Annotated in this window: 49 protein-coding genes (2 of these 49 cut by a window edge); 25 read left to right on the top strand and 24 right to left on the bottom strand. The window is 45.3% G+C overall.

Annotated elements, in window-relative coordinates:
* The 4 genes from B5X68_RS11710 to B5X68_RS11695 form a co-directional block, all read right to left on the bottom strand.
* Positions 1-982, bottom strand: partial view of a RagB/SusD family nutrient uptake outer membrane protein gene (locus B5X68_RS11710; RefSeq protein WP_082214854.1) — the 5' portion only. 737 nt of this gene lie to the left of the window's left edge; 982 of the gene's 1,719 nt are visible here — the first part of the coding sequence; it begins with the start codon at positions 980-982; its stop codon lies beyond the left edge, outside the window.
* An 11-nt stretch (positions 983-993) separates the two neighbouring features.
* A complete protein-coding gene (locus B5X68_RS11705; RefSeq protein ID WP_082214853.1) occupies positions 994-4,608 on the bottom strand; it encodes a SusC/RagA family TonB-linked outer membrane protein in 3,615 nt (1,204 codons plus the stop codon).
* Positions 4,609-4,646: 38 nt separating this feature from the next.
* Positions 4,647-5,729 carry a FecR family protein gene (locus B5X68_RS11700; RefSeq protein WP_082214852.1) on the bottom strand — a complete coding sequence of 361 codons (1,083 nt, stop codon included), beginning with the start codon at positions 5,727-5,729 and terminating at the stop codon, positions 4,647-4,649.
* A 118-nt stretch (positions 5,730-5,847) separates the two neighbouring features.
* A complete protein-coding gene (locus B5X68_RS11695) occupies positions 5,848-6,423 on the bottom strand; it encodes an RNA polymerase sigma factor (RefSeq protein WP_082214851.1) in 576 nt (191 codons plus the stop codon).
* Positions 6,424-6,645: 222 nt separating this feature from the next.
* Here B5X68_RS11695 and B5X68_RS11690 point away from each other — a divergent pair, with 222 nt between their 5' ends.
* Positions 6,646-7,662 carry a ScyD/ScyE family protein gene (locus B5X68_RS11690; protein ID WP_082214850.1) on the top strand — a complete coding sequence of 339 codons (1,017 nt, stop codon included), beginning with the start codon at positions 6,646-6,648 and terminating at the stop codon, positions 7,660-7,662.
* Positions 7,663-7,740: 78 nt separating this feature from the next.
* Here B5X68_RS11690 and B5X68_RS11685 read toward each other — a convergent pair whose 3' ends face one another.
* From B5X68_RS11685 to B5X68_RS11675, 3 genes are all read right to left on the bottom strand, one after another.
* A complete protein-coding gene (locus B5X68_RS11685) occupies positions 7,741-10,770 on the bottom strand; it encodes an ATP-binding protein (protein WP_082214849.1) in 3,030 nt (1,009 codons plus the stop codon).
* Positions 10,771-10,778: 8 nt separating this feature from the next.
* Positions 10,779-11,171, bottom strand: coding sequence for a response regulator (locus tag B5X68_RS11680; RefSeq protein ID WP_082214848.1), 393 nt, complete (start codon positions 11,169-11,171; stop codon positions 10,779-10,781).
* Positions 11,172-11,265: 94 nt separating this feature from the next.
* Complete coding sequence (locus B5X68_RS11675; RefSeq protein ID WP_082214847.1) at positions 11,266-12,027, bottom strand: DeoR/GlpR family DNA-binding transcription regulator; 762 nt, start codon at positions 12,025-12,027, stop codon at positions 11,266-11,268.
* Between the two features lie 191 nt (positions 12,028-12,218).
* Here B5X68_RS11675 and B5X68_RS11670 point away from each other — a divergent pair, with 191 nt between their 5' ends.
* The 6 genes from B5X68_RS11670 to B5X68_RS11645 are packed head-to-tail and all read left to right on the top strand — an operon-like array spanning position 12,219 to position 18,938.
* Positions 12,219-13,442, top strand: a complete 1,224-nt coding sequence (locus B5X68_RS11670) for an MFS transporter (protein ID WP_229208374.1) — start codon at positions 12,219-12,221, stop codon at positions 13,440-13,442.
* 21 nt (positions 13,443-13,463) lie between these two features.
* Positions 13,464-14,465 carry a 2-hydroxyacid dehydrogenase gene (locus B5X68_RS11665; protein ID WP_082214845.1) on the top strand — a complete coding sequence of 334 codons (1,002 nt, stop codon included), beginning with the start codon at positions 13,464-13,466 and terminating at the stop codon, positions 14,463-14,465.
* A 15-nt stretch (positions 14,466-14,480) separates the two neighbouring features.
* Positions 14,481-15,926 carry an FGGY-family carbohydrate kinase gene (locus B5X68_RS11660; RefSeq protein ID WP_082214844.1) on the top strand — a complete coding sequence of 482 codons (1,446 nt, stop codon included), beginning with the start codon at positions 14,481-14,483 and terminating at the stop codon, positions 15,924-15,926.
* Complete coding sequence (locus tag B5X68_RS11655; protein WP_082214843.1) at positions 15,926-17,380, top strand: FGGY-family carbohydrate kinase; 1,455 nt, start codon at positions 15,926-15,928, stop codon at positions 17,378-17,380. The genes B5X68_RS11660 and B5X68_RS11655 overlap by 1 nt, the downstream gene beginning before the upstream one ends.
* Positions 17,381-17,387: 7 nt before the next feature.
* A complete protein-coding gene (locus B5X68_RS11650; RefSeq protein ID WP_082214842.1) occupies positions 17,388-17,984 on the top strand; it encodes a histidine phosphatase family protein in 597 nt (198 codons plus the stop codon).
* Between the two features lie 18 nt (positions 17,985-18,002).
* Complete coding sequence (locus B5X68_RS11645) at positions 18,003-18,938, top strand: glycerophosphodiester phosphodiesterase family protein (protein WP_082214840.1); 936 nt, start codon at positions 18,003-18,005, stop codon at positions 18,936-18,938.
* Positions 18,939-18,944: 6 nt separating this feature from the next.
* Here the strand turns inward: B5X68_RS11645 and B5X68_RS11640 are convergent, their stop codons facing one another.
* A complete protein-coding gene (locus B5X68_RS11640) occupies positions 18,945-21,560 on the bottom strand; it encodes an ABC transporter permease (protein ID WP_082214839.1) in 2,616 nt (871 codons plus the stop codon).
* Complete coding sequence (locus B5X68_RS11635; RefSeq protein ID WP_082214838.1) at positions 21,557-21,892, bottom strand: PadR family transcriptional regulator; 336 nt, start codon at positions 21,890-21,892, stop codon at positions 21,557-21,559. The genes B5X68_RS11640 and B5X68_RS11635 overlap by 4 nt, the downstream gene beginning before the upstream one ends.
* A gap of 123 nt (positions 21,893-22,015) precedes the next feature.
* Between B5X68_RS11635 and B5X68_RS11630 the strand changes: the two genes are divergently transcribed.
* Complete coding sequence (locus B5X68_RS11630) at positions 22,016-22,621, top strand: DUF3800 domain-containing protein (RefSeq protein WP_082214836.1); 606 nt, start codon at positions 22,016-22,018, stop codon at positions 22,619-22,621.
* A gap of 120 nt (positions 22,622-22,741) precedes the next feature.
* On the opposite strand, the gene B5X68_RS11625 is transcribed toward B5X68_RS11630, so the two are convergent.
* From B5X68_RS11625 to B5X68_RS11615, 3 genes are all read right to left on the bottom strand, one after another.
* Entirely contained in the window at positions 22,742-26,956 is a 4,215-nt protein-coding gene (locus B5X68_RS11625; RefSeq protein WP_082214835.1) for a hybrid sensor histidine kinase/response regulator, read from the bottom strand.
* A 102-nt stretch (positions 26,957-27,058) separates the two neighbouring features.
* The gene (locus tag B5X68_RS11620) at positions 27,059-27,451 is read right to left on the bottom strand and encodes a response regulator (RefSeq protein WP_082214834.1); all 393 of its coding nucleotides are present in this window, start codon (positions 27,449-27,451) and stop codon (positions 27,059-27,061) included.
* A gap of 68 nt (positions 27,452-27,519) precedes the next feature.
* Positions 27,520-28,473 carry a TonB family protein gene (locus B5X68_RS11615; RefSeq protein WP_082214832.1) on the bottom strand — a complete coding sequence of 318 codons (954 nt, stop codon included), beginning with the start codon at positions 28,471-28,473 and terminating at the stop codon, positions 27,520-27,522.
* Positions 28,474-28,688: 215 nt separating this feature from the next.
* Between B5X68_RS11615 and B5X68_RS11610 the strand changes: the two genes are divergently transcribed.
* From B5X68_RS11610 to B5X68_RS11595, 4 genes are all read left to right on the top strand, one after another.
* Positions 28,689-30,455, top strand: coding sequence for a M56 family metallopeptidase (locus tag B5X68_RS11610; RefSeq protein WP_082214831.1), 1,767 nt, complete (start codon positions 28,689-28,691; stop codon positions 30,453-30,455).
* 131 nt (positions 30,456-30,586) lie between these two features.
* A complete protein-coding gene (locus B5X68_RS11605) occupies positions 30,587-31,534 on the top strand; it encodes a hypothetical protein (protein ID WP_082214830.1) in 948 nt (315 codons plus the stop codon).
* Between the two features lie 52 nt (positions 31,535-31,586).
* Positions 31,587-32,171: an RNA polymerase sigma factor gene (locus B5X68_RS11600; RefSeq protein ID WP_082214829.1), complete on the top strand. Its 585-nt coding sequence runs from the start codon at positions 31,587-31,589 to the stop codon at positions 32,169-32,171.
* The gene (locus tag B5X68_RS11595) at positions 32,158-33,468 is read left to right on the top strand and encodes a hypothetical protein (protein WP_082214828.1); all 1,311 of its coding nucleotides are present in this window, start codon (positions 32,158-32,160) and stop codon (positions 33,466-33,468) included. Before B5X68_RS11600 ends, B5X68_RS11595 begins: the two co-directional genes overlap by 14 nt.
* Before the next feature lie 16 nt (positions 33,469-33,484).
* Here the strand turns inward: B5X68_RS11595 and B5X68_RS11590 are convergent, their stop codons facing one another.
* Positions 33,485-36,715, bottom strand: coding sequence for an error-prone DNA polymerase (locus B5X68_RS11590; RefSeq protein ID WP_082214827.1), 3,231 nt, complete (start codon positions 36,713-36,715; stop codon positions 33,485-33,487).
* A 9-nt stretch (positions 36,716-36,724) separates the two neighbouring features.
* The gene (locus B5X68_RS11585; RefSeq protein ID WP_082214825.1) at positions 36,725-38,224 is read right to left on the bottom strand and encodes a Y-family DNA polymerase; all 1,500 of its coding nucleotides are present in this window, start codon (positions 38,222-38,224) and stop codon (positions 36,725-36,727) included.
* Between the two features lie 172 nt (positions 38,225-38,396).
* Here B5X68_RS11585 and dinD point away from each other — a divergent pair, with 172 nt between their 5' ends.
* Together dinD and B5X68_RS11575 are read left to right on the top strand one after the other, a co-directional pair.
* Positions 38,397-39,233 carry a DNA damage-inducible protein D gene (gene dinD, locus B5X68_RS11580; RefSeq protein WP_170916633.1) on the top strand — a complete coding sequence of 279 codons (837 nt, stop codon included), beginning with the start codon at positions 38,397-38,399 and terminating at the stop codon, positions 39,231-39,233.
* Positions 39,234-39,246: 13 nt separating this feature from the next.
* The gene (locus B5X68_RS11575) at positions 39,247-39,843 is read left to right on the top strand and encodes an alpha-ketoglutarate-dependent dioxygenase AlkB family protein (protein WP_082214823.1); all 597 of its coding nucleotides are present in this window, start codon (positions 39,247-39,249) and stop codon (positions 39,841-39,843) included.
* An 80-nt stretch (positions 39,844-39,923) separates the two neighbouring features.
* Here B5X68_RS11575 and B5X68_RS11570 read toward each other — a convergent pair whose 3' ends face one another.
* Together B5X68_RS11570 and B5X68_RS11565 are read right to left on the bottom strand one after the other, a co-directional pair.
* Complete coding sequence (locus B5X68_RS11570; RefSeq protein ID WP_082215330.1) at positions 39,924-40,424, bottom strand: SRPBCC family protein; 501 nt, start codon at positions 40,422-40,424, stop codon at positions 39,924-39,926.
* Positions 40,414-40,752, bottom strand: a complete 339-nt coding sequence (locus tag B5X68_RS11565) for an ArsR/SmtB family transcription factor (protein ID WP_082214822.1) — start codon at positions 40,750-40,752, stop codon at positions 40,414-40,416. The genes B5X68_RS11570 and B5X68_RS11565 overlap by 11 nt, the downstream gene beginning before the upstream one ends.
* Before the next feature lie 135 nt (positions 40,753-40,887).
* Here B5X68_RS11565 and B5X68_RS11560 point away from each other — a divergent pair, with 135 nt between their 5' ends.
* Both B5X68_RS11560 and B5X68_RS11555 read left to right on the top strand, forming a co-directional pair.
* Positions 40,888-41,244 carry an ArsR/SmtB family transcription factor gene (locus B5X68_RS11560; protein ID WP_082214821.1) on the top strand — a complete coding sequence of 119 codons (357 nt, stop codon included), beginning with the start codon at positions 40,888-40,890 and terminating at the stop codon, positions 41,242-41,244.
* Positions 41,245-41,259: 15 nt separating this feature from the next.
* Complete coding sequence (locus tag B5X68_RS11555; protein WP_082214820.1) at positions 41,260-41,769, top strand: SRPBCC family protein; 510 nt, start codon at positions 41,260-41,262, stop codon at positions 41,767-41,769.
* Between the two features lie 41 nt (positions 41,770-41,810).
* Here B5X68_RS11555 and B5X68_RS28905 read toward each other — a convergent pair whose 3' ends face one another.
* The 3 genes from B5X68_RS28905 to B5X68_RS11545 form a co-directional block, all read right to left on the bottom strand.
* On the bottom strand, positions 41,811-41,987 hold the full coding sequence (locus B5X68_RS28905) for a hypothetical protein (RefSeq protein WP_170916632.1): 177 nt from the start codon (positions 41,985-41,987) through the stop codon (positions 41,811-41,813).
* Between the two features lie 35 nt (positions 41,988-42,022).
* Positions 42,023-42,523, bottom strand: a complete 501-nt coding sequence (locus B5X68_RS11550) for a DUF6934 family protein (protein ID WP_082214819.1) — start codon at positions 42,521-42,523, stop codon at positions 42,023-42,025.
* A 61-nt stretch (positions 42,524-42,584) separates the two neighbouring features.
* The gene (locus B5X68_RS11545; protein WP_229208373.1) at positions 42,585-43,142 is read right to left on the bottom strand and encodes a hypothetical protein; all 558 of its coding nucleotides are present in this window, start codon (positions 43,140-43,142) and stop codon (positions 42,585-42,587) included.
* A gap of 359 nt (positions 43,143-43,501) precedes the next feature.
* Between B5X68_RS11545 and B5X68_RS11540 the strand changes: the two genes are divergently transcribed.
* The 4 genes from B5X68_RS11540 (at position 43,502) to B5X68_RS11525 (ending at position 45,704) form a co-directional block, all read left to right on the top strand.
* Positions 43,502-43,828 carry an ArsR/SmtB family transcription factor gene (locus B5X68_RS11540; RefSeq protein ID WP_082214818.1) on the top strand — a complete coding sequence of 109 codons (327 nt, stop codon included), beginning with the start codon at positions 43,502-43,504 and terminating at the stop codon, positions 43,826-43,828.
* Positions 43,818-44,312, top strand: coding sequence for an SRPBCC family protein (locus tag B5X68_RS11535; protein ID WP_082214817.1), 495 nt, complete (start codon positions 43,818-43,820; stop codon positions 44,310-44,312). Before B5X68_RS11540 ends, B5X68_RS11535 begins: the two co-directional genes overlap by 11 nt.
* Before the next feature lie 21 nt (positions 44,313-44,333).
* Entirely contained in the window at positions 44,334-44,756 is a 423-nt protein-coding gene (locus B5X68_RS11530; protein ID WP_082214816.1) for a VOC family protein, read from the top strand.
* A gap of 78 nt (positions 44,757-44,834) precedes the next feature.
* On the top strand, positions 44,835-45,704 hold the full coding sequence (locus B5X68_RS11525) for a CE1 family esterase (protein WP_082214815.1): 870 nt from the start codon (positions 44,835-44,837) through the stop codon (positions 45,702-45,704).
* Positions 45,705-45,724: 20 nt separating this feature from the next.
* On the opposite strand, the gene B5X68_RS11520 is transcribed toward B5X68_RS11525, so the two are convergent.
* Complete coding sequence (locus B5X68_RS11520) at positions 45,725-46,465, bottom strand: ImuA family protein (protein WP_082214814.1); 741 nt, start codon at positions 46,463-46,465, stop codon at positions 45,725-45,727.
* Positions 46,466-46,629: 164 nt separating this feature from the next.
* Here B5X68_RS11520 and B5X68_RS11515 point away from each other — a divergent pair, with 164 nt between their 5' ends.
* Positions 46,630-47,469: a sugar phosphate isomerase/epimerase family protein gene (locus B5X68_RS11515; protein ID WP_082214813.1), complete on the top strand. Its 840-nt coding sequence runs from the start codon at positions 46,630-46,632 to the stop codon at positions 47,467-47,469.
* A 91-nt stretch (positions 47,470-47,560) separates the two neighbouring features.
* Complete coding sequence (locus tag B5X68_RS11510) at positions 47,561-48,652, top strand: PAS domain-containing sensor histidine kinase (protein WP_082214812.1); 1,092 nt, start codon at positions 47,561-47,563, stop codon at positions 48,650-48,652.
* A gap of 23 nt (positions 48,653-48,675) precedes the next feature.
* Here the strand turns inward: B5X68_RS11510 and B5X68_RS11505 are convergent, their stop codons facing one another.
* Both B5X68_RS11505 and B5X68_RS11500 read right to left on the bottom strand, forming a co-directional pair.
* Positions 48,676-49,401 carry a 3-keto-disaccharide hydrolase gene (locus B5X68_RS11505; protein ID WP_082215329.1) on the bottom strand — a complete coding sequence of 242 codons (726 nt, stop codon included), beginning with the start codon at positions 49,399-49,401 and terminating at the stop codon, positions 48,676-48,678.
* Between the two features lie 98 nt (positions 49,402-49,499).
* Positions 49,500-51,206, bottom strand: coding sequence for an FAD/NAD(P)-binding protein (locus B5X68_RS11500; RefSeq protein WP_082214811.1), 1,707 nt, complete (start codon positions 51,204-51,206; stop codon positions 49,500-49,502).
* Positions 51,207-51,352: 146 nt separating this feature from the next.
* On the opposite strand from B5X68_RS11500, the gene B5X68_RS11495 reads away from it, so the two are divergent.
* Positions 51,353-52,147 (top strand): MOSC domain-containing protein, encoded by a 795-nt coding sequence (locus tag B5X68_RS11495; protein WP_082214810.1) that lies wholly within the window; start codon positions 51,353-51,355, stop codon positions 52,145-52,147.
* Here B5X68_RS11495 and B5X68_RS11490 read toward each other — a convergent pair.
* Positions 52,144-53,409 (bottom strand): MFS transporter, encoded by a 1,266-nt coding sequence (locus B5X68_RS11490; protein WP_082214809.1) that lies wholly within the window; start codon positions 53,407-53,409, stop codon positions 52,144-52,146. The genes B5X68_RS11495 and B5X68_RS11490 overlap by 4 nt on opposite strands.
* A gap of 181 nt (positions 53,410-53,590) precedes the next feature.
* Here B5X68_RS11490 and B5X68_RS11485 point away from each other — a divergent pair, with 181 nt between their 5' ends.
* The gene (locus B5X68_RS11485; RefSeq protein WP_082214808.1) at positions 53,591-54,397 is read left to right on the top strand and encodes a hypothetical protein; all 807 of its coding nucleotides are present in this window, start codon (positions 53,591-53,593) and stop codon (positions 54,395-54,397) included.
* Between the two features lie 32 nt (positions 54,398-54,429).
* On the opposite strand, the gene B5X68_RS11480 is transcribed toward B5X68_RS11485, so the two are convergent.
* A complete protein-coding gene (locus tag B5X68_RS11480) occupies positions 54,430-56,145 on the bottom strand; it encodes a serine hydrolase (RefSeq protein WP_082214807.1) in 1,716 nt (571 codons plus the stop codon).
* A 96-nt stretch (positions 56,146-56,241) separates the two neighbouring features.
* Between B5X68_RS11480 and B5X68_RS11475 the strand changes: the two genes are divergently transcribed.
* Positions 56,242-57,671, top strand: the 5' portion of a protein-coding gene (locus B5X68_RS11475) for a DUF1420 family protein (protein ID WP_082214806.1). It continues 376 nt past the right edge of the window; the window shows 1,430 of its 1,806 coding nt (coding positions 1-1,430); it begins with the start codon at positions 56,242-56,244; the stop codon falls past the right edge of the window.

Genomic DNA, 57,671 nt, shown 5'->3' with positions numbered 1-57,671 from the left:
TCGCATCCGTTTTATAAGCATTCACCAAATTTTGCGAACCCTGATAAAATCCGCAGCAACCGCCGGGGCCATTGGGATACATATAAGTAAGCTCGTCGCCCTGGTTACCACCGGAGCCGTCAGCTGCCGTTACCGAATACTGGATTTCGAAAACAGATTCTGCGTTGTTACGCGTTTCAGCTGCGAAATTATCGTGAAAGTTATCCATCAACCGATATTTTCCACTGTTAACCACCTGAATCAATGCGGCTTTGGCTGCCGTCAAATGCGCCACATTAGGCTGTCCTTTTGGAAATCCCTGGTACATGTGACATTTACCCAGGTAAGCGAGCGCTGCCCATTTGGTAGGCCGGCCAGGCTGTGTTTGAGTTGCGGGCAGGTTATCGGCGGCAAACTGGAAATCAGCTTCAATTTTTGGCCAGGCATCTTCCGTATTTGGGATTTGCACACTTGCCGGATCGCTCGTATCCCAAAGCTGCTCATCAATGTAGGAGATATTGCCCCACATTTTTTTGGCTTCAAAATGATAATGTCCACGCAGAAACCGCGCCTCCGCCTGAATTTGCAATTTACGCACATCGTCCAGGCCAGTAACTTCCGGCAATGTTTTCAGTACATCGTTGGCGCGGGCAACTCCATCATATAATGTCCGCCATTTGCCGTAAATGTGCGTATTGGTGGTGAGCCACACGTAGCGTTCCATAAAAGTCTGCTCAGGCTGGTCGCCCGCGTCAGAACCTTTGTAAGCATCATCAGAAACTACGCTTCCAAAAATCCAGTTGGAAACTGCTCCATGCCAGGTTGTTACGCCGCTCGTGCCAATGCCGTCGAGCAATGCATAAGCGCCGGTTAATGCGCCTTCGATGCCGGATGCTGTTTTGATAATTTCAGGACTATACTGGCCCAACGGCTTCTTTTCGAGAAAACTGTCGCCGCAGGAAGATGCAATAAATAATGTAATGAGTATGAATATCTTTTTCATGTCGGTTCTATTTAAAATCCAAGACTAAGACCTACGATAATTGACTTCGGCGTGGGATAAACGCCTTCATCCACACCGATCTGCCGGTCGGAGCCGCTGTTGAAATTCCGCAGATTCACCTCAGGATCGAGCCCCGTATATTTGGTGAATGTGAACAGGTTTTGCGCCTGCACGTACACTTTCAAATGATCCGTCCCGATCTTGTTAAGAAGCGATTTGGGCAATGTGTATCCCAACTGAATGTTCTTAAAGCGCAGATAAGAGCCGTTTTCCACGAAATAAGTGGAAGGTTCACCGCTTTGCGCATCGTTGGCATCCAGGATCGGGAGCTTTGCGTCTGGGTTATCCGGCCGCCAGGATTCGTACAGCATCCTTTTCGTGCGGTTTCCCTGAAATACCTCAAAGTCAGTCCAGTAACGCACATGATTGAAAATATCATTGCCCTGCACACCTTGCGCAAAAATGGTCAGGTCGAAGCCTTTGTAGGCCACATTGGCATTGATCCCATAGGTAAAATCGGGGTGCGGGCTCCCGATGTAAGTCTGGTCGCTGGCATTAATGATACCGTCGTTGTTGATATCACGGTAATCGAACTTGCCAACTCCCTGGGTTCTTTTGCCGTTGATATAAATATTGGAATCATAATAACCCGGAAACTTTGCGTGAGCGGCAACCTGCTCTTCATTTTGCAGGATCCCGTCAATAATGTAACCGTAAAATGACGAAATCGGACGACCTGCGATGGAGCGCGTTACGGCTGGTGTGCGCAGAGAGAAACCAGGCAAAAAGTCGTTCGGGTTTTGCGGGTCAAGGGCGAGGATTTTGTTCCGGTAAGTGGAAAAGTTGACACCAATGCTGTAAGTCAGCTGCCCGTCCATCACGGCATCATTGTAATTCAAACCCAAGTCAACGCCCCTGTTCTGCAATGAGGCAATGTTTTGAGCGGGAATGGAAGCGTCCCCAAGGCGGGGATCATATGCTTTTGTATAAAGCAAATCCCTTGTCTGGCGATCGAAAACGTCCAGGCTCAGGTCAAATTTTCCTTTGAATAAATTGGCGTCCAAACCGACATTAACCGTTGTGGTTGTTTCCCATTTCGCATTGGGATTACCAAATCTGGCCAGGTCAAAACCTTGTACATAGCCGATAGGCGCACCTCCAATTCCGTAACCGCTGCTGTTTGGATTGCTCTGATAGGTAGAATATGCATTAAAATCCCCGATCTCCTGATTTCCCGTCTGGCCCCATCCCGCTCTCAGTTTAAGATCGGTAATGAAGCTTACATTGGATAAAAATGCTTCTTTGGACAAGCGCCAGCCTACGCTCGCTGCGGGAAATGTTGCATAGCGTGAGGCTGCCTGGAACCGCGAAGATGCATCTCGGCGAACCGTTCCCTGCAACAGATATTTGTCTTGGAACGCATAGTCGATCCGGCCGAAATAGGAAAATAAAGACCAGGAAGAAGATGCATAACCGCTGTTGGTGGATGTTGAAGGGTTACCTGCATCAATGTATCGCAAATCCTCGGCATTGGAAAAAAATCCCTGGCGGTAAGCATTCACAAAGTTTCCGTAAGAATCAATGGATTCCAGACCTGCGAAAACATTCAAATGATGATCGCCAAATGTTTTGTCGTAGGTCAAAGAGTTGGTCCAGGTCCAGGCGTAGCTGTAACTTCTGTTTTCACTCAAACTGTTCACATTTGTTCCGTGCGCCAGCTCAATTTCAACGGGTGTAAAATACGTTCCGGCAGACACCGTCGCATCGATCCCGAAGCTGGTTTTGGCAGTCAGATTTTTTAGAATGTCCACTTCGGCATAGGAGTTACCGAAGATCCGCAAGTCTTTGTAACCATTGTTTTTGTTTCTCACCAACTGTCCGACGGGGTTATTGGCGTTACCCAAATTACTTCCTAATGTTCCCGCAAAGTTTCCGCCAATGTCGTAAACCGGAATGATGGGCTGGGCGCGATATGTGTTCGACACCTGGCTTGTCTCGCTGTTATTACCATAATTTCCCTGGCGCTGGCCGTAAGCAACCTGCAAATTTTCGCCAATCCGTATCCGCTTCTTGATCGTAAACTCCGTGTTGGCCCGAACAGAATATCGTTTGTAACCATTATGGATCAGAATGCCCTGTTGGTTAAAATAGTTGGTTGAAAAAGCGTATCTGCTCTTTTCCGAACCGCCCGAAACACCCAGCTGATAATTCTGGATCGGCGCGGGATCGAAAACCTCATTCATCCAATCCGTTCCTTCCTTGTTGGCTTTGGTAATGGAGAATTTTGTTTTGCCAAAATTCGGATCGGTATAACGGTCGAAACTGTAATTGGCCGGGTTCACACGCGGATCGCTTGCCGAAGCGCCGTCCGGGATAATGTAGTCCGGAATCACTGGTTCGGCTCCGCGGCCGAATTGTGCGTGTTCCGGATTTCCCGTGGTTGGGTTTACGACATTTGCATTCTTTTTACTTTGCCAAAGATACTGGCCATACTCGGCCGTATTAAGCAAATCCATCGTTTTGGCGAGCCGCTGCACGCCGTAGTAAGCGTCAAATGTAAACTTCGGAACACCATTTTTTCCCCTTTTGGTTGTGATGATCACCACGCCGTTCGCAGCGCGCGAGCCGTAAATGGAAGCAGAGGAAGCATCCTTTAAAATCTGAATGGATTCGATGTCATTCTGGTTGATCGTGTTCAGGCTTCCTTTGGTAGGCACGCCGTCGATTACATATAAAGGATCATTGTTTCCCAATGTGCCATAGCCACGCACGCGAACAGCTACGCCGCCGCCTGGCGTGTTGTCTGTTCCCACGGTAACTCCCGCAGCGCGTCCCTGTAATTGTTGCGCGAGGTTGGTCGCCGGAACAGACAGCAGCTTATCGGCATCGATCACACTTACAGAACCGGTAATATCCCTTCTGGACTGCGTGGTGTAACCTGTTACAACCACTTCGCTGAGCGCCTTAATGTCGGCTTCCAGTGTTACGTTTACAGCCGACCGGTTAGCCACCTGGATTTCCTGAGATACGTAACCGACGAAGCTGAAAACCAAAACGGACCTCTCGTCGGGAACAACCAGCGTGTAGGAGCCGTCACCACCTGTGATCGCCCCCTGCTGCGTACCTTTTACAACCACACTCACGCCTGGAAGAGGCTCTTTGCTATCACTCGCCAGCACCTGGCCTTTGATCGTGATGTCAACCGGGTGCAGGTAGGGAAGCGGGATCAGCATGCCCTGTTCTTTGGTTGCGTCGGGCCTGTCTTCCTGCTTTTTATTCAGTATAATGTATTCACCTGAAACCGAGAACCGGATCTGTAAGGGCACCAGCAGCTCTTTCAACACCATGCTTAATGTCTGGTTGTTCGCATTAAGGGTCACTTTCTGATTTCTGATCAGGGACGGAACGTACGAGAATTTCACTTTTGCAGACTTCTCAATGCTGGCCAAAACACTCTTCAATTCCTGCTGATTGGCCTGGATACTGACCTCCCGGTTCAGCAGTTCCTGCGCCAGTCCGTCGTTCGCAAACGAGAGGCCGGTAAAAATCAGCGACACAAGAAATGGGATGCATGTAACTTTAATCACAGTTACCAGAAATTTTAATGGTATACTATTTTTCTTCATAACATTACATTGGTTTTTGGGTTAGGAATAGCAATTTTTTAATCACAGCCTTCGCTCGAAACGATCACTTGCCCGTCGCTCACGCGATAGCTCGCCCCGATGGTCTGGCTGATAATGTCAAGCTTCGTAAAAAAAGGCTCATTGCTCAGCTCAACATGCAGCGAACATTTCTCCATGACCGTGCTGTCGTACACAATGGGAATGCCGTAGACCTTTTCGAGCGTGGCAAATACTTTATGAATGGGCTGATCCATAAATACAAATCCGGATTGGGTTTCGGGCTTGATGAGTTCAAGCGGCATGCTGGATATGGATTTGGAAAGCAGGTTATCTTTGGTTGAAAAAATCGCCTGCTGGTTCGGCGTCAGCAGCAGTTCGGTGTTCCGGTTGTTCTGATTATCAATGTCCTTCATGGCCAGGACTGAAACCCTTCCGCTCCGGACAAGCACTTCCACGTTTGATTCTGTGGTTTTCACCAGAAAGCTGGTTCCGACAACGCGCGTAACAAGTCCGTGTGCATAAACAAAAAACGGGTTGAGCGCATCTTTTTCTACGTCAAAAAACGCTTCACCGGATAAATAAACCTCTCTCTTTTTGTCATGGATGAATGCCTCCGCATAACTGATCCGGCTTGCGGGAGAAAGTGCCACTACGCTGCCGTCGGGCAGGTTGACAGACATTTTCTGACTGGTTTTGTTAACGATCTCCTTCATAGGGACCGGCACTTGTGACACATATTGCTGGTAATCAGGCGCCGGTTTTTCCTGCTGCATCTTATGCGAAATTCCCCATCCTACGCCCATTATCAGCAGCGCAGAAGCGGCCACCGATATCCAGGTCCGCGTGAATTTGTGTGAAAATGGCTTGATAACCTGTCTTTCGGTGCTGGTCAGGATCCGGTTCACCTGTTTTTCCAGGTCATCTTCGGAAAGTTCGGAATGGGTTTGGTTCCAGGTCAGCAACAGCTCGCGCGCCTGTTGCATAATGATCTTTTTGTCCGGATACTGTCCTTCGATTTCCGTCCAGAAATCACCGGCCTTTCGATCGTTGTGAATTACCCAAAGTCTGAAATTTTCGTCCAGGAGGAAATCTTCCAGATTGTATTTGTCATAATATATCATAATAAAGCACCATAATTGTGGCGCTTACAATGAGATAGTCAGGAAGTCAAAGAAAAATCATGGAAAAAATTGAAATATTTTTAAAAAATAATCTCGAATAAAAGTAACAAATTGAAAATCAGATTGATATAAAAAACAAAAGAATGGCATGCAGAAGCGTTTCCCACTTTTCACGGAAGAGTTTGAGGGTGATGTGCAGCAAATTGGCAACAGCCGGACGCGTTATCCCGAGCACCGTTGCGATCTGATCATTTGTGAGGTTTTCGTAAAATTTGAGATAAATAATCTCCTGCTGCCGGGGTGTCAAGGTATGCAGCACATAACCGATCTGCTTCTTCGTTTCAGCCGTATGCTCGGACGAAATGATCCGGGATTCGATGTCTTCCTCATTCAAAAAAAGCGCGTCATCGTCACCGAGTGAAATGAATACATTCGTGCGTTGCTTTTCCTTAAAAATGCGGTTGCGCAGGCTTTTCAGCAAATAAGGTTTTATCTGATCCGTAGTTCCCAGAAATTCCCGCCTGTCCCAAAGAGTGGTAAAAACGTCGTGTATGCAGTCTGTGAGCGCTTCATGATCCGCCAGCAGCTTTTTTCCATAGTCAAATAATGTGCGGTAATGTGCCCTGATCATGGATTCAAAAACAGCGCGGTCGCCATTTTTAAATTTTTGCCAGAGAAGCGCATCATTTTCCATTGGTCAGCAAGAAACGAAGGCAACAATACCTAATTTCTTTATTAAGTATAATCCAACCTTTTATTACTGCAAATGCAGGTGAGACAACTGGTTTTATGATGTAAAATAAAGTAGCATCAAATACCACTTAATAAGAAGACAACATTGGAATAGTCCGTTTGCAGCTTGTTTTAGTAATATTGCTGCGTGTTATTTTACTCACAATTCTCAAACCTGATGCTTATGAAGACTATTCGTCTACTTGGACTTTCCTTTTTCCTTTTCGCTTCTGCGCTCAGCTGTACGGACCACGCAGCCGATCCCGTTGAATTCAGTTCCGCAGAATTTTCCAAAGGCGACCTGATTGCCCCGATTGCCATTACCAAAGGCGACAATAACAGACTTTGGGTGACTGAACAGGGCACCGCGGCGGACTCTATTGACAAATATGACGGAAGGGTTTCTATGCTTGGGCCGGATGGCACGGTATATCCCGCCATTACCGGGTTCTTGTCACGGACCAGCCCCGAAAAAATGCCTAGCGGCTTAACGCACCTTTTGTATAAAGATGGAATGCTTTACATTCTGCACGGCGTTGAAGGCAGGCTTTACAAAGCAAATGTTTCGTCATGGAACCCAGGCGATGCACCATTGAAGGCGGCTGATCTTCCTTTTGAAGACTTAGGCTCTTATGTAAAAAGCCAGCTTCCTGATTCTACTGCCGAGTCAAACTTATACAACCTGACCTGGGGACCTGGCGGTGACCTTTTCATCACAGACGCTGCTGGTAACATGATCATTCGCAGAAAAAACGATGGATCTATAAGCAAATTTGCTACTTTCGAAGATTTTGACAATCCTAAAAAACCGGTGGGCGGACCAACTGTGGACTTCGTTCCGACGGGCATTGCTTGGGACGGCAACAAGTTCTTTGTTACTTCTTTAACGGGCTTTCCGTTTAATAATGGTCTGGCTGAAATAAAAACCGTGGATCAATCCGGCTCAGTGTCTGATTACAAAAAGGGCTTTACAACATTGGTGGATGTGGTGCTGACTGATAGCAATAAACCGCTTGTCCTGCATTTCGCTGACTTTTCAGCTGGTTTCGAATTCGTACCTGGAACAGGAACTGTTTCCAATGAAGACGGAGGCGTAGCACTAGCCGGCTTGATCATGCCGACCGACATTGAGAAAGTTTACACCAACACTTACTACGTGGTTTCGCTTGGAACCAGCAAGGTGTATAAGCTCACTTACTAACATTCGCCGGTAAGCTAGCTCATCAAAAAAACGCCTTCCCTTGCTCGGAAGGCGTTTTTTTGCTTTCCTACTTCATTTTTATTTGTTCAAAACAGGAAACCATATGTTGAAAACAGTGCCGTTTCCAGGACTTGATTCGGCAGTAATGTAGCCCTCGTGCTGCTCCACTATTTTTTTCACAATGCTAAGCCCGATGCCGGTTCCCGAATATTCATGCTTGCCATGCAGTCGCTGGAACAAGCTGAAAATTTTCTCACTGAATTCCTGTTCAAAACCGATGCCGTTGTCTGAAAAAGTAATATGATAAAATTGCTGACCAGGGTTCACAAAAGTGGGCGCAACAACTTTGTCTCCCTTTACTATTTGTGAAGAGATCCTGATCTCAGGACTTTCCGTCGAAAATTTCAATGAATTACTGATCAGGTTCGAGAACAGCTGGTTAATCTGAAAAGCATTCGCTTGCATGACCGGAAGATTGATAGTCTTGATAACTGCCTGTTTTTCGGCTATCAACAGCTCAAAATCGATCTCGATGTCCTGCACTATTTTATTAAGGTCTACCGCGGAATAGTCTTCGCCTGTTTTCGCCAGACGACTGTATGTCAGCACAGACTGAATAAGGTCGCTCATGCGTTGCGCAGACGATGAAATCTTGTCATAGTAAACCTGCGTGGCCTTTTCATCCTGTCTGTTTTTATGGATCAAATGGATGAATGTCTGGATTTTGCGCAAGGGTTCCTGCAAATCGTGGCTGGCGACGTAATTAAAGGATTCCAGCTCCTTGTTCGCTTTAACCAGGTCCTGCGTGCGCTGCTGCACTTTTTGTTCCAGTTCCTCGGTGAACAGTTTCTGATCCTCAAAAATCTTCTTGCGCGCATTGTGCATCTTGACCTGCGCCTTGATCCTGGCCAGCATTTCATTGGCCGAGAAGGGTTTTACCAAATAGTCGTCTGCACCAATGTCATATCCTTCTATTTTGGAGTCTTCGCCAGCCCGCGCCGTGACCAGGATAACCGGAACCTGAGCAGTTTCCGGATTGGCCTTTACCCTTTTCAGTAGTTCAATGCCATCAACTTCGGGCATCATAATGTCGCTCAAAACCAGCGTAGGCTTATATCTTCCTATTTTGTCAAGCGCGTCGAGACCGTTTGTCGCTGTGATTGTCCGGTATTTTGTAGCAATCAGCGACTGGATGTGTTGCCGCATGTCCGCATTATCGTCCACAATCAGGACAAGTTCATTCGCGTCATCCGGCACTATGCTTCTTTCACCATCAGTGCGGTTTTGAAGAAACGCTTGTTTTCCGACGAGCGCTGCGGCCTCTTGCAAAAACACATTGGAGCCGGCAATTTCGAGACTTGCGTCATCTTCAAAAATCTGGGTCACGGGCAAATGCCCCTTACCAAGCGGAATCGAAACAGTGAAGCAGCTGCCTTTCCCTTCAACACTTTCCACCTGGATCGTTCCCTGGTGCAGCTGGATGAGCTCTTTAATCAACGACAGACCGATCCCGGTTCCTTCGTAAGTCCTGCCAGCCGTATTCTGAACCCTGTGAAAACGTTCGAACATATGCGGCAGCTCACTTTCCGGAATCCCGACGCCTGTGTCCCGCACGGTCAGCACGGCATTTTCATTGTGCGTGGAAAGGTCTACTGTTATGGCGCCTTCCAATGTATATTTAAATGCATTTGACAAAAGATTAAAAACAACCTTTTCCCACATCTGACGGTCCAGATACACAGGGGGAATATGGTCAGCAGTGTTTACGTGGAGTTGCAGATCCGCTTTTTCTATCACAGATCTGAAATTGGCAGACAAATTCCTCGTGTAAGTGGCAAGGTCTGTCAACACAAAGTTGGCCAAGTGCCGCCCGCTTTCAATACGACTGAAATCGAGCAGCGAATTAACCAGTTTCAGAAGTCGCAACGCGTTCCGGTGCGTCACTTCAATGTTCTGCCTTTCCTCAGCTGTTAAAGCAATGTCCGGTTTGTTTAACAAAGCTTCAAGCGGTCCGAGAATCAGCATCAGGGGCGTGCGAAACTCATGACTAATGTTGGTAAAAAACAGTGTTTTTGCCTTATCCAATGCTTCAAGCGCCTCTGCCCGTTTACGTTCCTCCTCATACGCAAGCGCGTTGTTCACACCCAAAGCGATCTGGTCCGCAATCACTTGTATAAAATTCCGGTAAGCATCGTCAAATTTGCGATAAGGATTAAGTCCAACCGTGAGCACTGCCAGCGGGAACTGCCTGTTAGCCGACTTGATCGGAATATCTACAAAAACCCTTGGAGGAATGTCCCACGCACCTTGTGGCACTTCAGGCCATTGCCCGTCCATATCAGATTCGATAATGCGGTTTTCATGGATTGCCCTCAAAATACCGCTACCGACCGCCCCGCCTGAATTCAGATCAACTTTTCCGTCAGCCGGTTTATTTGTAAACCCTGAGCACGAAACGATTTCTGCGTTGGTTCCGTCGTGTTTTATTTTGTAAACCAATGAAAAAGGGAAATCACGCGTGTTGCTTGAAAGCGCCTTCGTCGCCTGTGCATACACTTCCTCTTCGGTTTTCTTGTGTGCAACCGTATCGAGCTGCTGCATGGTTTTTAATGCGCGCTCGTTGATTATCCTGTCTGTATCAGCTGTATTATAACAAATAATGCCTGACGGGAGGCCGTCCGCGCCGAGCACTGGTGTGTAGGAAAATGTATAATAGGTTTCTTCGGGAAAACCGCTTCGCTCCATAATGAGCAGCTGGGACTCCACATAGGTCCCCTCATCTTTTTGCATGGCGCGGGAAAGAAGCGGCTCAATGTCCTTCCAGATATCCTTCCAGACAACAGATGCGGGTTGCCCTAACGCGATAGGATGCTTGCCGCGAACGATGTCTATATATGCATCATTATATAACTTGATCAGCTGATCACCCCATCCTATCCAGATCGGCTGCTTGGAGCTGAGCATAATCCGCACGCATGTTTTAAGGCTTTGCGGCCATTGTTCGGGGTTTCCCAGATTTGTGCTATCCCAATCATATTGCCTGATGCGTTCGCCCATTTCGCCTCCTCCGGCAAGAAATTCCAGCTTCTTTATTTCATTGTCAACCATTTAAATGCCTAGATAAGGGTCGATACTATTTTTTTAATTTCCTTTTTAACCTCATCCGTATTGGCGTGTTTCTTGATCAGCCCGGAAGCTCCCAGGCTTTTGCACTGCTCCACGATGGCTTTTTCATCGGAGGTTGAGTACATAAAAGCTGGAATATGAAGCAGCGATGGCCTCTTTTTCATTTCTGCTAAAAATTCCATACCATTCATTTTGGGCATATTGATGTCTATGAAAATGACATCTGGGGCAAACGCTGGTTGTTGAAGTTTTTCAAGTGCCTGAATGCCGTCTTTGGCAAACACACATTCTGCTTCGGGAAGTGCATCTTCCAGCATGATAGAAAATATCTCCTGATCGTCAATATCATCGTCAATCAGGAACACGGTTACTTTTTCGGGCATTTTACAAATTTCAAGCAAGCGCAACTCGCGCTTTGCAAGATAATATAAAATACTATTTCCTTAGAAAATGTAACGTAGAACGCACGAAAAGCGGCTATATGATCACCTTGATCCCCCTGTCTTCCAGGCTCTTAACAGTTTCAGGCGATACGCGGGAATCTGTAACAATGTATTGCACCTGATCCAGGTCGCATATCTTGCCGATTCCGCGCTTCCCAAACTTTGTATGATCTGCCAGGACAGCGACAGATTGCGCGGTGCTGATCATTTTCTGGTTTAGACCGGCTTCTGTTAAATTGCTGATAGAGAGTCCAAAGTCGAAGTCAATGCCATCCACGCCGATGAAGAGAATGCCGCAGGAAATGTTCTCCAGAATGTATTCGGCGTAAGAACCAGCTACTGAGGATGAATTTTGCCTTATCAATCCGCCGAGTTGCAAAACCTCCACATTAGGCCGGTTACTAAGTTCCAGCGTCACCTTCACGGCTGGCGTAATAACTGTAACCTGCTTTGTAGGATGGAACGCCCGCGCCAGTTCAAAAACCGTTGTGCCAGAGCCGATCATGATCGAATCGTTTTGTCTGATCAGGCTTAATGCTGCTTTGGCAATGCTTTGTTTTTCTTCCGCGTTGATAAATTGTTTTTCATTTATAGGCCGCTCGATCGCATACGGATTGTTGATCGAGCCACCTCCGTGCGTACGGAAAAGTAGATTTTTGTCTTCCAGTATTTTAAGGTCCTTCCGGATCGTTACGCCGGAAACCTGCATCAGGTCCGATAATTCCTGAATGCTGACTGTCCCCGTCCGCTTCAATTCCTGCAAAATAAGCTGGTGCCTTTCCGTAATGTTTTTCATTGTATCGCGCTTTGCTGGCAATTATAACAAATGCTTGCCTAAAAAGGAAGATAATTATACTTTCAAAAACTTAAATTTTATTTCATTTTATTTAAATTACTTTAAATTACTTTGTTTATTTGCTCAATACTTTCCTAAATCATGAAATCTATTCGTATTGTCCAATGACAGCAACCTTAAAAAAAGCAGGCATGCCCTCCCACCTGGCCTGGGGCTACCTCGGAATCCTGATCTTTATGATGGGCGATGGCGTGGAGCAAGGCTGGCTCAGCCCTTATTTGCTGGAACACGGCATGAGCATCCAGCAATCCGCGTCCCTGTTCACCGTCTACGGCATTACCATTGCGATTTCCTCCTGGTTTTCAGGTGTGCTGGCCGAAGGTTACGGTCCGCGCAAAGCCATGTTGATCGGCATTTTGCTTTACATAATCGGGACTATTGGTTTTGTCGGCATTGGCATGGAAAGTCTGAATTTTCCCGTTATGCTCCTCACTTATGCGATCCGGGGATTTGGTTATCCGCTATTTGCATATTCATTTTTGGTATGGATCACTTACCGCACGCCGCAAAACCAGCTGGGACGCGCCGTTGGCTGGTTCTGGTTTGTCTTCACGGGCGGATTAAATGTGCTCGGTGCATATTATTCGAGCTGGGCTATTGACCACATTGGTTATCAAAACACGCTTTGGAGTTCTATTTTCTGGGTTTCTATTGGTGCTTTCTTTGCATTGATAGTCAATAAGGACCAATTCCGCTCATCCGTAGCGGCGGTGGGTGATGCTTCAACCAAAACCAAAGAACTTTTAAAAGGACTGACCATTGTCCGCGAAGAACCGAAGGTCCTGATCGGCGGGATCGTGCGGGTAATTAACACGACGGCCCAATTCGCATTTCCTGTTTTTCTGCCCGTTTATCTGGCTACGCATGGTTTTTCGACCCGCGAATGGTTGCAAATCTGGGGCACTATTTTCACGAGTAACATTATTTTTAATTTAATGTTCGGCTTCGTAGGCGACCGTTTGGGCTGGCGCAACACCATTATCTGGTTTGGAGGTGTGGGCTGCGGCATCACTACGTTGGTTTTTTATTACTCGCCAGTCTGGTTTGATGCTAATTATTGGATGGTGATGTTTTGTGGTGTGCTTTGGGGCGGGTTACTCGCGGGCTATGTGCCGCTTTCCGCATTAGTGCCATCATTGGTTAAAGAAGAAAAAGGTGCTGCAATGGCGATCCTGAATCTGGGCGCTGGCCTGCCCGTATTCATCGGGCCGGCCATTGTTGGCTTATTTATTGGTTCCATCGGCAGCGAAGGCGTGGTCTGGATTTTGGCCATCCTTTATTTCATCAGCGCGATCCTTACCAAATTTATTACACTGTCGAAAACGCCAGAGCCGGCAAATGCTACAATTGGCTAATAACGATTTTAATACACAATTATGAAAATTCTCATCACTGCACCCTACCACGAAAAGGCGCTGGAAGCATTGAAAAAACAATTCGGTGATATCATTTACAAGCCCTGGAAATTACAGGAACGAGCCTACAACGAGCAGGAACTGATCGATCTGATCCAGGTAACACAGGCCGAAGCGCTCATTACCGAGCACGATGAAGTGACTGCCAGAGTGATTGAAACGGCGGCGAATTTGCAATTCATTGGCGTTTGTCGCGGCACGCCATCCAATGTGGCAGTGGCTGCCGCTACGGAAAAAGGGATTCCGGTTTTCAATACACCGGCACGTAATGCGCAGGCCGTTGCGGAAATGTTCATCGCCAATCTCGTAAACCTGATGCGGAACACATTACCGGCGGTCAGTTGGCTGGAAGGCGAGAATTGGGAAGCCGGGGCGCATACTTCCTATTTACAGTTTAAAGGAAATGAAATTGCGGGCAAAACCATTGGTATGGTTGGATTTGGTGCTGTGGGACAAACCATTGCGAATCTGGTCAGACATTTTCCGGCTGAAATCCTTTACTATGATCCCTTCTATACATCCGATGATGAGGCTTACAAAAAGGTATCATTAGAAGAATTGTTTCAAACCAGCGATGTGGTTTCCATTCATTTGCCTGTCAACAAGGAAACGGAAGGTTTGATTGGAAAAGGTTTGATTTCCTTAATGAAAAAGGACGCGATTTTCGTGAATACGGCACGTGCGGTGGTTGTGCGGCGCGAGGATCTGCTATATGCCATCGAAAATGACCTCATCCGCGGCGCAATCCTGGATGTTTTTGACCATGAACCGCCGGACGAAATCGATTACAAACTTATCCACCATCCGCGCGTGCTAGCCACGCCGCATATTGCGGGAGCGACTTTCGAGGTGGAAGACCATCACGCGGACATTATGAACAGAAACCTTTTCAACTTTTATGTGGAAGGCAACCGTTCGATCCGGCAGTTGGTGAACAAGGAAGTTTTGCAATTAAAACATTAAAAGTAGGTTCAAGTAATGATACCAAAACAAGCTTATTTAATTGTAGATGTAGGAACGGGCAATGTGCGGGTAGCGGTTGCGGAACAGGACGGCAACATTTTGGGCGTTGAAAGCGAAGACGCGCGTTATGAAAAAGACCTGCATTATCCAGAATCCATCTATTTTTCACCGGATGCATTGTGGCAGCAAATCATTGATCTTGCAAAAAAGATATTTGAAAAAACCAGCCCTGTCAACATTACCGCAGTCACGGCTACGAGCCAGCGCGAGGGCATTGTTGTGATAGACCATACTGGAAATTCGCTGATCGGCATGCCGAACATTGACCACCGCGGCAGAGAATGGGAAGATCTGATTGCGGATAAACATGGTGTGTACCAACTAACTGGCCGTTACCCTACTTCTCTTTTCTCTGCATTAAAACTGGTCGGATTAAGGAACCGGATTCCTGAAACCTGGCAACGAGTGCACACATTCATGAGCATTAGTGATTGGGTGCTGTTCAAATTCAGCGGCGTGATCGGTTACGAGCATTCACAAGCGTGTGAAACACTGCTATATGACGTGGCGGCAAAAGGCTGGTCTGCGGATTTATGCAAAATTTTTGACCTTAATCCTTCCCTATTAGCTCCATTGCATGATTGTGGGTCTTTGCAAGGTAAAATTCTTCCTGAAATTGCCGCTATTTTCGGGCTTTCAAACAATGCGGTCGTGATTGTAGCGGGCTCAGATACGCAGCTGGCAATCATGAGCATGTGTCCGTCCGTCCAGGATATTGTGGTGGTTTCAGGAACCACTACGCCCGTGATTAAGATTACCGGAACCTATATTTTGGACGAAGCGGAACGGACATGGACGAGCAGGCATACGAATGGAAACAACTTTTTGCTGGAAGCCAATGCAGGCGTAACCGGACTTAATTATCAGCGACTTAAAGAAATTTTTTATCCCAATGAGCCTTATGCATTGATCGAAGAGGAGGTTGCCAACATTCGGGATGCGCAATGTGTGGCGGCACTCGGTTCTTTGCTCGCGGATGAAAAGTCGCCTTTAATCCGGGGCGGGTTCGTATTTAATACGCCCGTATCGCATGAATTGAGGCGCGGACATTTTGTTTTTGCCACATTATGGGACATTGCGTGCAGCATTTTCGAAAATTACAAAAGCCTCTGCGAAGTGGTTCCGCATGAAGAAGATCATATTTGGGCGTGCGGTGGCGGCGTACAAAGCAGATTGCTAAGGCAATTTTTGGCTAATCTTTTGAATAAAAAAGTCCGGATAAGGGATAATTACAGGCAGGCTTCGGCAGTCGGATGTGTGTTTGCGTGTAACCAGGCTTTGGGCATAGCAAGTAATATGCCGGCTGTTTTGGAGGAAATCAGTCCGGATCAGTCTATGGCACATGAACATTTGTATCACGAGTGGAAAAAGACGCGCGCCACATTTAAAACGGCATCGTAATGGAAGTATTTTTTTTAGGAATTGATGTCGGGACTCAGGGAGTTCGGGTTGTGTTAATGAACCAGGATGGCCAAGTGAAGGCTGCCGCAGAAAAACGTTTTGAGTTAACCGCTGTTTCGCGCGAAGAGCAATCTCCCGAGCTTTGGTGGGAGTCGTGTTTGAGTTGTCTGAATGATATCGTTATTTCTGCCGGAAAAAACATTGACACTAAAAACGTTTTATCCGTATCGGTAACTTCCACTTCCGGAACGGTGATTCCACTGGATCGCGAAAACAATGTATTGCACAATGCGCTCATGTATAGCGATATACGGTCGGAAGCGGAAGGAGAAATTTGCAAGAAAGCAGCCCTGCAATTCAATCCGGAGGGTTATGCGGGTTTCAATGCGTCGAGTGGTTTATCCAAAATAGTCTGGTTTGTGAAAAACTTTCCCGACAAGGCAATGCAGCTCGCAACATGGGTGCATGCAACCGATTTCATCATTGGCAAACTCTGTGGAAATTTTAGGATCACGGATTATACCAATGCATTGAAATCCGGATTTGATGTCAGCAGAGGTCTCTGGCCGCCATACATTCACGAACATTTACCTGTTAAAAAAGCATGGCTGCAAGAAGTCGTTCCGTCCGGAACGGTGATAGGAACATTACTTCCGGAACTGGCTGAAAAACTGAGGTTACCGGCCCTAAAAGTGGTTTCGGGCATGACCGATGGCTGCGCTTCGCAAGTGGCGTCGGGCGCGGTGAACCCTGGTGATTGGAATACGACCATAGGGACAACATTGGTTGTAAAGGGTGTTACGGTAAAAGAAATCAATGATCCGCTGGGCCGGCTTTACAGCCATCGCCACCCCGAAGGTTACTGGATGCCGGGCGGTGCGAGTAACACGGGCGCGGACTGGATTACCGCCGGTTTTTCCGAAAATCTAGCTGAGCTCAACGAGGCAGCGGCCCAACTAATTCCCACATTGGAAAGTGCTTATCCGCTCGTGCAGCAAGGCGAAAGATTTCCCTTTATTTCAAATGAAGCACGCGGGTTCGCACCGGGTGGAATATCCAGGGAAACATTATTTGCGGCTAATATGGAAGGCGTCGCTTATATCGAACGCATTGCTTATGAGCTCATTGAAACCCTTTCGAAGGAGAAAGTGCGCGCCATATTTACCGCTGGCGGAGCCAGCAACAGCGATACCTGGCTGACGATCCGTGCTAATGTGCTCAACAAACCGGTTTACAAATGCGGGCAGATTTCGGGTGCGGCTGGCGCGGCAATCCTGGCAGCTTCCGCCACGCACTACCAGACTTTGCGGGAAGCTGCAAAGGCGATGACGCATATGGAGAAGGTCGTGAAGCCTGCGGCAGGCCTGGTCGAAAAATATGAGATCGGCTACCAAAATTTTTTAAAGGAACTCAGAAAACGGAACTACTTTCAGGAGTCTGTTTTGACACAATGACATTCATATGCTTACAGTTTATTTGCTCCGCCATGGAGAAACCTTTTACAATGCCGATGGTAACCGATACTGCGGTGCCACGGACATTGGCCTTACCGAACTCGGCACGCAACAGGCATATTTTGCTGCCGAAATGCTCAAAAGCATCGAATTCGATGCCATATACGCTTCGCCACTGCAACGCGCATTTAATACGGCCACAATTGCTTCCGGATCGGGAAGCGTCATTGCCGACTCACGTTTGACGGAGGCGAATTTTGGAATATGGGAAGGAAAAACCCGGGCGGAATTTGTTGCAGAAAATCCGGAACTGTGGAAGCAGTGGTCTGACGACCCGGATTGTACCCAGGCAGGCGGCTCTGGCGAAACGGCCATGGAAGTTGTCAGACGTGTGGACGATTTTTTTACCGAAAAAGAGCAGCAGCATGACGGTCAGACCATTCTCGTTGTAGCGCACAATGCAGTAAACCGTTTTTACATGGCGTACAAATTGGGCATGCCATTGAAAAATTATCGTCGGCTCGTACAGGATAATTCTACCGTTACCATATTCAGTCTGGGTGGTGCAGAACCATTCAGCCTTTTAAAACTCAACTCCCGCTAGCCTTAATAATCCATTTTTATGAAGAAGTCTTTTTTATTTTCCGCCCTAACCGGCTTGTTTCTTTTTGGGACGATCCATGCTGTGAATGGCCAGGATAAATTGAATGTCCTGAAGTTGAAATCTGCCAAAGACCTGCACGCATTTTTTAAATATACTGGAAATGATGTGCTGCTTATTGCGGGTCACCGCGGAGGAATGGTAAAAGGCTTTCCCGAAAATTCCATCGCAACTTTCGAGAATACATTGAAGCATACGCCTGCATTCTTCGAGATCGATCCGCGTTTGACCAAAGATAGCGTGATGGTGCTCATGCACGACGCTACACTGGACCGGACGACGACCGGAAAAGGCAAACTTTCGGACTATACTTATGCTGAGCTCAAAAAATTCCGTTTGAAAGATGCCGAAGGCAATGTGACAGATTTCCCGATCCCAACTTTAAGCGAGGTGATTGAATGGGGCCGCGGAAAAACAATCCTGAACCTGGACCACAAGGACGTGCCACTGGAAATGACCGCTGCATTGGTCCGTAAACACAAAGCGGATTCCTACGTAATGATGACCGTCCATAAGCCCGAAGAAGCAATATTTTACCTCAAAGACAATCCCAACAGCACATTTTCAGCATTTATTAAAACCAAAGCAGAATTTGAAAGTTACCAGAAGGCCGGCGTTCCGTTCACGCAGCTGATCGCGTACATTGGCCCGTTGGTAAAACCCGAAAATCAGGAACTCTACAACTTGCTCAACGGAGCCGGCGCAATGGCCATGATCTCAGCAGCGTCTTCTTATGATAAGCTGAAAAGTGCAGAAGAACGCAAAGCGGCTTACATTTCCATTGCCAATGATGGCGCGTCCATCATAGAATCGGACTACCCTATTGAGCTGGCCGAAGCTGTAAAAGGCTTCATCAAGAAGGATAGTCCGAAGCAAAAGTTTTTTGGCAAAAAATAGCCGCTGTCACTCGCTTTTCAGCACTTTGGCTGGATTGTTCCGTGCCGCTTTCACTGTTTGCGATCCAATCATCAGAAAAGCGAGGAACATGACCACTAAAACCCCGGCCAGCAATTCCAGCATATCGATCGGCTGGTGATATGGGAAGTTTTCGAGGACGATCTTGTCAAAGAAAAAGTAGGTTGCGGGAATGGCGATCAATGCGGAAATGATCAGCAGGATCAGGAATCCTTCGCATAGCAAATAGACCAAACCACCCTCGCTCGCTCCTAAAACTTTGCGGATACTGATTTCTTTGAGCTTTGTTTCGGTTGTAAAAACCACCATACCAAAAAGGCCCAGCGACGCAATGCAGATCGCCAGAAAAGCAACGAATCCGATGACTTTGACCATGACCGAAAACTGGCTGTATGCTTCCTCGATCTGGTCGTCATAAAATTTTGCTTTCATAGGATGTACTTTATCTACTTTCCGCCAGGCCGTTTCAAGCGTTTCCAATGTGCCGGGCAAATCGTTAGAAGCTATTTTCACGTTGAGGAAACCCGACGGCTCATTGGCCGAGTAGCGAAACATGACGGGCTCTATCTTACTTTCCAGCGTGCCATAATGAAAGTCTTTGATCACACCCACAATTGTCAGCGGCTGGCCATCCACAGTAATCACCTTACCAAGCGCTTTCTCCGGATTTCTTTTGGCAATATTAAACCGTTTCAAAACCTGTTCATTCACAATGGCTTCGCTTTCTTTTCCTTTTTCAGGCTTCAATTTGAAGTTTGTACCAGCCAGTAATTTATGATTATGCAATGGCAAATAATGTTCGTCTACAAGATTTATCCAGACATTATTTGAATCGAGGCCATATTTAAGGGTCGATCCGTGATAACTTCCCAGGCTCGTGATCATAAGTGACCGCGAAATTTCCTTTACCGCAGGAATTTCGGCGAACTCTTTTGCCAAAACTTCCGGCTTATTTCCCTGCAAACGAATGTTGACAATGTTTTCTGTTTCAAATCCAAGGTCGAAACGGAGCAGACCTTTGTATTGGCTATAACCTACCAGCGTTGCTGCAATAAAGAAAAGTGACAGTGTATATTGAATGACTATCAATGCTTTACGCATCCCAACCCGTCGGAACAATTTGAGATTTGACGCGTCTTTCATAACCAGAAGCGCATTAATCCGCGAGAAAAACAATGCTGGCAAAAAGCCCGCAGCAAGGCCAACCAGGCAGGCCAGGGCAATGAAGTAAAGAATCGTTTTGAACGACAAATCAAGGGAAAGAAGGTCAGAAATGTGCGGGTCAAGGGCGAGAAATTCTTTCTTTAAAAACAAAAACAATCCAAATGAAAATACCAGCGCAAGCATGGCTATGATCACCGATTCGGCCATAAACTGACCTAAAACGTGGCTCTTTCTGGCGCCGATGATTTTCCTGATGCCGACCTCGCGCGATCGCCGGAGCGATCGTGCTACGGATAAATTGGTATAGTTGAAACAGGCAGATAGTATGATTACGAAAGCCAGTCCGCTCAACACCCAGGTTACCAATGGCGAAATGGCTGGCCCAACATTGTTGGAAAGCTTTCCTCCCAGCACGGAGCCCAGCATGGGTTTTAAGGAAATGGATACGGCCTTGTCTTTCAATGCTGCGCTTTCCTGCTTGCTTATTTTCGCCAATGCCGATTCCACCGGCGCAAGCTCGGAATGCTCCGGCATCAATACATACACATAATTCGACCAGACATTATCCCAATTATAAAAATTGGTTTTCTCTTCCTGCTGCGCCTCAATTGTCGCGAAGGATATCAGCATTTCAAACCGGATATGCGAGAGTTTGGGCAGATCTTTCACAACCCCGCGAACCATATAACTGGTTGTGTCAAACATGACTGGTTTACCGATCGGGTCGGCTTCGCCAAACATTTTCCTGGCCGTTTTTTCTGACAAAACAAGCGAATAGGGTTCTTCCAGGGCGGTCGCAATGTCGCCTTTCAGCATTGGAAATGTAAATACTTTCAGGAAAGAGTTATCGGCCCAGATCGCTTCCAGCGGAAATGTTGCATTGCCAACGCGGGCATCGCCTGAAAATCCCTGGCGGAAAATGGTTACTTTTTGCGGGCCTGCAACCGTCTCAAGGATTTTCTTGCCGGCCTTAACCGAGGTGGACGCGAGTTCCATAGGCGGCTGGTCGGCGTTCCGGAAAGTGGTGATAACCCGGTAAATCCTGTCGCGTCCCTGATGAAAATCATCGTAAGCGTTCAGATCAGTAATCACGGCGATCACGAGCAGGCCTACTGACATGCTCACCGCCAGGCCAATAATGTTGATCAGTGAAAATAGTTTGTTGCGAACGAGGCTGCGTCGTGACGTTTTAAGATAGCTCCCAATCATGATCCAGTGAACGAAAAGGTTAAAGAATTCTATTTTGCGAATGGTATATGGCCTCAAAAATTTGATCACGTCGATCGCGTAAATGATCCTTGCGCGGCGCAATCCTTTATGTTTTACATTTCGCTCAAAGTATTCAAACAGGTCTCCTTCCAAATCTTCCAGCAGACGCGGTCGGCAATACCATTGCAGGAAGCGGGTTGCCCAGCGCGGGGGTTGGCCATTTGCTTTCATATGGAACCTTCGAGGTTAAAGCCGGGAATGTTGCGCCAGATATTTTCACGCACTTCCTTGGATCTTGTCAGTGCAACTTTGCCCGTGTGGCTGACTTCGTAAAAACGCTTCCGCTTGCCGCCCCTCGTGCTGCTCGCCTCCCCTAACCTGCTTTTAGCTAACCCCTTTTCTTCCAGCCTGTTCAACACCGCATGCACCACGCCCAACTTGGCTGTGCGGCCCGTATATTTTTCCAGTTCATCACAAATGGCGACACTATAAGCTTCACTGGCCAACGATGCAATCGTCAGTAAAACAAGCTCCTCAAATTCCCCAAGATTAGTCCCCTTCATAATAACCTAACAACGAAAAGTGTATATCTTCACCAAATGTATGTAAAACAGTTTTATTAATTCTTGTTTTGTATGTATAATATTTTTTAGGGATCAACATCTAAGGAACTTTACGGCTTGACGATGACCGAGGAAATTCACGCATCTGTATTTATTAACGGCAATCCCAACCTGAGAGCAGGCATTTCAAAAAACCACAAAATATTGATTTTGAGAGAGTGCTTACGGTTCTTGAATACAAGGAGCGAAATAAGCATAGTGACTGTTCGGATTGAAAAGAATTCGGATTACACCAATGATGTGTTTGAATTTGCCTGGAAATTACTTATTCAAAGAATAGACAATACATTAAAAGCAGGCAATTTCCCGGGAAAATTGAAAGCTGATAAAGGTTTGATAATAACTGACAACACGGACGAAATAAAGCTCAGAAAGCTGTTAAGAAAAATGAGGCGGTTCAATTTTGTCCCAAGTAAGTTCGGGCGGGCGTCAATTGATGCAAAAATCACAAGCATTATTGAAGACCCTGTGAGCAGGGATTCCAAGTCGTCTTACATTCATCAGATGGCCGATGTTGTCTGCTACTTCGCGAGGCAATATTATGAGCCTAATAAGACGATCAGGAAGAAAGGACTTCGGAACTTTTACATTGCAAACTTGGGCAATGTTTTGAACCCAAACATTTCGCCAAGAAATACCGTGAACTATATCTTGGAACAGCAGGCATAAAAAAGGGGAGCATTTCAGCACCCCGGGTGACTCCTACTACCCCGGTCAGGCCGAGATTCAGAATCATAACAAAAATAACATAAAAACTCGACAAGACAAATTCTTAGAATTGGCTTGCCCCTACTCCGCCGAAATACAAGCCAGGTATGCCCGCTTCAGGGATGATGTGATATCATCGTAGCGTAGTGGCTTGGAAATGTAATCGTCCATGCCGGCGGCCAGGCATTCTTCGCGGTCTTCTTTCATGGCGTTGGCGGTCATGGCGATGATGTAGGGCTGGTCGATCCGCTGTTTGCGAATGCGGCGGGTGGCCTCCAATCCGTCCATCTCGGGCATTTGCACATCCATAAAAACGACGTCGAATTTTTCCGAAAAAGTCCTGGCCACCACCTCAACGCCATCCCGGGTTATGACGGGCGTGTAGCCCAATTTTCCAAGTATTCTGACAAAAAGCATTTCGTTAATCTGATTGTCTTCCGCTATCAGGATCTGCAACGGATACTGAACGGCAAAATCTTCCGAAAGCGGTGACTGCACTGGCGGCAAAACCTGACGTGCCGAATCGCCCTGGTTTTTAAGTTCCATCTGGATTAGCTGACCAAGCTGATGATGCTTAACAGGTTTTGTTAATATAGCTGCGAACAAGTCCTTGAAATTCCTGCGTCTATCGTCTCCTACCGAGCTCAGCAGGAAGATGGGCAGTGTGGGAAAGCGCTCTTTTATTTTCCCGGCCAGGCTCACCCCGTCCATCTCCGGCATTTGCTGATCGGTGATAATCAGGTCGAACCTTGCACCGCTGTCCAGGATTTCCAGTGCCTGCTTCCCGGACGATGCCAGTGTAGGCACGAGTTTCCACTGCTCCATCTGCGCATGGAAAATCCGTAAGTTGGTATCATTGTCATCCACGACCAAAACCGCTTTTCCATCGTTTTCGGTGGTGTTGAAATGGACATACTGACGCTGAGATTCATGACTGACTTCGGCGAGGATGGAAAAATGAAAGCTGGTTCCCTTATCCGGCTCGCTATCAACACTGATTTCCCCGCCCATCAGATTTACGAGTCTTTGACTGATAACCAAACCTAGCCCCGTGCCCCCATATTTACGTGTATGTGAAGAATCGACCTGCGAAAAGGCAACGAAAAGTCGGTCCAGTTTATCCGCTGGAATGCCTATTCCTGTGTCTTTGATCTGAAAATTAATCTCAATTTCGTCGTCGCTGATGTATTTGACAAGCTTCACAATCACCAGAATTTCACCCTGATGCGTGAATTTGATCGCATTTCCTACGAGATTGACCAGGATCTGGCGTAACCTCTGGCTGTCTCCAATGATCTGGTTAGGAACTTGCGGGCTGATCTGGTAAACAAGGTCCAGCCCGATCACAGCGGCTTTGGAAGAAAATATATCCAGAACTCCTTCGATACAATCCCGAAGATTGAAACTGATCCTTTCCAGTTCCATATTTCCTGACTCGATTTTCGAGAAGTCCAGGATGTCGTTAATCACCGTCAACAGGCTGTCGCCACATTTTATAATGGTGTCGGTATACTCTGTTTGCTCCTCATTCATAGGTGTTTGTGCTAGCAGCAAAGCCATCCCGATGACTCCATTCATAGGCGTGCGGATCTCATGGCTCATTGTTGCCAGAAAAACGCTTTTAGCCATATTGGCCTTTTCCGCTTCTTGTCTCGCTAGCAGTTCCCTTTCGTGCTGACTCTGCAACCGGGTGTTCATTATTTGCAGGTCCGCGGATTGCAGTTCAAGTTCATGCTTTTGGCGGATCACTTCCACTGTCCTTTCCTCAACCTGCGTTTGTAAAAGGTCTTTTTGCCGCTTGATAGCGCCTACCCGCCAGCGGTAAACGGCGTAAATCCCTCCCGCAATGCACATTATGGCTAAGGCCCGGAACCAGATCGTTTTCCAGAATGGCGGCGTCACGTGCAGGATAATGCTTGTCCCCTGTTCGTTCCAAACACCATCATTGTTGGAAGCTTTTACTTTAAAAACATAATCTCCCGGGTCGAGATTGGTGTAAGTCGCCTTCCGGTTTGTACCGCTGTAAATCCAGTCTTTATCGAAACCAACTAATTGATAAGCGTATTGATTTTTTTCCGACAATGTATAATTCAGCGCTGTGAATTCGAAGGAAAGCATGGACTGTGCATAGGAAACGGTTATTTCCCTGGCCGCGCTGATCTGGTTGTCGATAGGAGAATCCTTATCACGATTGTTGACGGGCTGATTGAAAATCTGGAAATCGGTGATGAAAACCGGTGGGATGAATGCGTTATATTTGATGCTGTCCGGGTGGAAAAAGTTGAGTCCGTATTGCCCCCCAATGAAAATCAGTCCGGCTTTATTTCTGAATAGTGATAACCTGTTAAACGATCCCTGCTGCAAACCGTCACTAAAATCAAAGTTTCTGAACTCGGTTGTTTTTGGATTAAAACGTGAGAGGCCTTTATTGGAACTTATCCAAAGCAGCCCGTGATCGTCCTCAGTAATTCCCTGGACAACATCGTTGGGCAGGCCATCGGATTTCTGATAATGCTTAAATGTCCGGTTTTTCTTGTCAAAAAGGTTCAGGCCGCCGTTGGTTGCAACCCATATTTTCCTGCTCCTATCTTCATATATAGCATTAACCTGGTTGTTTGACAAGCTTTTAGCCTCTTTGGGATCAGATTTAAATGCAGTAAAACGGTTATTTTTTTCATCAAATAAATTCAATCCGCTCCCTTCCGTTCCTACCCAAAGCATTTTTTCAGAATCCACAAAAACGGACAAGATAAGATCACTGCTGATCGAGCCCGAAACATTGGCATTGGCCCTGTATTCAGTCACATTACCAGAAACTTTGTCGTATTTCAGCAAGCCTCTCGACGTTCCAATCCACAGACAATGCCTGCTTTCGTCATTGGTCATGACGTGAATGTTGGCGTAAATGGCGGAGGCGGGATTGTCACTTTTATTCAAATTCCGAAACGAGGCCGTTTTCCGGTCGTATAGACTTAGTCCGCCCTTGTAATTCCCTATCCAGATATCGCGGGCTTCGTCTTCGCAGATTGCGATCACATAATTGCTGGCAATGCTGTTCTCCCTTCCGGGATCATGCATAAATTGGGTAATCTTACCGGCTTTACGATCCAGCACATTAATTCCGCCTCCGTCAGTCCCGGCCCATATTTTCCCTTCAACATCTTCCATTACGGTCAGGACATTGTCGTTATTCAGGCTTCCCGGATCATTTGTGTTGGTTTTATATAATCCAAATTTCAATAGCTCATGATCCATGACGTTGATTCCCCCGCTGTAAGTGCCTACCCACATTGTTCCCTGCGGATCGCAGAACATGGTGTAAATGGAGCCGTTGTTCAACCCGCCGACGTCGTTCTTATCATATTTGTAATGAACAAAGTCACCGTTTTCATGCAAGACATTGATCCCGCCATTGCGCGTCCCTATCCATAACTTTCCGTTTTTATCCTCCTCCAATGAAATTACATCGTTGTGGGAAAGACCGGCCGGCTGTCCGTCCTGATGCCGGAACACTGTAAATTTGCCCGTATTTGGATTGAAAAGATTAAGGCCTCCGCCTTCTGTCGCGATCCATAACCTGCCGCGCGAGTCCTCCAAAACTTCATTCAGATCGTTGATACTGAGCGAAGCCGGATCGGCCGGATCGTTTTTATAATTGAGAAAGCTGTTTGTGGCAGCATTAAACTTGTTTAATCCGCCGCCTCCGGTTGCAATCCACACGGTTCCTTTGCTATCAACCGTAATATCACTTACTATGTTATTGCTCAGACTTCCCGAGGCCCCCGGATCACTGGAAAAGTTTCGAAATGTATTTTTTTGGGGGTTCAGGATGCTTACACCGCCGCCAATGGTGCCCACCCAAATGTTTCCGCTCTTGTCCTGGTCGATAGCGTGCACCTTGTTGTTAGCAAGACTATTATTGTCTCCGGCCTTATGCAAGTAGTTCGTGAAGGTGTCCTTGTCGCTATTAAACCGACTCAGGCCGCCATCGTCGGTCCCGATCCAGAGCCTGCCTTGTCTGTCTTCAAAAATGGTGTGAATGTAATTATGACTGATGCTCTGCGGATTCCGGGGATCGTTACGATAAACGGTGAATTTGTACCCGTCAAATTTGTTGAGTCCATCCTGCGTTCCAAACCACATAAAACCGTGCTTGTCCTTCACAATGCAAGTAACGTTGTTTTGCGACAACCCTTGCCCTGTGGTCAGATGGCGGAATACTGCGTTTCTATCTTGGGAAAATGAATGGGTAACAAACGAAAGGAAAAGAAAGAGGAAAGTAAAGGTTTTACGCATGCGGTAACATTCAGTTTACAACTATTTCTACGTAAATTAAACTGAATTTGTTACTCTGCAAAGAAATTTTATAAAATAAAGCGCAAAGCTAGTTTATCCTCATCAGGCGCGGGCTTTGTAACCCACGACGTCCTGAATTTCTTCGGCAAGTAATTCAATCGTGCTGGGTTTTGAAATCACTTTCACCACACCAAAAGCATTAAAATTGGGGAGATCGGCTTTTGCAAAGCCGGTAAGAATAACAATGTCCGCATGGTCTACGCCAAGCGCCTCATGAATGGCAAACAAGCATTTGGGCAGCTCCATCATGGGCATATTGAAGTCCAGAAAAATGTTTTCCGGTAAAGGGAAGAGCCGCTTTTTGATTTTCTCAGCAGCATCCTGGCAGTTATAAGAATGTTCACAAGTAGCTGTTGGATAAGCTAGTCCCAAGGCAAACTCGAAGATCTCATGATCATCCGGATCATCGTCTATCAGCAATATGTTGTTATTCATTTTAGTGTAATCCGTTCCACACACAGTTCCGGATTAACACAATAAAACAATTGTTCCCGCCAATTCTCTTATCGCCTGTATTTCATATCGATAACCGGCGGAGGCATTAATACCGGCCTGGAAATCATATTAAAGCGGTGCAGCTCAATTTTAGGAGGTTCTCTGTGGGAAACGTTTAACATTCTATCGAAAAAAAGCTTGAACTCCGTTCCGATTTTAAAAGCAGGCTTCGACACGGCGAGGCGGATTTTTCTGCTGAAAAAATCAGGCTGCTTTTCCCGGATATGGATCGGTAACTTTTCTATTTCCAGATCAAAAGGAATTACAATAGTGTACCGGACCGCTACTGCCTTTCCATTTTGCCGCGCCGGCGTCCACTGCGGCATATTTTGGACAAGCCGCACAGCTTCTTCATCAATCCCCCACCCCGGCCCGCTCACGATCACCGGACTGCTGATGTTTCCCTTTTCGTCCAAAAAAAATGAGACAGACGCCTGGCCTTCTACCTCCGCTTTAAGCGCCTCCGGCGGATATTGCATATGATGTGCGAGAAACTTGACAAGCTCCTTTGTCCCGCCTGGAAAACGCGGCCACCTCTCCAGCGTTAAACTACTTTCGGAAGTGTCATTCGTTTCGGCTGATTTTTTGGATGTTGTCTCAGACTTTGCAGTCTGGCTAATCCATCCCGGCTTGCCTTTCAGAACGATATCATAATTCTTTCCCGATTTCGTGACGCTCATTTCAACCGGCTCGAAATCCGGATGATTAATAACCATGATGCTGTTTTCAGGAACATCTTCTATTTCATAATAACCTTTAACATTTGTTACCGTGCCCAGTATTGACTCCTTGATAAAAACGGCCGCATTGGAAACGGGAATACCGTTAATGTCCTTAATCATGCCTTTGACCCTGAGAGTTTCTTTATGGAGACCAACATTTGCAGCCGCACCTTTGCCGAGCATTGCGAGAACAAGAACGCTTGCAACCATCACGTTCAATAACATTTGACCCTTGATCATATGAGACTCGTTCAGTTACTAAAATTATTTCCCATAAATAGTCCTTGGTTTGTCAGTCCCTTGGGAAGCAGGTAAATGATAGTTGTAAAATAGTAAATAACACCACATTTAACAACGTAAAATTTTTCTAAAAAATATCCATAAACATTTGTTCGTACGAAATATTTCCTACCTTTGGATGGCATCGTAGATGCAGTAACATTAACCTAGGAATAATGGCTATCGATTTTTCAGATCCGCATTATTTTCACCCATTGGCGAAAGCATTTTGCTGGACATTAATCCATTCGCTTTGGCAAGGGTTAATTGTTGCATTGCTCAGCGGAATTATTTTACTGCTTACCGCCAAATGCAGGCCTGCGCTTCGCTATAACCTGTTTGCCGCGTTACTTTTGGCTTTCGTCATCGTGAATGCTGCTACTTTCCTACTGGCTTATAAGAAAGAATTGGTCAATAACAGCCAGTCTTCCGCTGTGTCCGTTGCCATAGACCCTACATTGCTTAAAATCCATTTTAATGTAAAGCATACAGAAATCTCATTCATAAATAGAATCAGCCAATTTCTCGATCATTACCAAATGCAGATCATCGCGGTCTGGCTGATGTTTTTCCTTTTCAAATCTGCCCGGACGGTAACCGGCCTGCTTTACATAAATAAGATCAGGCATAGGAATGTGCGCGTTGCCGATGATGCCTGGAACTGGCAAGTGCGACAGCTGGCGGCCAAAATGGGTATTTATCAAAGAATTTTATTACTCGAATCCGGCCTTTTACAAACGCCTATATTACAAGGGATTTTCAGGCCGGTAATCATTGTTCCGCTCGGATTTCTGACCAGTTTGCCGCAGGATCAGGTGGAGGCGATTTTATTGCATGAGCTCGCCCATGTAAGGCGACATGACTATCTGGTCAACTTGCTGCAAAGCCTCGGAGAAAACCTCTATTTTTTCAATCCGGCATTCCTATGGCTTTCCGCTTTAATGAGGATGGAGCGCGAAAATTGTTGCGACGACCTGGTGATCGATATTACAAAAGAACGTAACACGCTGGTGCAGGCACTTGTATCATTTCATGCATCAAAACAGGCTGTTACAAGTCCCGGATTATCATTTATCGGGACAAATAATTACTTGCTGAACCGTATCAAAAGGATCATTTACAACACGAATAAACAACTAAATACCATGGAAAAATTTTCGATTTTGAGCAGCCTGATCGCCGTTGCATTCATTTCCGCGGCATATCTAACACCTGTAAAGCAGGTAAACACAAGTTCAATAGCTGTTATTCAGCCAAAACCTGCTAAGCAAGAAACGATAAGACCAACATTGGTCAAAGCGAAAATGAAAACTCCCGCTTCGGCCGAAAAGCCTGTTGCGATAGAGAAACACAAATCGCTAAGCGACTCATTGTCAGACATTAAATCACTGCTGGCTGAACTTAAAACTGCCATTGATACAAAGGATTTAAAAAAAGCAGACGCACTTCGTTATAAAGCCTACCTGGCGGTTTGGGAAGAAAAAAGCGACATTCATTCCAAAACTTTACAGACAAAATTGCTTGCAGACGCATTTGAAAAACGAAAAGAACAACTGGCAAAAAACACGATACTTGCCAATGTTCAGAATGATATGATAAGCTCGTCATCACAAACATTGGCAAAGCGGAGTGCTGAAATTGACGTTTTATATAAAGAAATGGAAGCACTCGCGCTCGAAAATCACGGGAACAGAAAAGCCCGGGAAGTAGAAATGCAGGAAGACCTGATCGAGGACCTGCTTGCAGAGGGAATTATCACCACAAGAGAAAACCTTTCATACAAGCTTCATAATATGTTTTTGATCGTTAATGGTGTAGAACAACCGGAATCATTGCATCAAAAATTGAAGGCAAAATACCTCGAACGCTCATGGACCGAATGGGTTTACAACTGGGACGGTGCCACGGGGCTTCGTTATACGGGTGTGCGTTATAATGGCTGAAAATTTTCCCACACGCGCAACGCTTCTCTCTACGTTCTGTGTCTCTGTAATTGACCCGATCATTATGGTAGCGAATTCCTTAATTTATCGGTAACTTTTACGAGTCAAATTAAGATTTTAGATTGAGTGGTATGAGAGTAGTTGTCCTGTGCATCCTTTGTCTGTTTTTCGTTGTTTCCTGTAACCAAGTCAATCAGTTAGAGCCGGTTGAGCCAGATCCTGTGCCTACAAAGGTGATCGCACAGGTAAAGCAATGGTATCCGGATGCAGAGAATTTAGTATTTAAACCTTTGCTCGAAAAACTGGTTTGGGAGGTAAAATTTGATCAGGGAACAGACAAATATTTAACGCTTGCTGACAGCACTAAGATCTGGGAAACGTATCGATACAAATCGGAGGTTGCCCCGCCCAAACTACTTGAATTACTGGGTAAAAGTGCGTTGAAAGGAGGAACGTTTAGTGCCAACCGGGAAGCAATAGGATTTGACATGCCAAATCATCGGAACAGGCTGATATACAATTTGTATGGCACTGATTATCTTTTTGACTGGCTTTATCTTGATGGCCGGATTGCGGGTGCGGCGTTTGATACAAGGCTCTATTCATTTCTTTTGAATGATTTTAGTTTGCTGCCTCAAAAAGTGCAAGCCTTTGTCAACGCCGATCCGAATATCAAATTTGAGGGTACCGAGGTCAAATTGCTCTTAAATTATGAAAAGTTTTACGAGGTGATGGTGAGCTTCGATAAAGCGGGCGTGAAAACGTATGCCTATCTTTATTTTAATGAAGCCGGGGATTTAAGATGGTTCAGCAGAGGGTTCAATGAGCCGGAAAACCTCTATGGGCCGCCGAATTTTGACAAGTTGCCAGATGCTATTCAGCAATATCTTGACGCTTCGCAGGAGTTGGCCAGTTTCTCAACCCAGCACATTGCCAGTATGCAATGGATGGGAGAATACAGAGGTTTTAAATGCTATACTATCCGATATCTTAATAATACGACGTTCGATTCCTGCGATCTGCAATTTGACGCTGAGGGCAATTTGGTCAACAAATCATTTTTTCTTTATTACCAGTAAACGATTCATTTATTTCAAATATCTAAACTAACGCGTTCAAGTTCCGGACTTTATGAAGTTTTTTCTCTCAAAAAAATTCAGTAATCTGGCCTCTTTGGTGAAAGCTTGTCAAAAGCAGGACCCAAGTGCGCAGACTGCATTCTATGAGCGATACAAAGGACGGTTAACCGGTGTTTGCCAGCGTTATGCACGGACAAGAATGGAGGCGGAGGATATTTTTCAGGAGGCATTTATTAAAATTTTTAACAACATTCAGGATTTGAAAGACCCGGATTCGGTGGATAGCTGGGTTAAAGTAACGGTCGTCAGGACGGCGATTAATTACTATCATCGGACCACAAAGCAACAAGATCTCAATGGTTCGATAGATAATATGGATATTCAGCTGGAATCGGACGATTACGGAAAAATAATTGATCAGTTGAATGTGACAGATTTGTTGGCGATCATCAACGAGCTGCCAGACAAATACAGGACTATTATTAACCTGCACCTGATTGACGGCTATACACATGCTGAAATTGGCGAATTGCTCTCCATACCTGACGCGACCTCGCGCTCGCAGTTTATGAGAGGACGAAATTTGCTTTTAAAAAAATTAGAACTTAAAGGGATCGTGCATCATGAAAACTTCTGAGGATAAACTCAATGAGGCATTGCGGGCAGCCCTTAAACGCAAATTTGATAATTTTGAAGACGTACCAAACCCGTCTGCATTTCAAAAAATACGCGCAAATCTCAAACCTGGCCCGCAATGGAAATATCTGTTTTTCACGTTGATATTTGTAAGTGTAGCCATTATTGGCATAGTTGCTGACCAACATTTCAGGAAAGATGACATTGCAAAAAAAGCAGTTCCACTAGAAGCAGCTGAAGCGGCGGATACAAAAATGAATGTTGCCGAAATGAAATCAGGAACAAAAACAACCGCCGCTAAACTGGCATTAAATTCTAAAAACCTGACGAGCAGGGACATTAAGCCAACGGCAATATTGGATGAAAATACGACGGCTCGGAAGGCCACATTGCACGCATTTTCGGAAAATAGTAAAAGCAGTTCGTCAGCCGTTTCAAATGCTGAGCCTGAAAGCACTTTCGTAAACCCTCAACTATCAGAAAAAACGCAATTTTCGACCTTAAAGAAAGATGTTAATTCGATACCAGGTGAGCGCTACGACGAATTACTGTCAAATTCACCCACAAGTTCAGTTGATGATAGAGCACTCAACTTTGACATGAGCAAAATTGATAATCAAACCGTTACATTAACGTCAATCAATCCCGGCAAACCTGATATTAATGTTCCTGAGACTGATATCAAACCTATTGTAAAGCATGGCAATGGCAACTTCAATTGGCTTATCAACGCGGCCGTTTTACAATCTTACCAGATTTTGACGGTGCCATCCGGGGCGCAAAGTTTTCAGAATTTTGAGTTTCCTTCTACATTTTCTTTAAGATCCCTGGGATATAAATTAAGTGTGGGTGTAGAGAAAAAAGGCTTTCAATTTATGCTGCATTTCAGCCGCTTTCAGCAATCATATTCTTACGAAATTGCTGGTAATGACTACGTTGTGCAAACTTTTGATAAAGATCATTTCAAGGTGATACGCCAGGGAACAAGGGTTAGCCAGGATAACAATTTCCGTCTCATAGGAGTTGGGGTCAATAAGCAGGTAAGCTGGGGAAATGCTACGGTGGGCAAATATTATGCTTCCGCAGGTCTGGAATATTCGTATGGGATGATACGAAAACAAAGCATTGGATGGGTTAATGCGGGCATTGGAAAACAATTCCCGATCAGCAGAAACTCATCTCTGCATATCGGACCTTATGCAGAATTCAGTCCTGTCAAGTTTTCCGGCTCCGGCGATCCATTTTATTACCAGCCTTACCGGGTTGGTATTTCAGCAGGTTTGAGGCTGAACAAATAAGTTATCAGTTCAAATTTTATCTGAAATTGCGGCCATTCGGGAAAATTTCCGTTTGTACGTCCCTGCGAACCTGCGTCTTCTTATTAACTGCCATCGTTGCGTACTCGTCCTTTTCATCTGCGCGCGAAAGGGTTAGTATGTCCGGGTTTTCCTCTTCGGTTGCAGTTAATTTTTTCAACAACACCGATAGATCGTAGCATTTCTGAACAATTACGTGGGTAACCTCCCCTTCGCGCTGCAATTTTCCTTCCACCATCAACAACCTGGCGTACAGAATTTCTTTTCGGTATTTTTCAAAAAGTTTTTGAAATACAACCAGATTAGCGAAACCGGTTTCGTCTTCGATGGTGATAAAACAAACGCCACCGGCAGTTCCCGGGCGCTGCCTTACGAGCACCAGCCCAGCTACTTTAACCATTCTGGTGTTTCCGATCAGATCAAGTTTTTGAGTTGAAAAAACATTAAGCAAATCCAATTTTTCCCTGACAAAACTTACCGGATGCGCCTTTAATGATAAAGAAGTAGAAGCATAATCCTGAACGACATGCTCAGAAGCGCTCATATGCGGCAATTCCACAGGTGCTTCCAACGCACTTTCGGATGGCTGTCCCTCAAATAAACCGATCGGCCTGTCACTCATTGCCGATACTTCCCAAAGTGCCTGCCGACGGTCTAACCCGATAGACCGGAAAGCATCTGCATCCGCCAGTTTTTCCAGGGCAGCCTGTGAAACTCCTGCGTCGCGTAATGTATGAATGTTGGTAAATGGTTTTGTCCGGGCCGCAATCAATGCTTGGATATCTTCTTCCCGCATGCCCTTAATCTGCCTGAAACCCAGCCTGATCGGGCAATATTCTCCTGTTTTTACTTCCAAAAGATTGTCCCAATCTGAATGGTTGATATCGATTGGCCTCACTTCAACATCATGTTTCCTGGCATCGATAATGATTTGCGCGGGCTGATAAAAACCCATCGGCATGCTGTTCAGCAATGCCGTTGCAAAAACATCGGGATAAACGCATTTCAGATAACATGAAACGTAAACCAGCAATGCAAAGCTGGCAGCGTGGCTTTCGGGAAAACCATAACTTCCAAAGCCTTCCAGCTGCCTGAAAACACGTTGGGCAAATTCCGTTGTATACCCACGCGCTGTCATACCTTCCACAAGCTTTTTCTCAAATCTCGTGACCATTCCTTTCACCTTAAAAGTAGCCATGCTTCGTCGCAACTCGTCCGCTTCCGCCGGTGTAAAACCAGCCGCCACAATTGCTATTTTCATGGCCTGTTCCTGGAACAACGGCACGCCTAATGTTTTCCCCAAAATGGCTTCCAGCTCTTTGGAAGGGTAACTCTCCTCTTCTTCTTTATTTCTACGACGCAGATAGGGATGCACCATATCCCCCTGAATTGGGCCGGGGCGTACGATGGCGACTTCAATTACCAAATCATAAAAGCACCGGGGTTTCAACCTGGGCAACATGGACTGCTGAGCCCGGCTTTCGATCTGAAAAACACCAATTGTATCCGCAGCACAGATCATATCATAAACATCCTCCCGATTTTGCGGGACATTAGCTAGCGTATAATCTTTGTTATAATGTTTTTTGGCCAGATCAAACGCTTTCCGGATACAGGTCAGCATTCCCAAAGCCAGCACATCTATTTTCAGAAAACCCAGTGTATCAATGTCATCCTTATTCCATTCAATGCAGGTCCGGTCCACCATACGAGCATTCATAATCGGGCATAAATTCGACAATTTACCCTGTGTGATAACAAAACCTCCCGTATGCTGTCCCAGCTGTCTCGGAAATCCGATGTATTGTTTGGTCAGATCCAGGATCTTGATCAAATGCGGATCATTGGGGTTAAAGCCCTGTTCAGCAACACGTTTGCCTTCAAACCACTCATCGGTAAATTCCCATATCGAATTTGCAAGCCGGTTTATAGCATCTACCGACATTCCCATGGCCTTGGCCACATCACGGATCGCGCCGCGTTGATGCATTTGCGTTACTGTGGCCACAATCCCTGCTCTGTCACGGCCATATTTTTGATAGATATACTGGATCACTTCTTCCCTTCTCTCGTGCTCAAAATCCACATCAATATCCGGTGGCTCATTCCTTGCGGAAGAAATAAACCGTTCGAAAAGCAAGTCTATTTCCATCGGATCCACAGAAGTGATGCCCAAACAATAACATACAGTTGAATTAGCCGCAGAACCACGGCCCTGACATAGAATTTTTTGTTCTTTGGCAAAACGAACAATGTCATAAACTGTGAGGAAATAAGGAGCGTACTCCATTTCCTCAATAAATTTCATTTCATATTCAATGGCCGCTCCGACTTTTTCTGGTATGCCATTCGGAAATCGCTCCTGCGCTCCTTTCCAGGTCAAACTTTTTAGTTCTTCCAAAGGCGAATGTCCGCTATTTGTAATCTCCTCAGGATAAACGTATTTCAGTTCATCCAGCGAAAACTGACATGCGTTGGCAATCTCCTCCGTGCGCTTGATCGCATCAGGATATTGCTTGAAAAGGCGGCGCATTTCATCTATTTCTTTTAAAAATCTTTCTCCATTCTGATAAAGGCGAAAACCGGCATTATAAATGGTGCATTTTTCCCGGATGCAAGTAAGGATATCCTGCAATTCCCTGCGAATAGGATTATGATAATATACGTCATTGGTTGCCACCATTGGAATGTCCATCTGGTCGGCAAGCTGCGAAATACGATGCAATTTTTTTGTGTCATCGCCCTGGTAAGAACGGGCAGCAGCAATGTAAAGATCGTTTCCAAAAGCCTTTTTATATTCCTTTAATGTGCGTTTAAATTCAGGTTCAAAATCAAAATGGGCATTCAAAGCTGCAGGAGGAACTACAATGAACTTGATTCCGCCGGCATAGCGAAAAACATCCGCTTTGTACAAATGACATTCTCCTTTTTCCGCTCTTAAATTGCCTTCGGTTAGCAAAGAAGAAAGCTGAGAATAGGCCTGTTGCGTAGTCGGATAAGCCAACAAACTCGGTCCGTTCAGCAAATCCAGGCGACAGGCAGGAATGATACGAATGTCCTTTCCTTTTGCGGCTGCATGACCGCGCACAATGCCGGCAAGTGTATTCCGGTCAGTTATCGCAATTTTTTTGTATTCATAAATTAAAGCTTGCTGCACCAATTCTTCCGGGTGCGATCCGCCCCGAAGGAAGCTAAAATTGGTCGTAACCTGCAATTCGGTGTAGCTCATTTTAATTACCTAGGAAAAAAAACCGTGAATAAACCATTCTGAATCCTCATTATCATAATGTCCAAGCCTAAAAATCCAGTAACGCACACCAGACTGATCTTCAACACAATAGTAATCCCGGTGCATACCCTGGTCGAGCCACCATTCCCTTTCAATTCGTTCCGGGCCGTCTGCTTTTATAATATTATGTACGTAATCGTTGAGCCTGAACAACATAGGCGGATAATCCGGGACGGGTGCGGACACTTCTATCGGCAATGGATCGGGTAACAAATAAATCGGCCTCGGACGGTCTGTTCGCCAGGCAGTTTGCGGTTTATCCTGCAATGACTGGGTAAGTTTAATGGATCTCTCGGGCCAATAATGTTCGTCCGGCACATACCGGCGGATCGTTTTAATTCCAGCCTTACCCGCTAGTCTGTCCAGCAACTCTATCAGGTTTACATTATCCGCGCCGGCATTTGTATTCCAAAGCTTCTCCTGGACTTCATTAACATCTTCTGTAACAGGCGCTTCCAGCAAGAATAACTCAATGCCCAGAGCCGGCTCGATCGTTGCTATTTTGAGTTCAAAAAGCTTGAAAAGGTGCCCTACATGAAATGATCCCCTATTTGTCACAATGTCGATCTGCACAATTTTCCCGTCTACCCGAAATCCTTTGAAAACTGCGGTCCGCAAACCTTTCCCTTCTTTCACCAAACGGTGGCACAATGCTTCCAACAGCCTCCTTAATGCGATCTGGATACCGGTTGCTGTTACAATCGGCTCCATACAAGGCAGCCGCTCCTGGTATGGCACCGCAGGTTTTACTGATTCAATAACCTCAATAGCATGCCCGAACGCCTGGTCTACCCGATCCAGAAGCTGCTGCCCAAAACGCCTTCTCAGCACAGAACGCGGCATATTAATGAAGTTCCGGATCTGGTAGAAACCTAATTTTTGCATTCGCTCAACCACTACATTTTCAAGACGTAAGGCAGCCGGCGGCAAGGGTAATAATGCTTCGGAAACACGATTGGCTTGTACAATACGCTTGTCATGCCCAAAATGGGCAACTGCCCAGGCGCCGCCAACAGTATCTGCAATGGCAGCGCTTACGTGGTAACCCTTTTGTCTGAGCCGGATGACTATGTCTTTCAGATAGGCACGTTCCCCGCCCCAAAGATGGGCACAACCTGTAATGTCGAGCATCAGGCCATCGGGTATGTCGATTGCAACAACAGGCGTGTAACGTATACACCATTCCGCTAATTCAGTCAGCAGTTCAGTTGCTTTACCCGGGTGATCGTCTATCACTTCCAATGAAGGGAAAAGTGCTCTGGCATCAGCTGCAACCATTCCGATTTCAATTCCATTCTCTATCGCCTTCGCACTTGCTGCTTTAACAACCATTCTTCCACGCTCAGGAGCAGCCAAAACAAACGGCTCACCAGCCAGCTCAGCACGTTCTGTCACAACCCAGTCTGTGATTAAATGTCGGAACCATATGTTGGCGAAGCGCTGTGACATACTAAACTATTATTTACATAATGTTCTGTTAATCAATAATTTATATTTTATATGATATTTAAGGTATCTTTAATTTGGTCACAATGATATCAAATCTCTTGTTTAGTAGCAAGGATTTTCTTTACTTTGTTTTAGTTATCAAAATCAATTTTACACACTAAAAAGCATTATTATGAAAGCAGTAAATCAACCATCGCTTTTTGAAGGAATCAGAAAAACAGATGATCAGGGAAATGAATTTTGGAGTGCCAGGGATCTTGCAAAAATCCTAGAATATACGGAGTACAGATATTTTAAGGCGGTAATTGAAAGAGCTAAGGAAGCGTGCAAAAACAGCGATTCCAGCGTTTCAGATCATTTCGGGGATTTGCACGAAATGATCAAGTTGGGAAAAGGCGCAAAACGGAAAAGTGATAATGTAAAGCTATCCCGTTATGCTTGCTACCTGATTGTCCAAAATGCGGATCCGGCTAAGGAAGTTGTCGCATTAGGGCAAACTTATTTCGCCGTCCAAACGCGTTTGCAGGAATTGAGGCAATCGGAGGAGTATAATAACCTTCCCGGAGAAAATGAAAAGCGGATTTTTTTACGTAGCGAAGTTACCAGACACAATTTACTTCTGGCGGATTCCGCCAGGGTTGCAGGAGTAGTCGAGCCAATTGATTACGCTGTTTTCCAAAATCATGGCTATATGGGTTTATATGGCGGGCTTGACGCGAAAGCCATACATGAAAAGAAAGAACTGAAAAAGAGCCAACATATATTAGACCACATGGGCAGCTCTGAACTTGCAGCCAACTTATTTAGAACTACACAAACTGACGATAAGCTAAGACGTGAAAATATCACCGGCAAACAGAGAGCTAATAAAACCCACTTTGAGGTTGGCCAAAAAGTGCGCCAAACCATTCAGGAACTTGGAGGAACTATGCCGGAAGAATTACCAAGCGTAGCAAGTGTAAAAAAACTGGTAAAAGAAAACGATACCAGGCCAATAAGAAAGAAATAGAGAAGGATGAGAAATGGAGCAATTTAAGTTATTTGACGACCGGGAACATTTGCTGCTTCCGGAACATCTGATGGAATATGTGCCGGGCTTCTTTACGAAAATGGAAAGTGAGCGGTATTTGAAAACATTTCTGGAAACCGTTTCCTGGCAACAAACCAAAATTACGATCTATGATAAAGAGATGCTGACTCCCAGACTATGTGCCTGGTTTGGCGATCGCCCCATTCGGCAGGATGATATGCGACCACCTATTCCATGGACGGAAGAACTGCTGGAAATCAAATCAAAAGTCGAAAACCATACCGGGATCCGTTTCAACGGAGTGCTGCTAAATTATTACCGGGATGGCAATGATTCGGTCGCCTGGCATAGCGACAAGGATACAATTGTCGGCCTTAAAACAGAAATTGCTTCTGTTAGTTTCGGACAGCCACGAAATTTTGATTTTAGAAATAAAGAAAACCATAAACAACAATATTCTTTGGAATTGGGCAACGGCTCTTTGCTGCTGATGAAAGGTGACTTACAAAAATATTGGGAGCATCGGATTGCCAAATCGTCCAAAACAATGAAGGCGAGGATCAATCTCACATTCAGGAAAGTAGCGTAGAAAATTGAACCAGGATAAAACAATAAAGCTCCAACACCGCGTAAAACAGTTTTGGAGCTTTATTTTAATCATATAATAACCTATTTCTGAGAATCCAACACCTCGTCGAGGTTTTCGAATGCCATAAGGAAACCTTCTTTGAATCCCATTTCAAGGTGTTTTTCAAGATCTGAAAGCTCGTTGAATGTCAACACAACGTCTACGATCGTGCTACTACTGTTTTCTTTGAAAGACGTGAGCCATTGCGAACCAGGCAGAAAATCACTGGGCTGGCCATTTTCATCGCAGAAAAGATCAAGCGCGGAATATGATTTCTGCGCTGTAATTGATTTGTAATCCATGCGCGCCCAATGCTCCTCACCTTCCGGGCCGACCATTGCATACAACCAGTGCCCGCCTTCGCGGAAATCCATTTCTTTGGTCCTGGCTTTCCATGGCTTGGGTGCCCACCATTGTTCCAGCAATTCTTTTTGCGTCCATGCTGCCCACACTTTGGCTACCGAAGCAGCAAATTCCCGTTCAACATAGATCTTTTTATTTTCCTTATCTACTGTGAAATTCAACAAAAGGTTAGTCTTCATAATCATTTGGTTTTAAGTTAAATAATACTTGGTCTAATTGATTGAACCGGTCTTCCCAAAGCTTCTTAAACTGTTCCAGCCACTGATCCACTTCCTTCATTTGCTTTGCATTGAAGTGATAATAAATTTCCCTGCCAGACAACTCCTGTCTTATCAGCTGGCACTCGGTCAATATTTTTATATGTTTTGAAACGGCCTGTCTGCTCGTATCAAAATGCTCCGCCAAAGCATTGGGCGTCATCGCCTGTAACGCGATCATGCTCAATATCGCCCTGCGGGTAGGATCCGCAATGGCCTGAAAAACGTCTCTCCTAAATTCTTTCGGCATAACTTTCTATACTTAACGCGCAACGTTATAATTGCAAATATAAGCGCAACTTTAAAGTTGCACAAGAATTTTTATTAAAAAGTTGCGTAAGCAAATACTTACATATACATTTGTGTAAGCAAACACTTACGTATTATGTCAATCGAAGCAAGAAGAGATGTTTTTCAGGCAATAGCGGATCCGACGCGGCGGCAGATCATTAGTTTGATTGCGAATAAGTCCATGAACCTCAATAGCATTGCCGATAATTTTAATATAAGCAGGCCAGCTATTTCTCAGCACATTAAAATTCTTACAGAATGCGGAATGGTGGTCGTTCGACAGGAAGGGCGGGAAAGATTTTGCGAGGCGAAACTGGACGGACTGAGCGAAGTTTCTAACTGGGTGGATCAGTACAAACAATTCTGGAATGAGAAATTTGATTCCCTGGGAAGTTATTTGGAGAGAATACAGGCTGATAATCAATCAAATGAAGAACCAAACGCGGATTAATCAAATAACAATAACATGGAACAGCAAACACAAAAAAGAGGAGGTTTGAAAATTGTAAGGGAGTTTAAAGCGCCCAAAACGCTTGTTTTCGACGCATTTGCATCACCCGAAGCATTCGGCGAATGGTGGGGACCGGCTGGAAGCCAGCTTTCCGTACAGCATTTCGACTTTCGCGCCGGAGGCAGCACGCACTATAAAATGGAAGGAAACGGCCACGAAATGTGGGGATTGTTTCAATACAAAAACATCCGGCGCGCCGATCTGCTTGAATTCGTGAATTCTTTTGCGGACGCGGAAGGGAACATTATAACCTCCCCATTTCCAATGGATTTCCCCTTGGAAGTCTTCAATCAGATCACACTGGAAGAAAAAAACGGGATAACAACATTGACAATTCAGGGCCATCCGGTTAACGCAACGCCAGCGCAGGAGGAAACCTATTTTTCCATCATGGAAAATATGCAGCAAGGTTTCAGCGGAACATTTGATAAGCTGGATGCTTATCTGGAAAAAGTGCAGGGCTAGTATTTATTCAAACAAAAATGACGAACTACTCGAGCAGGCCGTCATTTTTGTTTTAAAAATTCCTTAGGGATCGGGTTTCGTTCCAGAAAAATTTTCATTTCCTGCGCTTTTCTGCTGAGCGGCTTCGCATTTTCAGAACCACTTTCACTCATCCTGATTCTTTCTTTTAACCTCCCCCGCTTAGGCTCACTTTCCTTCGCAATTATGACATCTTTCATAATATTTCTCCTTGTGTATATATCAAAATTAACCATTATTTTAAGTTAATCAAGAAAGCATCATAGTTAGATCCAACTTGAAATTTTTCCCATTCCCCTTTCCAACCGTAAGGCCAGGTTCCTGATATTTCATTATTCTCATTTTTTACAGCGCGAAAGCCATAAACATTGTAAACCGCATTAAGTTCACTGAGATTTCTGCTTATTCCCATTTGATATTTTCTGGTTCTTACAGCATACTTGCCGGGCAGTGTTCTGCCGCTGGCTGCTATACTAGCGCTAAGATTAGATTCCAGAAACGACATCACAGCAGTAGCGACTGTACCGAGGATTTTATCCATATCTCCGTTTCGAAGCTCCACACTATCTTCAATTGCAAATAAAGATGTGTCCCATAAACCAAAAGCAAGATTGTAAAAATTATGGCTAAGTTGCTCGAAGCTTATCCTCATTTCAAAGCGACCATTTTTGCCTTCACTGAAAAACCTAAACTCCGTTTTTCCGACTAGCTCGGTCGTATAGCATTTAATGTTCATATAAAAGAAAGTGTGTGTTTTGAATGCCCAAAGATATTAAAATCTTCACTAGGCAAACCATTTAAAACCCATACTCCACCCCTTCCGGCAATGCTTCCACTGCCACCTTCATCCATTTACCCTTAATTTTGATCACCACTATGTCGCGGTCCTTATCGTAAAAAATGGTTCCGTCTCCGCCGCTTTTCAGTTCGTTATAATTTACATATTTGGCGTCTTGTTCTGCATTTTGCTCGTCATCTCCCGCTGGTTTGGTTAATGAGATGTCTTCTTTTCCAATACGACCCAATGTTAACGCATTGGTTAGCTTCAATGAACCGTAGAAAACGGCTTTGTCCCGCCCGAACATGAAGGAATGCTGCTTAACATCCGAGCCGATTTTGAACCAGTTATAAGCTGCTTCGTCATGGTTGTAAACGGTTGAATAATAGTATAGCTCAGCAACTGGCCGCTCCATTTCAATGTGCTTGTTTACCAGCATCGTGATGCGCGATTTATCGTCTTTGGCGTAACCCTCAAAACCATGATATCCCCAGCGCTTCTTATTTCTTTCTTCGGCATTCCCCCGCACCTGAATCATATAAGGTGTGCTCAAAATGCCATTTATTGTCGTATACATGGGTGTTTTGGCCGGCACAAATCCGAAACTGTATCCCCGCTCTTTCCATCGGTCCACGTTGTATCAATGTCTGATTGCATTTCAATCCGCTTTTGTGCAGATGTTTCGCTTCCGTTTTGCAAATTATAATATTTGACAAAAGAAGAATCGCGCCCCTGCTGGGCCAGTGCTGCATTTGAAATAATTAAGAGAAAGAAAGGGCAGAAAAATTTCATAAACGGGTCACGTAAAGTTGGTGGAGTCTGGAAACCAAATATAACCGCTCCCTGCGTCACCTATAAAAAATTTAAGAAATACTTGCGCAACCGATTAATTGCACATATATTTGCAACCAATCAGTAGCAAATTGAATTTGAACAATGAGAAGAGATGTTTTCCAGGCCATAGCAGATCCTACGCGCAGGGCCATACTTACATTAATTGCATTGCAGGCCATGACACCGAATGCACTGGCCGAACACTTTGACACAAGCAGGCAAGCGGTTTCAAAACACATTAAAATATTGACCGAATGCCAACTGGTCAGCCAGGAGCAACAAGGAAGGGAAATTTATTATCACTTTAACCCCCAGAAAATGAAAGAGGTAGCCGATTGGTTAGCGCCATTCCAGAAAATGTGGGAAGAACGCTTTGACCGCTTAGACAATATTTTGGAAAAACTAAAAACACAGAAAGATGGCAAGTAAAAACGAAACCAAAATCACTGCCGAACCAGGCAAACAAGAGCTATTCATCGAGCGGGAATTTGAAGCTTCGCGGGAATTGGTATTCCGCGCATTCAGCGAACCGGAATTCCTCATGCAATGGATGGGGCCGAGTGATATGGACATGAAAATTGATAAGCTCGATAACCGTTCGGGTGGTTCATATCGCTTTGTACACACATTGCGTAATGGCGCGGGCGAATTTGGGTTTAATGGAGCAATTCACGAAGTTGCTGCTCCTGAACGGGTTATCCGCACTTTTGAATTTGAAGGGCTGCCCGAACGCGGACACGTTTCACTGGAATTTCTGACGCTGACTGAGCTGCCGGGCGATAGGACCAGATTGAGCATTCAGTCCATTTTCAAATCCGTGGACGATCGGGACGGCCTGGTGCAGTCAGGCATGGAGGTCGGGCTGAATGAAGGGTTCAAGAAGCTGGACGACCTGTTAATCAAACAATTCTAATAAAACTAAACCTTATTTAAAATGATCAAGCCACTTTATCCTTGCCTTTGGTACGACGGAAATGCAAAAGAAGCCGCCGATCACTATTGTTCAATTTTCAAAAGTTCAAAAATACTCGCTGAAAATCCGATGGTCGTGACCTTCGAGCTCAACGGTTTCAAGTTTATGGGATTGAACGGCGGTCCGCATTATAAATTTTCACCTGCCACTTCCTTCGTAGTCGAATGTGATACACAGGAAGAAATCGACTATTACTGGGAAAAGCTGGGCGAAGGCGGCTCGTATAACCAATGTGGATGGCTGGATGACAAATTCGGTATGTCGTGGCAGATCGTTCCGAGTGTCCTATCGAAACTAATGTCCGATCCGGAAAAGGCGCCACGGGTAATCGAAGCGTTTATGCAAATGAGTAAGTTCGATATCGCTGCGCTGGAAAATGCGTAAGGTTATTTGACAAAAAATAGCGCAAAAACATCGGCTAACATGTAAATTGCAGGACACAATCAGTCCTCGATTTCTAATATGTTGAAGTTTATCCTTCCTGCGCTATTTTCTATCTCATTTGCCTCAAAAGCACAATTGGTTTCCGATTCACTATTGATTGAGGGGCTTCACCGCGTTTTTGTTTATGATAAATCTGTGAAGATTACACCTGGCGCGAGCCTTGTTTTCGTCATGCATGGATCGGGTGGAGAACCGGTTGGATTTGCGCCGAGAGCTGCAAAATTACAAGCCAGGGCTGAGGCTGAGAATTTGGTCCTTGTTTATCCAGCCGGTTATAAGAAATACTGGAATGAATGCCGTAAAGCTTCAACAGCAATTGCAAATAAGGAAAATCTCAATGAGGAAGCATTTTTCTCAGCGATGATCGACTTTTTTTCTGATAAATATAAGATTAACAAAGCACACGTTTTTGCGACCGGATTCTCTGGTGGCGGGCATATGTCGTACAAACTGGCACTGACAATGCCTGGAAAAATCAAGGCAATTTCGGCCATTGTTGCCAACATGCCCACGGATGAAAATATGGACTGCGCGGCAATGAATGTTCCTTTACCAGTCATGATCACCAATGGAACGGCTGACGAAACCAATCCTTACAACGGCGGTGAAGTGAAAACGGCAGGCGTGACGCTTGGGACGGTTCGCGCTACAGATCAATCATTTCAATATTGGGCTAAACTGGACGGTTACAGCGGTGTGCCAGTCAAATCAATGATGCCGGATGGTGATAAAAACAACAGCGTCACCGTAGAAAAATACACGTATCAAAAGAAGGGGAAACCAGAAGTGACATTATTAAAAGTCATCAACGGAAAACATGAGTTCCTGACTGATTTTGACATTTTCGAAGAAACCTGGGCATTTTTCAAGAGGCAAATGGATAAGTAAATCTGGCCATTGTCACACCTTTATCCAACCTGCAACAACTTCTTACCTTCCAGCACCTTAATCTCTTTTTCAAGATAATTAAATTGCCCGTCGGACCATTCCAGTTTCCATTCGCCGGGTTCTCCGTTACGGACTTTCAGGAGCTGGACGTGCCAGCGGGGAAATCCTACACCAGGCATACCGTCTTCCAGCTGGCTGGGAATGGGTTTTACCTTCCAGCGTGATACACAAGCCAATGTGTTCACACTCCTGGGATTGCAGCGATGGAGAAATCCGGTAACCCGGCTATGTTCTACGGCAAGCTGCAACCGCCTGGACTGCGTTAATGATATTTCGTTGAGCTCCCCTACCACGGCTGTGAGCGCATCGCATTTTAACGATTCCTCCACAGCCCATAACACATCCTGCTCTTTCAACAGATCTATAAAAATGACCTTATCCGGTTCAATTCCGAAAAATTTCATGGCAGGAGGAAAAAGCGTCCGGTTCATACTGATCCAGAGACAAGCCCCACCCTTTTCCAGCAACTTCCCCAGCAGTCCTAACATAAAACCGGTTGTAGCCGCAACATCGTCCATACCACTGCTCAAAAACTCATGAACCGCACCTGTCGGAAAAACCTGATTGGGGAATGCCTTTTCCAGCTCTCCAAAATGTAAGGAACGCTGTGGCCCGTCAGACGCCGTTTTAAACCCCTGCAAAGAAAGAATTTCCTTTTGCAGCTGTCTTGCAACATCGCTTTTTGTGGCCAGTTGATTCATATTGAAAGTTGAGCAAATTGTTACCAATAATAACAATTTTATGATCTCAAAAGTACCAATTAATTTTCAATTGCGAAAAATTTTTATGGTTTTATGCTTAACATTACTGTGGGCTTAGTAAAAAAATAGAATAAGACGCTTAATCAATTTAAACCATATTATCCATGACACGATCTGTATTATTCAAATCTGCTTTTTTGCTTACCGCTTGTTTCACTTTACTGGCAATGAGCCATTTAGCTCCCCGTGACTGGAAGCTCGGTGTGGCGCTTTATACATTTAATCCATTCTCCTTTGAGGGGCAATTAGCGAAAGCGGACAGCGCTGGCCTGAAATATGTGGAAGGCTTTACATTTGCCAAAGCCGGCCCGGAATTGAAAGATTCCATCATGATGAAACTCTCCCCCTCGGGAATTGCAAGACTCAAAACGATCCTCGATAAAACAGGCCTGAAAATGGAAAGTATTTACCTTGTGGGTGGCAAAACAGTGGATGATTGGAAAAAAGAATTTGAGATAGCCAAACAATTCAAGGTAAAATATGTTACCGCCGAGCCGCCCGTAAAAATGTGGGACAGCATCGACAGCCTTGCAGGTGTTTACGGAATGAAACTGGCAATCCATAACCATTGGAAAGGAACAAGCGCTTACTGGCATCCCTATTCTACCCTGGCCGCATTAAAAGGACATCCGAATTTTGGCGTTTGCGCTGATCTGGGCCATATGCCTAAAAGTGGCATTAATCCGGTGGAAGCATTAAAAAAGCTGGAAGGCCGTATTATCGCGATCCACCTCAAAGACATTGCTGCGTATAACGATCCAAAACTTGTAGATGTGGTGGTTGGAACCGGCGTGATCGATTTTCCTGCGGTTTTTAAAGAGCTTGAAAGACAGAATTTCAATGGGCATATCATCATAGAGCGCGATCGCCAGGAAAAGCCGACAAACCTGCAATCGGTTATAGAGACAGTTAAATACTATAACAAAACGCTGGGATTAAAATAAACCTGAACGGCAATCTTAGTAATAATTCTACAATGTTAGTTGCGTTTCACTTTATCTTAAACTAATTTAAGAGAGAATCTGAAACAGTTAGATGAGCGCTACCTCTATTCTTCCTTTGTACAAAACGACCTTTAACAAAGACCTCTTTTTTCAAAAATCGGCCGACCTGCTGTGTATCGCTGGGTTTGACGGTTTTTTTAAAGAAATTAATCCGGCGGTCTCGAATTTGCTGGGTTATAGTGAAGAGGAATTGATGAGCAGCCCTATTGACACTTTCATCCATCCCGACGACCGCGACATTACCGGTCAGCATCGCGAAAATCTGAAAAACAACGTCCCACTCCTGGACTACGAAAACCGTTATGTTACTAAAAATGGCGACATCGTGTGGCTCTCGTGGACTTCCATGCCGCGTTATGATGAAAAGCTGGTTTATGCGATTGCTAAGAACATTACCCATTTAAAACTGCTCGAAAAAGACCGCAACGGGCTTATCGCAAGCCTCACAAAGATCAATTACGATCTTAAACAACTGACTTACACCACATCACATGACCTTCGTTCTCCCGTGAGCAACCTGCTTTCGGTTTTTGAGATGATGGACACATCCAAAATCACAGATGAAGAGACGCTTCAATTTTTGGACATCCTTAAAATGGCGGCAGAAGGATTGAAAGATACATTGAACAACTATGTGGATATTCTCGTGCAGAAGGACCTGCTTACAGTGAAAGTGGAAGAACTGGATATTGAAAAGTCCCTTAATAATGTCAGGAACTCACTGAGATCATTGATTCAAAATTCCAAGACCAGGTTTCACATTGATTTTTCAAAATTAAAAACCATCAGATACAATGGTGCTTACCTGGAAAGCACATTTCTGAACCTCATCACCAATTCCATTAAATATTCCATTCCCGGCGAAAATCCGGACATTACTATTTTTTCCAGGCAGAACGCTAATGCAACACAGCTGATCTATTCCGACCGCGGACTTGGTTTTGATATGGAAGCGATTGATAACAAAGTTTTCCGGCTGAACCAAACATTTCATAACCACGCAGATGGCAAAGGAATTGGTCTTTACCTGGTGCACAACCAGATCACTAGCCTGGGTGGCAGCATTGTGCTGGAAAGCAGGCCCAATGAAGGTTCGCGGTTTACTTTGTCTTTTAAAAATTAGTCAAAAGCATTTTCTGACCTGGATCAAAGTTTGCGCAGCTTAATGTTGCGATACCAGACAGTGCTTCCCCAATCCTGCAATCCAATTCGCCCAGCATAAGAGCCTGTGGAAATGGGTGCGGCTTTCAATCCGCTGTTGGCTACTTTCTGTTTCCAGTCAGCGCTGTTCAGATCGTGCTCCTGCACCATGAATTCGTTTTGGTATACAGTAAGCTTGCCCTTTTTTACTATAAAATGGATCTTGTTCCATTCCCCTTCCGGATTTCCTTCCCGCAGACGCGCGTTGGCAATGCCAAAAAAGTCACTTGCACGATGCGTATTTTCCCTGGCGCCCTCGTAGATCTTGTCGTCGATCACTTGAAGTTCCAGGCCGGTATCGTGCATGTTTTTATATTTCGGTGATTCTGTGACAAAAAAGAAAATGCCGCTGTTGGCATATTTACTCACTTTCCATTCCGCTTTAAACTCAAAATCGCCACTAACAACCTCATCGATCACAATGTCGCCCCCGTTTTTGGCTTTATTCCCTGCGCGTTCCGGAACATTCAGTTTAATAGCGCCCTGCTCGATAATCCATGCAGAACCGACTTCCTTACCGCCGTATGCATGCCAGCCTTTGAGGTCTTTTCCGTCAAACAACAGTTTCCAGCCATCCTTCTTTTCGGTTGTGGATAGCGTATTAAGCGCTTGTGAATTTGCACTTACGAAGGCAAAGTTCAGCAGCAGGGCGAGTAAGGTGGGCTTGAACATTTTAGATTTGGGGTTATTGTTGAAGAACAAGCGTGCAGGGCTGATAAAATACTTACCAGACAAAAAAAATGTTTGTTACCATATATCGGCAATGCTTCCTAATCATTTAAAATGCTATCTGCAATGGTTGACGAGGCTTGTTCGCAAAAGTCGAGTCCGGAATAGTCAGGATTGTAGCCACCAATATAAGGAACGGCCATAATGTAAATGCGGCGGTTAATATCACCCGACCGCGATACAACCTGAAAGTTATCTGTGATCGCAATGCCGGGCACTTTCAGGTAAAAATCTTCCCGGGCTGTCTGCTCAACATCCTTATTTCCATCCGCAACCGCTTCCCCTCCTGCCGCAGAGGACCTGAATTTTAAATGTGCAGGCCGAACGGTTCCGTCAGCAATAAGGCTTTTAAATGGAAAACTCTCAAAAGGCAAATGCGGCTGTCCGATACAATCGACAAATGTGTTGTAATAAATAGCTTTTGATTCCCCGGACTCATCGGTATAACGATAAGTAACGCCGCCTTCACTTTCCGGATCCACCTGACTATCATCCCCTACCGAAACAATTTCCAGCTTTCCGGCATCGTCCAGCGCCAGCATTTCTTTGGCGGAACTTTGCGGAACAAAAGCAATTACGATTGAAATGAGCGGCATCAAAACCTTTTGCAATCTCATCCGGTCCTCGGCTGACATATATTTGGCAGGATAATTCAAAACATAGCTCAAAACCGCCAGAATCTCTTTCCAATGAATTGATTCCTCATTTTTGATCGACCTTTCCGCTTCCGCATATTCTTTTCTGAAAAGGGCAAAGGGCTCCATTTTTTCACGCATGCCCATCATCATTTCCACAAAATCCTCAATGCTCTTATCTTTGATCCGTTCATAAAACTTAGGATCTTTTTCCAGGAACAGATTCTTAAAAGCTTTCTCGAAAATATAATCCAGTTGCAGGAAACCATCATTTTCCTGTCTGTTTTGCTCAATCTCATCTTCTGTCAGCAATGCCTCATCCGAGAGAAGCGGATCTTCCAAATGGAAGCGGATAGCAGGCAAAAGTCCGTTCCTGGAATGCATAACGAGCTTAAATTCCAGACTTTCGTCCGAAGGAGTAAAAACAACTTTCCCAGACTCATCCGAATGAAACGACCCGTTATTCCTGGCCAGCGTGCGCATGGCATCAATGGCGGTTAATGATGATCCTCGGATCGCTATGGGGTGATTGAGTTGTAATTTTAACTTCGCAGGAGGATATGGCGAGTCAAAATAGCCGGGTATGGTGCCTTCATGTTTGACCGGCCAGTTGTGTCCGGTGCAAATGATCACGCGGTTGAATCGCGACAAACCTGATCTTTCAATGACAACATCCACCTTTTTTTCGGAAGGAATATCGATAATGTCAACCACCCTGCAACCCGTATGAACATGTATCTGCAACCCCAGCCTTTCCGCCTTTTTTAATAGCAAATCAAATTGGGCAGATAAATACTGGCCAAACAGCAGCCTGGGCAGCACTTTATATTCATTAAAACGGTCCCGGTCAATGCCAAACCGGATGAGCACATCCTCGGGCACGGTCTGGATCCATTCCTCAATGGAAGTCACGATTTCCGGGATTTCGTTATCAGACACATTCGTTACATGCTCTTGGTTGGAGCCTTCATAACTATAAGGCATTCCTGCACCCAGTAGTTTTTTACGTTCAAAAATGTGTATTTCAAGGTCCTTATGACCAGCTTCTACAAATCTCTTTAAGACAAACAATGCACTTGGGCCACCGCCTAGGATGGCAATACGCGTCTTCAATGCTTTACAAAATGTTAAGTGTAAATTAATCCGATTCTTTTTTTGAATGTAATAAACAATTATACCAATATCATTTTGGGAATAGTTTTTTAACTAAATCACATCATTAAACCGAGTTCCAGATCAAACACTACAATCTCCCGCCAATGATTTTATCAGAAATATGGGTTTATCCCGTAAAGTCCCTCGGGGGAATTCGTTTGAAAGAATCACTTGCCGAAGAACGTGGGTTACAGTATGACCGGCGCTGGCTGGTGGTGGATGAAAAAGGCACTTTTCTTACCCAGCGCACGAATGCCCAAATGGCCTTGCTAGACGTCGCATTTTCAGATGACGGCCTTTTTATTTCGCACCGATATGATCCTGTTAATCAAATACTTGTTCCTTTTGAAAGGGAAGACGATGATGACATTGAAGTGAAGATCTGGCATGATGTGGTCCCGGCAAGAACGGTCTCAAAACTAGCCGATGAATGGTTGAGCGAACGACTCGGCAAGATCGTCCGCATTGTGGAAATGACTCCTGATACACAGCGAAAAATGAATTCGACATATGCCGAAAAAGATCACACAGTCAGCTTCGCCGACGACTTTCCGTATCTGCTCATATCACAGGCATCGCTGGACGATTTGAACAGCAAACTTTCTCAATCCATTGAAAGCAAGCGCTTCCGGCCAAACTTCGTGATTACAGGCACCGCGCCCTTTGAGGAAGACCTCTGGAAAACCATAACGATCGGAGATACACGTTTCCAGGTGGCAAAGCCTTGTGAGCGCTGCATAATGGTCAACATTGACCCGAAAACGGGGATTAAAAGTCCTGAGACGCTCAAAACGCTGGCAAGTTACCGCAGGGAAGGAAAAGATATCTTTTTTGGACAAAATGTCGTCGGGCTCGAGAGCGGCATTGTGCGGGAGGGTGATATCATAACGCTTTTCTAAATGGGCGCAACCTGCAATTTTTTAGGTGCAGGGATCACAACCCAGGTGATTATAGTGGCAAGGACCAATGCGCCGGACATTAATGTGTAGGATGCATTAAAATTTCCGGTTTCACTATTGAGATAACCCACCAGATAAGACCCCGCGAAAGATCCCAATGCACCCAGACTGTTGATCAAACCAATGGCACCGCCGATGACATTTTTTGGTAAAACATCTGCAATAGCGGCAAAAAACGGACCGTATGGTGTGTATAAAGCTCCTCCCGCAATGACCAGCAGTACATATGAAAACCAGAATTTCTCCGGGCCCAGCAACACTGTAGCATATAAACAGATGGCTGCAATCAATAAAAACGGCCAGATAAATATTTTCCTGTTGCCTGATTTGTCTGAAAAATAAGACGCGCTAAGCATTCCGATAACCGCAAACAAATACGGGACGGATGACAGCCAGCCGGTGGTAACCATATTCATATCCGGTGCAGCCTTAATGATCGAAGGCAGCCACATTACAAATCCATAAACCCCGACGCTCCATAAAAGATATTGAAGTGATAACAAGATTACTTTTCTGGACCGAAATGCTTCTGCGTAGTTTTTAACCGGTTTTATGCCAACCTGCTCTTCCTGCAAACGTTTTTCCAGCTCCATTTTTTCATCTTCCGAAAGCCATTTTGCTTCCATTGGACGCTCATCAATGAGTTTCCACCAGATAAAAGCCCAAAGAATGCCAGGTAATCCCTGAATAATAAACATCCACCGCCAGCCCATCGAATCAATCAGATAACCTGACAAAACGGACATCCAGAGCACCGTAACCGGGTTTCCGAGAATAAGAAAAGTGTTCGCGCGTGACCGTTCTTCTTTGGTAAACCATTGGCTAAGTAAAATAAGCATGGCAGGCATTACTGCGCTTTCCACCACACCAAGCATGAAGCGGATCACGATCAGCGTGGTTGTGTCATTTACCATCCCCGTAGCAGCCGCCAACGCACCCCAACAGATCAACGAAATGAATATCAGCTTTTTAGCTGCCTTATGCGCCGCATATTGTGCACCCGGAATCTGGAAAAAGAAATAACCCAGAAAAAAAAGCGAGCTGAGTAATGTGGATGTGTTGGGCGTAATATTTAAATCTCCGGCCATTCCGCCGGCAACCGCAAAGCCGAAGTTGGCCCTGTCCAGATAAGCAAGACTGTATGTTACGAAAACAACCGGAATGATCCGATACCATCTTACCTGGGCCAATTGTGGTTTCATGTGTCTGTTAATCTGGACTTAAACAATTTTCGTAAATAGTGGTAAGGCTTCAAATCCGCGATTATACTATTTTTAAGTGACCGCAGTCGTTTTTCAAATGTTTGGGAGTGGTAAATAAATAGGCTTCCAGTCTTTTATAACTGATTGTGTATTAACTTCATCAAGCCAAATTTCGCCGCAAATGAAATCATCTTTACTCGCTGTTCTTACAATATTCTTTTTTGCCTGTAAAGACAAAGATGCTGACAAAACGCCGGTAGCAAGCGAGCCGTGCCTGCTCACAAGTTATGTAACAGACACCACGGGCAGCGGCGCGAAAATGGAGATCATTTACAACAAACAAAACCTCATTACCGGGACCACATATGCCTATACGGGTTATTTTGGGGACACAACAAAACTAAGGAGCACCATCAGTTACTACTACAACGAGGAAAAGCCGTCAGCGATCAGCAATTCAGACAATGAGAATGTAGTCCGTTTTGAATACAACAGCGAAGGTCTTTTATCTCAAAAGACCTGGCACGAAAAGAAAACAATTCCGCGTCAAAGGGTGCATGTAGAATGGGCCAATGGTAAAATGGTCCGGGTAAAAAGAAGCCTGTTCGAGTTGACCGGCAATGCTAATGATCCGAAAAACTATACCGAAAAAGAATACGATCACATCGAGCTGGATTGGGATCCAAAAGGAAATCTGGTAACATTAAAAAGATTTTCCCCTAAAAATGAGCTGATTACGGTGAACGAATATCAATACGACACCAATCCAAATCCATTTAAAAAACTCTACACGATCCAGGGCGCCTTTTTTGACGATCAGGAACATTTGCTCTCCACCAACAACAGGACCAAAGTCACCATGACTTACCCCATAAATGGGAAGGTCATTTTATTGGATTATACATTCAAATACAATGCAACCGGCTATCCAAAAGACGGATTCTACGCCAATCGAAGGGCACTGGATATGCAGTATAAATGCCAGTAATATGTTTGTAATGATGGGTTAACGCGTCACTCTCAGTCCGCTGCGAAATTGGGAGCCAGTTTTTTGAACCATAAATTCACCACACGTCCGTTGGTCATACGCAGTCCTGTGACCTCACCGGACTTGCCGCGAACGATGTCTATATTCTGGACAAACCACCACGGTGCGTTCAGCCGGTCCTTATTGACCACATTCAGATCCACTTCGCCGTGATGTACATGGATAAGCTTTAATTTGCTTTCTTTCAGGCTAATGGTGTAAATAGTTTCCAGTTCCGGACTATAATATTGACCTGCAAAATCTTCCTTTTTAATGTCTGAATCCTGCTTGGGCTGCACGCGGTTTGCCGGATGTTCGCCGTTTTGCCGCAATGTGATCTTCTTAACCTGGCCTTCCTTCGGCTTGTGAAAAACGACGGACGCTTCCACCACTTTCAGAAAAAATGTCGTATCCGAAGATGGGAATATTTCCGCTTGCGGCTGCCCCGTAGCCTGGGTGAAATAACGCTCTCCTTCTTTTCTGAAATTGAGGATAAACCCGGGCACCTCCGCAAGTTCATAAGCGCCTGCGTAATTTCTGAAAAGCGTTGAATCAAACTTATAATTCTCGTTTACCGGCTTAGCAGGAGATTTTTTCGCTACGTTCTGTTCTCCTTTGAATAAGGAAGCCATGTAGATCCCGGCCAGTTCAAACGCCTTTTTCTCCGGCGAAAACTCAGCCTGATTGCTCAGGACAATAAAACCATAACCTTCTTTTGGAAAATAAGTTATAGACGACCGAAAACCCGCATCGGCGCCATTGTGGCCATAGTAAGGCAGTCCTTTATACGTTCCGTGCGCCAGCCCGAATGCATAAGGCAGCGTATCGCCTTTGGTGAGGCGGCCGCGTTCAAGCATTTGTTTCATCACCGCGGGGCCACCAATTTGAGACGTCCGGAAATTCTTAATCCAGAACAAGAGATCGTTAACTGTTGTAAATAAGCTCGTTGCACCCACATTACCATAGCTCAAAATGCTTTTCTCAAATGCCCCTGCTTTTTCCTGCGACTTGTGGAAAGAGTAAGCACGTCCCTTCACGATCTGCTCCTGGTTATCGTAAAACAATGTATTTTTCATTCCCAGCGGCTTAAAAACCTCCTGCTCCATCCATTCCGTAAATGGCTTATTCCCCACGCGGCTCACAATTTCGGCCAGAATGGTATAACCCGTGTTGCAGTAAGCAAATGCAGATCCCGGCTCAAAATTCAGCTCTTTTTGTCTTTTGATGAGGTTGAATGCATGTTCTTTGGTAATAACGTCGTCCAGCCGCCAGCCCGCCATCGACAAAAGGTTCCACTGGTCGCGCAGCCCGCTTGTGTGATGGATCAGATGCCGGATTGTGATGGTTTTGCCAAAATCCGGGACCTCAGGAATGTGTTTGTGAATGTCGTCGTCCAGCGAAAGTTTGCCCTGCTGGGCCAGCAAAACAATGGCGTAAGCCGTGAATTGCTTTGAAACGGAGGCCACGTGAAAAATTGTTTCCGGCCCGTTTTTCGCCCCGGTTTCCACATCCGATTCGCCAAAACCTTTGGCATAGATCAATTTACCCTGATGAACAACCCCCACGGCAGCTCCCGGACTGCCCGGCTTGTTCCATTCTGCAAAAAGCGAGTCGGCCCTTGCGTAAAGTTTGGTGGATTGGGCAAAAGCAGGAGATAACAGTTGCAGCAAAAGCAGCGAAAGGGCGACTGAGTAAAGTAAAGGTTTCATTTCAAATGTTTATAATATTGCGAAAGGGATGAACAGAGGCACAAGTAACCGCATGAAGTTACAGCATTAATTATATCTTGCCCCAAAATTAACCCCATGAATTCGCTGAGCGCTTTTTTTATCTCGTCTCCCCTCTCCGTTTTACTCACGCTGAGCGTCGGAATAAGTTTGGCAATGATCAGCGATGACATTGGAAAGCGGTTTTTCAAAAACACCGAACCTGTCCAAAGCGCATTGTATTTCTTTGCAGGACTGCTTGCACTTTCGTGGCTGATCTGGCTAATCGGCCTTTTTGGCTTGCTTTCAGTATTATTATTAAAGGTCATTTTCTGGGGAATTATTCTTTGTGGGACCTTCATAGCTGTACGCAGGCGTGGCGAACTTTTGAATGGTGCAAAGCGGAAACTGGCAGCTTTAAAAGCACTTCAACCCTTTGAATTTTTCACGGCATGCGTACTCATTATTATTCTGGGCAGTTATTTTTTGCTCTCCCTCACCGTCCCGACCGATTCCGATTCATTGAATTATCATCTCGCATTGCCTGTCGAGATTCTACAAAAAGGAAGTCTTTGGTTTAACCGCGACCATTTGCATTACCGGTTGGCTGGATTTGGAGAAATGATCAATTTGCTGGGTGTTGCAAACGGGTGTCCCCAGCTGGGCGCATTCATCCAGACAATCGCCCTGCTTCACACCTTGCGTGCACTTTCGGCGCGGGTCATGCCAGCACACAAACTCACCATTTGCGTCTTTCTGGCAGGGATTCCCACATTATTATTTCTCTTACCAAATCAAAAACACCAGTTAACAGGCATTCTTTGTACAACCGTCTGTTTCCTTTTTATTAGCAATTCCCCAAACATGACGCTGGCGCGCGCGCGTTTGGTAATGCTTGCGATGCTGTTTGCAGCTGGTCTTAAGTATTCGTTTTTGATCAGCGTAGCCGCGTTGAGCATCTTATTTTTAATGAAGCGATCAAAAAACATTTCATTATCCGAAGCGGCTGCCAACTTTGCGTTGCTTACATTGTTTGTGTTGGGCCCGCAGCTGATTTTTCGATGGATGCATTTTAGCGATCCCCTTTCTCCCTTGCTGGAAGGCCTGCTCGCTGAGCCCGATCCGGTTGTGCAAAAATTCCATCATTATATCAAAAACTTCCGCGAATCGTCTTTTCCCTTTCCTGCAAACATGTTGTTGACTGACAGTCCTGGAAAAGTCTCCACGATACTGGGGTCAGGCGCTATCATTTTCGGATTTCTACCGTTTCTGTTTCGGAAAGCCAGAGCGGAAATTACCAGCATTATATTCCTGCTTTTGGCAATCTGTATAGGGAGCCAATTGTCCTCACGCTTTCTAATGGAACCGCTTTTATGGACTTTACCGCTATTTATCACCGCCTATGGCCATGCGGAAACCTTCAAATATTTCGGTTGGCTACTAAGGGCACAAATGCTTTGCATTGTTCCATTTGTAGCCCTGGGACTATATGCGCTCGCTCCTTCGCTTTTCTCCGACGCCCTGAGAAC

The sequence above is a fragment of the Dyadobacter psychrophilus genome, from assembly GCF_900167945.1.
GTDB lineage: Bacteria > Bacteroidota > Bacteroidia > Cytophagales > Spirosomataceae > Dyadobacter > Dyadobacter psychrophilus.
Note: the sequence above shows the minus strand (reverse complement) of the source record. Positions and strands in the feature narration are given on the sequence as shown.

Excerpts from the sequence above, each read along its gene's own strand:
- B5X68_RS11480 (WP_082214807.1), bottom strand. The coding sequence starts at position 56,145 with ATGAAACCTTTACTTTACTCAGTCGCCCTTTCGCTGCTTTTGCTGCAA.
- B5X68_RS11680 (WP_082214848.1), bottom strand. The coding sequence starts at position 11,171 with ATGCCCGAAAAAGTAACCGTGTTCCTGATTGACGATGATATTGACGAT.
- B5X68_RS11535 (WP_082214817.1), top strand. The coding sequence starts at position 43,818 with ATGGCAAGTAAAAACGAAACCAAAATCACTGCCGAACCAGGCAAACAA.
- B5X68_RS28905 (WP_170916632.1), bottom strand. The coding sequence starts at position 41,987 with ATGAAAGATGTCATAATTGCGAAGGAAAGTGAGCCTAAGCGGGGGAGG.
- B5X68_RS11510 (WP_082214812.1), top strand. The coding sequence starts at position 47,561 with ATGAGCGCTACCTCTATTCTTCCTTTGTACAAAACGACCTTTAACAAA.
- B5X68_RS11635 (WP_082214838.1), bottom strand. The coding sequence starts at position 21,892 with ATGAAGGGGACTAATCTTGGGGAATTTGAGGAGCTTGTTTTACTGACG.
- B5X68_RS11645 (WP_082214840.1), top strand. The coding sequence starts at position 18,003 with ATGAAGAAGTCTTTTTTATTTTCCGCCCTAACCGGCTTGTTTCTTTTT.
- B5X68_RS11615 (WP_082214832.1), bottom strand. The coding sequence starts at position 28,473 with ATGATCAAGGGTCAAATGTTATTGAACGTGATGGTTGCAAGCGTTCTT.
- B5X68_RS11625 (WP_082214835.1), bottom strand. The coding sequence starts at position 26,956 with ATGCGTAAAACCTTTACTTTCCTCTTTCTTTTCCTTTCGTTTGTTACC.
- B5X68_RS11620 (WP_082214834.1), bottom strand. The coding sequence starts at position 27,451 with ATGAATAACAACATATTGCTGATAGACGATGATCCGGATGATCATGAG.
- B5X68_RS11505 (WP_082215329.1), bottom strand. The coding sequence starts at position 49,401 with ATGTTCAAGCCCACCTTACTCGCCCTGCTGCTGAACTTTGCCTTCGTA.
- B5X68_RS11610 (WP_082214831.1), top strand. The coding sequence starts at position 28,689 with ATGGCTATCGATTTTTCAGATCCGCATTATTTTCACCCATTGGCGAAA.
- B5X68_RS11520 (WP_082214814.1), bottom strand. The coding sequence starts at position 46,465 with ATGAATCAACTGGCCACAAAAAGCGATGTTGCAAGACAGCTGCAAAAG.
- B5X68_RS11575 (WP_082214823.1), top strand. The coding sequence starts at position 39,247 with ATGGAGCAATTTAAGTTATTTGACGACCGGGAACATTTGCTGCTTCCG.
- B5X68_RS11605 (WP_082214830.1), top strand. The coding sequence starts at position 30,587 with ATGAGAGTAGTTGTCCTGTGCATCCTTTGTCTGTTTTTCGTTGTTTCC.
- B5X68_RS11515 (WP_082214813.1), top strand. The coding sequence starts at position 46,630 with ATGACACGATCTGTATTATTCAAATCTGCTTTTTTGCTTACCGCTTGT.
- B5X68_RS11705 (WP_082214853.1), bottom strand. The coding sequence starts at position 4,608 with ATGAAGAAAAATAGTATACCATTAAAATTTCTGGTAACTGTGATTAAA.
- B5X68_RS11660 (WP_082214844.1), top strand. The coding sequence starts at position 14,481 with ATGATACCAAAACAAGCTTATTTAATTGTAGATGTAGGAACGGGCAAT.
- B5X68_RS11590 (WP_082214827.1), bottom strand. The coding sequence starts at position 36,715 with ATGAGCTACACCGAATTGCAGGTTACGACCAATTTTAGCTTCCTTCGG.
- B5X68_RS11545 (WP_229208373.1), bottom strand. The coding sequence starts at position 43,142 with ATGTATACGACAATAAATGGCATTTTGAGCACACCTTATATGATTCAG.
- B5X68_RS11485 (WP_082214808.1), top strand. The coding sequence starts at position 53,591 with ATGAAATCATCTTTACTCGCTGTTCTTACAATATTCTTTTTTGCCTGT.
- B5X68_RS11595 (WP_082214828.1), top strand. The coding sequence starts at position 32,158 with ATGAAAACTTCTGAGGATAAACTCAATGAGGCATTGCGGGCAGCCCTT.
- B5X68_RS11650 (WP_082214842.1), top strand. The coding sequence starts at position 17,388 with ATGCTTACAGTTTATTTGCTCCGCCATGGAGAAACCTTTTACAATGCC.
- B5X68_RS11555 (WP_082214820.1), top strand. The coding sequence starts at position 41,260 with ATGGAACAGCAAACACAAAAAAGAGGAGGTTTGAAAATTGTAAGGGAG.
- B5X68_RS11570 (WP_082215330.1), bottom strand. The coding sequence starts at position 40,424 with ATGAAGACTAACCTTTTGTTGAATTTCACAGTAGATAAGGAAAATAAA.
- B5X68_RS11490 (WP_082214809.1), bottom strand. The coding sequence starts at position 53,409 with ATGAAACCACAATTGGCCCAGGTAAGATGGTATCGGATCATTCCGGTT.
- B5X68_RS11550 (WP_082214819.1), bottom strand. The coding sequence starts at position 42,523 with ATGAACATTAAATGCTATACGACCGAGCTAGTCGGAAAAACGGAGTTT.
- B5X68_RS11685 (WP_082214849.1), bottom strand. The coding sequence starts at position 10,770 with ATGGTTGACAATGAAATAAAGAAGCTGGAATTTCTTGCCGGAGGAGGC.
- dinD (WP_170916633.1), top strand. The coding sequence starts at position 38,397 with ATGAAAGCAGTAAATCAACCATCGCTTTTTGAAGGAATCAGAAAAACA.
- B5X68_RS11530 (WP_082214816.1), top strand. The coding sequence starts at position 44,334 with ATGATCAAGCCACTTTATCCTTGCCTTTGGTACGACGGAAATGCAAAA.
- B5X68_RS11640 (WP_082214839.1), bottom strand. The coding sequence starts at position 21,560 with ATGAAAGCAAATGGCCAACCCCCGCGCTGGGCAACCCGCTTCCTGCAA.
- B5X68_RS11670 (WP_229208374.1), top strand. The coding sequence starts at position 12,219 with ATGCCCTCCCACCTGGCCTGGGGCTACCTCGGAATCCTGATCTTTATG.
- B5X68_RS11495 (WP_082214810.1), top strand. The coding sequence starts at position 51,353 with ATGATTTTATCAGAAATATGGGTTTATCCCGTAAAGTCCCTCGGGGGA.
- B5X68_RS11690 (WP_082214850.1), top strand. The coding sequence starts at position 6,646 with ATGAAGACTATTCGTCTACTTGGACTTTCCTTTTTCCTTTTCGCTTCT.
- B5X68_RS11600 (WP_082214829.1), top strand. The coding sequence starts at position 31,587 with ATGAAGTTTTTTCTCTCAAAAAAATTCAGTAATCTGGCCTCTTTGGTG.
- B5X68_RS11565 (WP_082214822.1), bottom strand. The coding sequence starts at position 40,752 with ATGCCGAAAGAATTTAGGAGAGACGTTTTTCAGGCCATTGCGGATCCT.
- B5X68_RS11630 (WP_082214836.1), top strand. The coding sequence starts at position 22,016 with ATGACCGAGGAAATTCACGCATCTGTATTTATTAACGGCAATCCCAAC.
- B5X68_RS11560 (WP_082214821.1), top strand. The coding sequence starts at position 40,888 with ATGTCAATCGAAGCAAGAAGAGATGTTTTTCAGGCAATAGCGGATCCG.
- B5X68_RS11695 (WP_082214851.1), bottom strand. The coding sequence starts at position 6,423 with ATGGAAAATGATGCGCTTCTCTGGCAAAAATTTAAAAATGGCGACCGC.
- B5X68_RS11665 (WP_082214845.1), top strand. The coding sequence starts at position 13,464 with ATGAAAATTCTCATCACTGCACCCTACCACGAAAAGGCGCTGGAAGCA.
- B5X68_RS11540 (WP_082214818.1), top strand. The coding sequence starts at position 43,502 with ATGAGAAGAGATGTTTTCCAGGCCATAGCAGATCCTACGCGCAGGGCC.
- B5X68_RS11675 (WP_082214847.1), bottom strand. The coding sequence starts at position 12,027 with ATGAAAAACATTACGGAAAGGCACCAGCTTATTTTGCAGGAATTGAAG.
- B5X68_RS11655 (WP_082214843.1), top strand. The coding sequence starts at position 15,926 with ATGGAAGTATTTTTTTTAGGAATTGATGTCGGGACTCAGGGAGTTCGG.
- B5X68_RS11700 (WP_082214852.1), bottom strand. The coding sequence starts at position 5,729 with ATGATATATTATGACAAATACAATCTGGAAGATTTCCTCCTGGACGAA.
- B5X68_RS11585 (WP_082214825.1), bottom strand. The coding sequence starts at position 38,224 with ATGTCACAGCGCTTCGCCAACATATGGTTCCGACATTTAATCACAGAC.
- B5X68_RS11525 (WP_082214815.1), top strand. The coding sequence starts at position 44,835 with ATGTTGAAGTTTATCCTTCCTGCGCTATTTTCTATCTCATTTGCCTCA.